Genomic DNA, 57,119 nt, shown 5'->3' on the forward strand with positions numbered 1-57,119 from the left:
GCGGAGCGCAGGGCCTCGCCCGCGCCGCCGTCCGGGTACGGCGAGGTGATCCACAGCAGCAGGACGACCACGGCCAGCGCCCCGAGACCCAGTCCCGCGGCGATCGCCCCGCCGACGAACACCGTGCCCGCGGGGGGCGGCGCGCTCGCGGCGGACCGGCCGGACGCGGGCGGCGGCGGGCTGTGCTCGGCATCGTGGGTCACATGGTCATGCTGCCAAGAACACGCCTTTCGTTCGGGTAGCGGGTAAATGACCGTCGTGTCGCTTTTGATACACGGATAAACCTATTTGACGCGCAATTACCCTTACGTGAGCCCCGGAACGGGCGCGGGCCCGCACCCCCGTCGAGGGGTGCGGGCCCGCGCACGGGAACCGTCAGGCTCAGGCGCCCAGCGCGGCGCGCGCGAGGCGGGCCGTCTCGGACGGGGTCTTGCCGACCTTCACACCGGCGGCCTCGAGGGCCTCCTTCTTCGCCTGGGCGGTGCCGGACGAACCGGAGACGATGGCGCCGGCGTGGCCCATGGTCTTGCCCTCGGGCGCGGTGAAGCCCGCCACGTAGCCGACGACCGGCTTGGTGACGTTGGCCTTGATGAAGTCCGCGGCACGCTCCTCGGCGTCGCCGCCGATCTCGCCGATCATCACGATCAGCTCGGTCTCCGGGTCGGCCTCGAACGCGGCGAGCGCGTCGATGTGCGTGGTGCCGATGACCGGGTCGCCACCGATGCCGACGGCGGAGGAGAAGCCGATGTCACGGAGCTCGTACATCATCTGGTAGGTCAGCGTGCCGGACTTGGACACGAGACCGATGCGGCCGGGCTTGGTGATGTCGCCCGGGATGATGCCGGCGTTGGACTGGCCCGGGGTGATGAGACCGGGGCAGTTCGGGCCGATGATGCGGGTCTTGTTGCCCTTCGAGCCCGCGTACGCCCAGAAGGCGGCGGAGTCGTGGACGGCGATGCCCTCGGTGATCACGACGGCCAGCGGGATCTCGGCGTCGATCGCCTCGACGACGGCGGCCTTGGCGAACGCCGGCGGCACGAAGACGACGGTGACGTCGGCACCGGTCTTCTCCATCGCCTCGGCGACCGAGCCGAAGACAGGGACGGCCGTGCCGTCGAAGTCGACCTCGGTACCGGCCTTGCGCGGGTTCACGCCACCCACGATGTTGGTGCCGTCGGCCAGCATGAGCTTGGTGTGCTTCATGCCCGTGGCGCCGGTCATCCCCTGGACGATGACCTTGCTGTCCTTGGTGAGGAAGATAGCCATGGTTGTGGAGTCCTCGTCCCTTACTTAGCCGCAGCCAGCTCGGCGGCCTTGTCGGCCGCGCCGTCCATGGTGTCCACGCGCTGCACGAGCGGGTGGTTGGCGTCGGACAGGATCTTGCGACCCAGCTCCGCGTTGTTGCCGTCGAGGCGCACGACCAGCGGCTTGGAGACGTCCTCGCCCTTGCTCTTGAGGAGCTCCAGGGCCTGGACGATGCCCTTGGCGACCTCGTCGCACGCGGTGATGCCACCGAAGACGTTGACGAAGACGGACTTGACGTCCGGGTCGCCGAGGATGATCTCGAGACCGTTGGCCATGACCTCGGCCGAGGCGCCGCCACCGATGTCGAGGAAGTTGGCGGGCTTGACGCCGCCGTGGTTCTCACCGGCGTAGGCGACGACGTCGAGGGTGCTCATGACGAGACCCGCGCCGTTGCCGATGATGCCGACCTGGCCGTCGAGCTTGACGTAGTTCAGGCCCTTGGCCTTGGCGGCCGCCTCGAGGGGGTTGGCCGCGGCCTTGTCCTCGAGCGCCTCGTGCTCCGGCTGGCGGAACTCGGCGTTGGCGTCCAGGGACACCTTGCCGTCGAGGGCGATGACGTCGCCGCTCGCGACCTTGGCCAGCGGGTTGACCTCGACGAGGAGCGCGTCCTCGGCGACGAAGGTCTTCCACAGGGTCACCATGACCTCGGCGACCTTCTCGGCGACCTCGGCCGGGAACTTCGCCTGGGCGACGATCTCGCGGGCCTTCTCGATGGTGACGCCCTCGTTGGCGTCGACCGGGACCTTCGCGAGCTTCTCGGGGGTCGTGGCGGCGACCTCCTCGATGTCCATGCCGCCGGCGACGGACGCCATGGCGAGGAAGGTGCGGTTGGTCCGGTCGAGGAGGTACGAGACGTAGTACTCCTCGAGGATCTCCGGAGCGGTCTCGGCGATCATGACCTTGTGGACCGTGTGGCCCTTGATGTCCATGCCGAGGATGTCCGTCGCGCGGGCGACGGCCTCGTCCGGGGTGGCGGCGAGCTTCACGCCGCCGGCCTTGCCACGGCCACCGACCTTGACCTGGGCCTTGACGACCGACTTGCCGCCCAGCCGCTCGGTCGCCTCGCGGGCCGCCTCAGGCGTGTCAATGACTTCACCGGCCAGCACCGGTACACCGTGCTTGGCGAAGAGGTCCCTCGCCTGGTACTCGAACAGGTCCACGCGCGTCCGTCCCTTTTCCATGGATATCGCGGTTCGTTGTCTGCGCGGGCGTGCCGCTGGGCGGCGTGAGAGCGCGATCTCCGCGGGGGTCCGGGGGTTGCGCCCCGGGATAGCACGGGCGAGGGCGGCACACGTTCACCGTTGACGCGGCATGTCCGTCTCGCAGGTTATCCCCGCTGGCGGGGAGGCCCTAAATCAGAGGTCACACTACGGCCGTGATTACGCTCACAGATCGCGACGGAATCCGTACGCGTCCGGCCCGCGGGACGGGCCCGGCGGCCCGTCAGGCGGCCGGGACGGGCACGGGCAGCGGGCGCTTCTCCAGGGCGGCGGCCATCACCTCCGGGAAGAGGTCCGGGGTGCAGGCGAAGGCCGGTGCGCCGAGGGCGGCCAGGGCCGCGGCGTGCTCGCGGTCGTAGGCCGGGGCCCCCTCGTCGGAGAGCGCGAGCAGCGTCACGAACTGCACGCCGGAGGCCTTCATGGCCGCCACCCGTTTGAGCATTCCCTCGCGGATCCCGCCCTCGTAGAGATCACTGATGAGGACCACGACGGTTTCCGCCGGGCGGGTGATCCGTGACTGGCAGTAGGCGAGCGCGCGGTTGATGTCGGTGCCGCCGCCGAGCTGGGTGCCGAAGAGCACGTCGACCGGGTCGGTCAGCTGGTCGGTGAGGTCGACGACGGACGTGTCGAAGACGACGAGACGGGTGTCGAGGGTGCGCATCGAGGCCAGGACGGCGCCGAAGACGGAGGCGTGGACGACGGACGCCGCCATGGAGCCGGACTGGTCGATGCAGAGGATGACGTCCTTCTTCACCGCCCGTGCCGCCCGGCCGTAGCCGACCAGCCGCTCGGGGACGACCGTGCGGTACTCGGGCAGGTAGTTCTTGAGGTTCGCCCGGATGGTGCGGTCCCAGTCGATGTCGCGGTGGCGGGGGCGGTTGATGCGGGCGGAGCGGTCGAGGGCGCCGGTGAGGGTCGCGCGCGTGCGGCCGGCCAGGCGCCGCTCCAGGTCCTCGACGACCTTGCGGACCACGGCGCGGGCGGTCTCCTTCGTCGTCTCGGGCATCGCCTTGTGGAGGGAGAGCAGCGTGCCGACGAGGTGGACGTCGGCCTCGACCGCCTCGAGCATCTCCGGCTCCAGGAGCAGCGAGGAGAGGCCGAGCCGGTCGACGGCGTCGCGCTGCATCACCTGAACGACGGACGCCGGGAAGTACGTGCGGATGTCCCCCAGCCAGCGGGCGACGCGCGGCGCGGAGCCGCCGAGACCGGCCTCGCGGGAGCCGCCGCCCTGGGAACCCGGGCCGCCGGAGCCGCCGTAGAGCGCTTCGAGGGTGCGGTCCATGGCGGCGTCGCTGCCGGAGAGCGCGCGGCCGGTGCCGTCCGCGGAACCGTCGCCGCCGAGGACCAGGCGCCAGCGGCGCAGGCGCTCGTCGGCCGGATCGGCGGCGGTCGTGCCGGTGCCCGTACGGGTGGTCGTGTCCGTGGTCATCGTCGTGCTCCCCCTGTGTGTGCCGTGCCTGCCATGCCCAGGAGCAGGCGCATCGTCGGCAACACCGCCGCCGCCCGCTCCTCGTCGAGACGCGCCGCGGTCCCGTGCCCCGCCCGGCCGCCCCGTGCCGCTCCCGCTCCTCCCGGCCCGCCCCTGCGGATCTGCTCGCCCAGTGCGCGGCGCGTTCCCGGATCGAACGCGGAGAAGGTGCGGCGCAGCAGCGGCAGGACGCCGGTGAAGGAGTCCGCGGGCACGGCGGTGAGCCAGTCGTCGACGAGGGCGAGCAGGCGCTCGTCGTGGACGAGGAGCGTGCCGCCGGCCCCGCCGCTGCCGAGGAAGCCTTCGATCCAAGCGGCGGCCACGGCCGGCTCCGCACCGGCGGAGAGGGCGAGTCCCATGAGCCGGGCGGCGTGCCCCTCGGGCAGCAGCCCGTCGTCGAGCAGCAGTCGTACGGCCCGCCCGCGGATCCCGCCGGGCAGCCCCTCCCGCTCGGCGAGCACGCGGAGCACGGCTGCCCAGCGGTTGCGGAGGGCGGGTTCGGGTCCACCCCGGGAAGGTGCGGCCGTTCCGGCCTCCGGGGCGCCTCCGGCCTCCGCGCCGGGCCCCGGCTCCGAGGCCAGCAGCCCCACCGCCCGGTGGACTTCGTCGACCAGGCCCCGCATGGTCGCCGCGGCGTCCGCGTCCAGGCCGGCGCACGCGGCGGGCAGGCCTACGAACACGCGCTCGGCCAGGCCCTCGGCCACTTCGGCGAGCGCAGCGGTGCCCGTGCGGCGAACGTCGCCGTAGCGCACGGAGCGGACGAGGGCCGGCAGGGCCTCGGCCAGGTGGGCGACGTCCGCGTCGAGGGCGGCGCGGTCGGCCAGGACGCGCATCACGGCCGGGAGGGCGTCGGGGAGATCCGCCAGCAGGCAGTGCTCGGCGAGGGCCGTGACGTCGGCGAGGGCGGCGGAGCCGACGACCCGGGCCTCGGCCTTCGCGGTGGCCGCCGCGAGCACGGTGGTGCCCCAGGCCGAGGCCTCGGCGACCCGTACGGCCAGCTCGGGCTCCCAGATCAGCCGCCAGGTCTCGCGGAAGGTGCCGGTCCCCGCGCGGGAGCGGACCGGCTCGCCCCAGCCGACGCCGAGGAGCCGCAGGCGGTGCAGCAGACGGCTGCGCGCGGCGTCGGTGTCCTTGCGCAGGTCGAACTCCACCTCGCGGGCGTCCGCTTCGGGCTTGAGGCGCAGGCTGCGCTGGAGGCGGGAGAGGTCGCGCTGCAGGGGCGTGGCGGGGGCCGACTCCGGCACCTCGCCGAGGACGTCCCCGACGACGAGGCGGTCCCGTACGAGGGCGAGAGGCACGTCGGAGCCGTCGCACATCACGGCCCGGACGGCGTCGGTGGTCTCGGTGAGCCCGGCGAGCGGGCGGCCGCGCAGGGCGGCGAGCGAGCGGGCGAGGCGGACGGCCTCGATGACGTGGGCGGAGGAGACGGGGAAGTCCTCGTCCCGCAGCAGCCGGGCGGCCTTCGTCATCCAGCGTTCGAGCGGGCGGTCCGCGGCGTGGAAGAGGTGGCCGTACCAGCCGGGCGAGTCGATGCCGGCGCCGTAGCCGCTGTGACGGGAGAGGCGCCGGTGGGTCCAGGGGACCCAGCCGATCGCGGCCTTGACCTTCGGCAGGCCCTTGAGGGCCTGGCGGTCGGCGGTGACGGTCCGCCGCTCGGCGAGGGCCGGCACGTGCCAGGCGCCGCAGACGACGGCGATCCCGTCGCCGAACTCCCGCCGGGCGTCGCGGATCCTGAGCCGCATGTGCGCTTCCCGGACGAGGTCCCGTGCGGCGCCGGACCCGTCGCCGTCGGCATCGCCGTCGTCGGCGTCGCCGTTGCCGTCGCCGAACGCGGGCCGCAGTTCGGCCATGGCTTCGGCGAGCGCGGCGAAGGGGGCGAGGGCGTCGTCGCCGTCCCGGCCGCGGCGGTGCTCGACGGTGTCCTCCCACCACACTTCGGGGTCGTCGTAGCCCGCGGCGGCGGCGAGCGCGGCGAGGGGGTCGAGACAGGGGGCGGCGTGCGGAGCGGGGGGCTTCTCCTCCACGGGCCCGCCGGGCGCGGGGTGCGCTTCGGCGGCAGCGGCACGACCGGTTCGCGCGGCACGGTTGCTTCGCGCGGCACGGCTGCTTCGTTCGCCGCCGCCGGGAGCAGGGGCGCCGGGCTGCGGGCCCTCGGGTCCGGCGGTCGGCTGCGCGGTCGCGTCCGCCGGCTCCGGCGCGGGCCGGGGCCCGTTCTCCTCGCCCGGCGCGAGCGAATGCGCCGCCGGCAGATCGATGAACCGTACGGGCACCCCGCGCGCCAGGGCCCAGCGGATCGCCACCCACTCCGGGGAGAACTCGGCGAGCGGCCAGAACGCGGCGCGGCCCGGGTCGTCCACCGCGTGGGCCAGCAGCGCGACGGGCGGCCGCATGCCCTCGTCGGCCGCGAGGGAGACGATCGCGTCGGCCTCGGGCGGCCCCTCGATGAGGACGGCCGCGGGCCGGCACTGCTCCAGGGCCGCCCGTACGGCCCGCGCGGAGCCGGGGCCGTGGTGGCGGATGCCCAGCAGGGCGGGTCCGGTGCCGCTCACGCCGAGACCTCCCGGCAGGCGCGGTAGAAGTCCTTCCAGCCGTCGCGCTCGCGGACGACCGTCTCCAGGTACTCCTGCCAGACGAGGCGGTCGGCGGCCGGGTCGCGGACGACCGCGCCGAGGATGCCGGCGGCCACGTCGCCCGCGCGCAGCACGCCGTCGCCGAAGTGGGCGGCGAGGGCGAGGCCGCCGGTGACGACGGAGATCGCCTCGGCCGTGGAGAGCGTGCCCGAGGGCGACTTGACCTTGGTGCGGCCGTCGGTGGTGACGCCGTCGCGCAGCTCGCGGAAGACCGTGACGACGCGCCGGATCTCGTCGGTGCCGTCGGGCACGGACGGCAGGTCGAGGGAGCGGCCGATCTGGTCGACGCGGCGGGAGACGATGTCGACCTCGTCCTCGGGCGTGGCGGGCAGGGGCAGGGCGACGGTGTTGAAGCGGCGGCGCAGCGCGCTGGAGAGGTCGTTGACGCCGCGGTCGCGGTCGTTGGCGGTGGCGATCAGGTTGAAGCCGCGGACGGCCTGCACCTCCTCGCCCAGCTCGGGGATGGGCAGGGTCTTCTCGGAGAGGATGGTGATCAGGGTGTCCTGGACGTCGGCGGGGATGCGGGTGAGCTCCTCGACGCGTGCGGTCATGCCCTGGGCCATGGCCCGCATGACGGGGCCGGGCACGAGCGCCTCGCGGCTGGGCCCGTGGGCGAGGAGCCGGGCGTAGTCCCACCCGTAGCGGATGGCCTCCTCCGGGGTACCGGCCGTGCCCTGGACGAGCAGCGTGGAGTCGCCGCTGACGGCGGCGGCCAGGTGCTCGGAGACCCAGGTCTTGGCGGTGCCGGGGACGCCGAGCAGGAGCAGGGCGCGGTCGGTGGCGAGCGTGGTGACGGCCACCTCGACGACGCGGCGCGGGCCCACGTACTTGGGCGTGATCACGGTGCCGTCGGGCAGGGTGCCGCCGAGCAGGTAGGTGGCGACGGCCCACGGCGAGAGCTTCCAGCGCTCGGGGCGGGGCCGGTCGTCGGCGGCGGCGAGGGCCTTGAGCTCCTCGGCGAAGGCGTGCTCCGCGTGCGGGCGCAGGGCCTGGGATGCGGTTTCGGCTTCGGTCGCGGCTTCGGATGCGGCTTCGGTTCCGGGCACGGTCACAAGTCCCCCTAGGAGTGCGGATCCGGGATGTGCGAACCACCCTGCACCAGCCCACTGACAATGGGCCGGAAGGCGCCGAAACCGCAGGTCAGGGCGATTGTCAGTGGGTGGTCCTAGCGTTTGGGGCATGAATCCGCAGGGGGATCGATGGACGGCGGAAACGGTGCTCTCGCTGGCGCCTGACGCCGCATCACGCAAAGCAGGAAGCAAGCTCGCGGCGCCCGGTCCGTGGTCGGGCGCGGGGGCGCGCCCGGAGGAGGGCGGGGGCGCGGTCTGGGGCGAGTGCTCGGGCAGCGGCAGCAAGCCGTACCGCACGGTGGCGGATCTGTCCGGTGAGGGCGGGCCGGGCTTCAACTGCTCCTGCCCGAGCCGCAAGTTCCCGTGCAAGCACGCGCTGGGCCTGCTGCTGTTGTGGGCTTCCGGCGAGGCCGCGGTGCCGGTCGCGGACGCTCCGCCGGAGTGGGCGGAGCAGTGGCTGGAGCGGCGCCGGAAGCGGGCCGAGAAGGCCGCCGCGGGCCCGGCCGCGGCGGGGCCCGCGACACCCGCGGACGAGGAGGCCGCCCGGCGGCGCGGGGAGCGCCGGGCGGAGCGGATCGGCGCGGGTGTCACGGAGTTGGAGCAGCGGCTCGCCGACCTGCTGCGCGGAGGGCTGGCGGCCGCGGAGGGCGCGGGGTACGGGCAGTGGGACGAGACGGCGGCCCGCATGGTCGATGCCCAGGCACCCGGTCTCGCCTCGCGCGTACGGGAGTTGGCGTCCCTGCCGGGCTCGGGTGCCGACTGGGCGGGCCGGCTGCTGGAGGAGTGCGCCCTGCTGCACACCCTCAACCAGGGGTGGCTGCGTCTGGAGGAGCTGCCGGAGCCCCTGGCCGCGACGGTCCGTTCGCGGGTCGGCCTGACCACGGACGCCGCGGCGCTGCTCGCGTCGGGGACGCCGGTGCGCGACCACTGGCTGGTCCTGGCGCAGCGGGACGGCGATGACGGGCGCCTGGTCACCCGCCGGATCTGGCTCCACGGCCGGGACTCGGGCCGGATGGCCCTGCTCCTGTCCTACGGAGCGGCGGGCCGGGCGCCGGAGCTGTCCCTGCCCGTGGGCCTGTCGCTGGACGCGGACCTCGTCTACTACCCGGCGGCGCACCCGCTCCGCGCCGTGCTCGGCACGCGTCACGCCCCGCCCGCGGAGGAGGGGGCGGCTCCGCCGCCGGGAGGGGGCGTGGAAGCGGCCCTCTCCGCGTACGGGGAGGCCCTGCGCGACGACCCCTGGCTGGAGGCGTGGCCGGTCGTTCTCGACGACGTGGTCCCGGTCCCCGCCCCGGACGGCCACTGGCAACTGGCCGACGCCGAGGGCGGTTCGGCGGCCCTGCCGGTCGATCCCCGGCACCGCGACAGCACGTCCCTGTGGCAACTGGCATCGATATCGGGCGGCGCCCCCATCAAAGTCTTCGCCGAATACGGCCACAGAGGCGCAACCCCTCTGACCACGTGGACCCCGGCCCCGGTCCCCCTCTGACGGCCCGCGGCCCCGGCGGCACCGAACCCCCGGGCAGCCCGGCACCGCCGGACACCACCGCTGCGGCTGATCACCGCCGCGGCGGACACAAGAGGCCGGGCCTCCAACCCACAACACCGGCCACCGGCCACACCTCCGCGGGATTCCACCCCGCCGCAACGGCGAGCAACCACCCACAACCCCACCGGCGGTGCCGAACCCACCTCAGGCAGCCCGGCACCGCCGGACACCACCGCGGGGGCTGATCACCATCGCGGCGAAAAACAAGAGGCCGACCTCCAGCTCCCGAAGCCACCCGGCCACCCGGCCACCCGGCCACCCGGCCACCCGGCCACCCGGCCAAGCTTCGACCGGTGCATCCCACCCCGCCGCAACGGCGAGCAGCCACCCCACAACCCCACCGGCGGTGCCGAGCCCACCCCAGGGCCGGCCGTACCGCCGCATCCCTCAGGAAAGGCAGCGCATGAACCGTACTTGGGACGAGCTCGTCACCTCCGCTCTGCTCGGGACCGGGCGGCGTGTGCCGCCTGTGCAGGTGCGGGCCGGGCAGGACGCGGCCGTGGCGTTGCTGGACGCCGCCGCGGTGGACACCGTGCGGCGGCGCGCCGGGGCGGTGCCCGACGCGGCGCTCGCCCGGCCCGCGCCGGCGCCCGCGGATGCCCGGCCCCCGTTGCCTCCGGCGGCCCGGCGGCGCCTCGCCCTGTTGCTCGCGGACCGCAGCGGCAGCGGCGGTGGCGGGCGCCGGGGCGCCGCCCCGGATCTGACGGAGCTGCTGCCCCAGTGGCTGGCCGCCGCCAACGGGCACGGCTATCAAGCACCTCCCGCCCTTCTGCCCGCTCTCCTGGACGCGGCCAGGTCCCGTAGCGATCTGCGGCAGGAGGCGCTCGCGTTCGGCGGGCCCCGCGCCCGGTGGCTGGCGGCGCTCAACCCGCAGTGGAAGTACGCCTTGCGGCCCGGCCCTGCCTCGGGCGCGGGCACCGCCGCAGGCACCGACACCGCAGTCTGGGAGGAGGGCCTGTTCGCGGAGCGTGCCGCGCTCCTCGCCTCCGTACGGCAGCGGGACCCCGCGGCCGCCCGCGAGCTGCTCGCCGGCTCGTGGGCGACGGAGCGGGCCGAGGACCGCCTGATGTTCCTGGACGCTCTGCGCGAGGGGCTGTCCGCGCAGGACGAGCCGTTCCTGGAGCGGGCCCTGTCCGACCGGAGCCGCAACGTCCGGGCCACCGCGGCGGAGCTGCTGTCGGCGCTGCCCGCCTCGGCGCTCGCGGCCCGCATGGCCGAGCGGGCCCGCAGCTGCGTCTCCCTGGACCGCACGGGGGAGGGCGAGGGCCCGCGGATCGCGGTGGAGGCGCCGCACGAGTGCGACAAGGGCATGCAGCGCGACGGCGTCGTCGTGAAGCCGCCGTCCGGGCGCGGCGAGCGCTCGTGGTGGCTGGCCCAGATCGTGGAGGGGACTCCGCTGGCGGCCTGGCCCGAGCGGTTCGGCGGCCGGAGCCCGGCGGGGATCGTGGCGCTGCCGGTCGCGGACGGCTGGCAGCCCGAGCTGCACGCCGCGTGGTGCCGGGCCGCGGTCCGGCAGCGGGACGCGGAGTGGGCGCGGGCGCTGCTGGGCCCCGCGTCGGCCCCGCCCGCGGCCGAGGGCACCTCGTGGAGGGATCCGGCGAAGCTGCTGTCGGCGCTGCCGCGGGACGAGCGGGCGGCGTGGGTGGCGGAGTTCGTCTCGGCGCACGGGCTGTCGGACGCGTTCCGGCTGCTCGGGGTGTGCGCGGTGCCGTGGGCGGAGCCGCTGGGCCGGTCGATCGTGGACGCCCTGGACGCCGCCCGCGACGCGGGCGGCTATCCGTGGAGCTTCAGCGGCGTGATGGGCCTGGCCGAACGCTGCCTGGACCCGGCGCAGGCCGACCGGCTGGAGGCGCTGACCCTGCTGCCGGAGGAGCCGGCCGCGGACGCCCCCGGGCGTGCCGGGGCCGCCGCGTACTGGGCGGAGGCGTTCCAGCGCCTCGTGGGCACGCTGCGGCTGCGGGCCACGATGCGGGAGGAGCTGGCGGGGTGACCCGCCGGCCCGGTCAGGCCTCGGTCGGCTGGCGGACGTTCGCGTTGACCCACTCCACGATGGAGGCCGTGGTGGCCCCCGGGGTGAAGATCGCGGCGACGCCCTGCTCCTTCAGCGGCGCGATGTCCGCCTCGGGGATGATCCCGCCGCCGAAGACCTTGATGTCCTCCGCGTCGCGCTCGCGCAGCAGCTGCAGGACCTTGGCGAACAGGGTGTTGTGGGCGCCGGAGAGGATGGACAGGCCGATCGCGTCGGCGTCCTCCTGGATGGCGGTGTCCACGATCTGCTCGGGCGTCTGGTGGAGGCCCGTGTAGATGACCTCCATGCCGGCGTCGCGCAGCGCCCGTGCGATGACCTTCGCGCCGCGGTCATGGCCGTCGAGCCCGGGCTTGGCCACCACCACGCGGATCGGACCGGTCACTCCCATCACTGCCTCCATGTACGACTGCCGGTAACCGGCGCCCAGGGATGTGAACGAACGTTATCTCCAGCATCCCGCACGCGGCCGTTTCGCGGTGCGGAGCGAGGGGGAAATCACACGTGGGACAACACGTCGCTACGCACCGTCCGCGCGCTTCCGCGTCTTACGGGTCGCCCAGTCACCCGCGTCGCCGGGGTGGCGAGTCTTCGGGCGGTCGCGAGGGCAGTCGCGGCGGAGGCCGCCGCACCACTGTGCCGACAGCCGCACGGCACAGCGGTGCGGCCGGTCGCGCGCAGCTGCCCGTGGGCGCACACGGGGGACGACAGCCGCGCTTCCCGGGTGCCGTTCGGGAGGTCGGCCATGAGGACCCTGCCCTTCATCAGCATTCTTGCCGCCTTGCTGCGCCCGTCGACCGCGCTCGTCCGGTCCACGGTGCTGGAGCTGGCGATTCTCACCGGCCATCTGCTGCTGTACCCGACCGGTTTCGTGCAGGAGCGCCCGCCGCCCCGGCGGGCGCTGCCCGCGCTTCCGGCCGCCGGCGACACGCCCGACACGCCCGGACTGCATGAATCCGTCGAAACCGGACAAGAAGGTCATCTGCCTGTTCTGCTCCTCCACGGCTTCATCGACAACCGTTCGGTCTTCATCCTGCTGCGCAGATCCCTGCGCCGGCACGGCTGGCAGCAGGTCGAAGCGCTCAACTACTCGCTCCTGACCTGCGACATCCGCACCGCCGCCCGCCTGCTGGGCCGCCACATCGAGGACATCTGCGCCCGCACGGGGCAGCGGCGGGTCGACGTGGTGGGGCACAGCCTCGGCGGCCTGATCGCGCGCTACTACGTCCAGCGGATGGGCGGCGACGCCCGCGTCAGGACCCTGGTCACCCTCGGCACGCCGCACGCCGGCACCCGCGCGGCCTCGCTGCTGCCCGCGCATCCCCTGGTGCGCCAGATGCGCCCGGGATCGGACGTCGTCGCCGAACTCGCGGGCCCCGCACCGGATTGCACAACACAATTCATCGGTTTCTGGAGTGACCTGGACCAATTGATGGTGCCCGTGGAATGCGCCCGCATCGACCACCCGGATCTGAGCGCGCGCAATGTCCGGGTCACGGGCGTCGGGCACCTCGCCCTGCCGGTGCACTGGGAGGTGGCCGCCGGCATACGACAGGCCCTGACCACGGAAGAGGCGCAGGACGACGCGTCGGGGGCGGCGTCCGTCGCCTGATTCACCGGCGTTCCGCGGGCGCTCCCGGAGGCCCCGAAACCGAACGCGGATCGAACGTCAAATCGGTTTTCCGGGGTTCAGTCCACCAAAAGGCGGCTAAATGCCCGGGCCCCGGCCGCCCGAAACGTGACGAAGATTGTCGCCGTCCCATACCGCCGGGTACAGTCGCCGCTAATTCTCCTCCCTCGGCGAAAGAGAAGTGGTGGTGAACGACCGTCACCCGGCGGCGGGCCCCGGCCCGTCCGACCCCGCTCAGGATGGCTCCTACGGGCAGTACGCGTCGTACGGTCAGCAGAGCGCACCGCACAACTACACCGGGTACGACGGCTACGACAGCGGTCAGTGGGAGACCACGGGTCAGTGGGCCGGCACCAGTCAGTGGGGCGGAGTCACCGGCCAGACCCAGATCTGGGACTTCAGCGCCTACGACACCGGGCAGGCCGACGCCACCGGGCACTGGGACACCTCCGCCGGCATCACCACCCCCGCCACCGGGCAGTGGGACACGAGCGCCATGACGCCGAGCGCCTGGGGGGCGGAAGGCACCTACGACACCTCCGGCCACTGGGAGCTGACCGGCCGGACCGGGTTCCCCGGCCAGGCCCAGGCGCCCGCCCCCGACCAGCCCGCCGCGCAGGGCTGGGACACCACGGGAACCGGGCAGTTCACCTCTTGGGACGGTTCCGGCCAGGCGGTGGACGCCTCGGGCTGGGGGCACCTCCCGGACGAAGTCCGGGGGAGGGACACGTCCGGGCAGTGGGACACCTCGGGGCAGTCGGGACAGTGGGAGACCGGGGCCGGCCAGTGGGAGGCGGGCGCCGGCCAGACCCAGATCTGGGACGCCGGTGCCTTCGCCGCCGTGGACGGCACGCAGGGCGAGCCGGAGCACGCCCCGACCCTCATGACCGACCTCTCCGCCATGACCGACCTCTCCGGCATGGCGTCCATGGACTCCGTGCCCGCGATGGACGAAGCGGACGGGCAGGCGCCCGACGAGGTGAAGGCCTCCCCCGCCGGTACCGTCGCGAACGCCGAGACGCAGGCCATGCTGTTCGTCCCCCCGGCCCGCGACGAAGCCGGCCCGGACGACGCCCCCCGCGACACCCCCACCCGCAGCAGCCGCCGCAAGGGCGCGCCCGCGCGCACCGCATACCGGCCGCGCCGCAAGGCCCTGCTGACCGTCGCCGTGCCGTCGGTCGCCGTCATAGGGGTCGCCGGGATCGCCGCCGCGACCGTCTCCGGCGGGCAGAGCGACGACAAGAAGGAGATCCAGGCGGCGTCCGCCCCCGACAGCGCGCCCGTGCCCTCCGTCGCCAACAGCAAGCTGGACACCCAGCTCGCGAGCCTCAGCCACGGCGCCGACGACTTCGCGAACCGCGCCAACCGCACCCAGGAGCGCATCGACCTCAAGGCGCGCCAGGAAGCGGAGAAGAAACGTAAAGCGGAGGAAGCGGCCCGCAAGGAGGCCGAGCGCCCGAAGTTCTCCCTGCCCGTCGCGCAGCACGGCCTCAGCGCGATGTACGGCCAGGCGGGCGTCAACTGGATGTCCGTGCACACGGGCATCGACTTCCCGGTCAGCTACGGCACGCCGGTCATGGCCGCCACGGACGGCACGGTCCGCACGCAGTACAACGTGGCCTACGGGAACATGGCCATAGTGACGTCGCCCGACGGCGTCGAGACCTGGTACTGCCACCTCAGCAGCACCAAGCTCCGCTCCGGCCAGGTCAAGGCCGGCGACGTCATCGCCTACTCCGGCAACTCCGGCAACTCCACCGGGCCGCACCTGCACTTCGAGGTCCGGCCGGGCGGCTCCGCCGTCGACCCGCTGCCGTGGCTGCGCGCACACGGCTACGACCCGACCTAGCGGCCGGCGGCGGCGCACACCGGCGGTTCCGCACCGGGGCTCATCCCCCGTGCGGATCCAGCGGAACGGCTACAGCTTCTCGACCGGTGCGTACCGCAGGAGCAGCCGCTTCGGCTTCTCCTCGCCGAAGTCGACCGTGGCCTCGGCGTTGTCGCCGCTGCCCTTGACCCCGACGACGGTGCCCAGCCCGAACGAGTCGTGCGTGACCCGGTCACCGACGGCGAGCGCCACCACCGGCCGGTCCTTGGCGCGGCGCGTGGCGAACCCGCTCGGACCTGCCTTGGCGCGCGAGGACGTGAACCCCGACGTGATGCCGGAGCCCGTACCACCGCCCGAGCCGATCGAGTTCATCGACGCCGACGGCTTCGCGGGCCCGGTGCGCCGCCACTGCACGTACTGGTCGGGGATCTCCTCGAGGAACCGCGACGGCGGGTTGTACGCGGGCTGGCCCCACGCGCTGCGCATGCTCGCGCGCGTCAGGAACAGCCGCTCCCGGGCGCGGGTGATACCCACGTAGGCGAGGCGGCGCTCCTCCTCCAGCTCCTTGGTCTGGCCGAGGGCGCGCATGTGCGGGAAGACGCCGTCCTCCATGCCGGTGAGGAAGACGACGGGGAACTCCAGGCCCTTCGCGGTGTGCAGGGTCATCAGCGTGATGACGCCCGTGCCTTCCGCGTCCTCGTCGGGGATCTGGTCGGAGTCGGCGACGAGGGCCACCTTCTCCAGGAACTCGGCCAGCGTGCCGGGCTCCCCCTCCTCGCGTTCCTGCTCGAACTCCAGGGCCACGGCCGCGAGCTCCTGCAGGTTCTCCACGCGGGTCTCGTCCTGGGGGTCGGTGGAGGCCTGCAGCTCGGCGAGATAGCCCGTGCGCTCCAGCACCGCTTCCAGGACGGTGGCCGGGCCGGCGCCCGACTCGGCGATCGTGCGCAGCTCCTCCATGAGGACGTTGAAGCGCTTGACCGCGTTCGCCGAGCGGGCGGCCATGCCGTAGGCCTCGTCGACGCGGCGCAGCGCCTGCGAGAAGCTGATCTTCTCGCGCAGCGACAGGGCGTCGATCATGGCCTCGGCGCGCTCGCCGATGCCGCGCTTGGGCACGTTGAGGATGCGCCGCAGCGGGACGGTGTCCTCGGGGTTGGCGAGGACCCGCAGGTAGGCCAGGACGTCGCGGACCTCCTTGCGCTCGTAGAAGCGCACGCCGCCGACGACCTTGTAGGGCAGGCCGACGCGGATGAAGATCTCTTCGAAGACACGGGACTGGGCGTTGGTCCGGTAGAAGACGGCCACGTCCCCGGCCTTGGCGTCGCCGGCGTCCGTGAGGCGGTCGATCTCGTCGGCGACGAACTGGGCCTCGTCGTGCTCGGTGTCGGCGACGTAGCCGGTGATGGCCGGGCCGGCACCGGCCTCGGTCCACAGGTTCTTCGGGCGGCGGCTCTCGTTGCGCTCGATGACCGCGTTGGCGGCGTTGAGGATCGTCTGCGTGGAGCGGTAGTTCTGCTCCAGCAGGATCGTCGTGGCGTCGGGGTAGTCCTCCTCGAACTGGAGGATGTTGCGGATCGTGGCGCCGCGGAAGGCGTAGATCGACTGGTCGGCGTCACCGACGACGCACAGCTCGGCCGGGCCCTCCTCCGGCGCCGTCTCCGCGGTGCCGACGAGCTCGCGCACGAGGGTGTACTGCGCGTGGTTGGTGTCCTGGTACTCGTCGACCAGGACGTGCCGGAAGCGGCGGCGGTAGTGCTCGGCCACGTCGGGGAAGGCCTGGAGCAGGTGCACCGTGGTCATGATGATGTCGTCGAAGTCGAGGGCGTTGGCCTCGCGCAGCCGCGACTGGTACATCGCGTACGCCTCGGCGAGCGTCTTCTCGAAGCCGTCCGCCGCCTGCGCCGCGAAGGCCTCCTCGTCGATGAGCTCGTTCTTCAGGTTGGAGATCTTCGCGCTGAAGGACTTCGGCGGGAACTTCTTCGGGTCGAGGTCGAGGTCCCGGCAGACGAGCGCCATGAGCCGCTTGGAGTCGGCCGCGTCGTAGATCGAGAAGGAGGAGGTGAAGCCGAGCTTCTTGCTCTCCCGGCGCAGGATCCGCACGCACGCGCTGTGGAACGTCATCACCCACATGGCGTGGGCGCGGGGGCCGACGAGCTGCTCGACGCGCTCCTTCATCTCGCCCGCGGCCTTGTTGGTGAAGGTGATCGCGAGGATCTGACCGGGGTGCACGTGCCGGGCGCCCAGCAGGTGGGCGATGCGGTGGGTGAGCACGCGCGTCTTGCCCGAGCCGGCGCCGGCGACGATGAGCAGCGGGGAGCCCGTGTGCACCACCGCGGCGCGCTGCTGCTCGTTCATCCCCTCGAGCAGGGCCGCGGGGTCCACGGCGGGCCGGTGGGCGCCGTCGCGGTAGTAGGCCTCGCGGGGGACGGGCACGTCGAAGGCGCCCTGGAAGAGGTCGTCCGGCACCGGCTCCGGGGCCGCGTCCTCCGGGGGAGGGGGGTGCTCCTCGTCCGCGGGGCCGAGGTCCGCCAGGAAGCTGTCGTCAAAGAGGCTGCTCATCGCCTCCCGAGTCTAGGCCGCCCCACTGACAGCCGGGCCCCCATTCCCGGCGACAGTGGTCACCCCCACAGCGCGGGTGCGGCCGGCGCCGCACCGCAGCACCGGCCGCACCACCGCATCACAGCGGAGGTCAGACCCACATCACCGCGATGAAGATGTTCACCACGGTCAGCGCGCCCACCGCGCCGAACACCGGGGCCGGGACCTTCTCGTCGTCGCGCTTGACGTAGACCAGGCCGAGGATCACGACGAGCAGCGCGAGCTTCGTGCCGATCTTGACCATGTTCAGGGTGTGGTCCTGCGCCTGGTTGAGGCCCACCAGCGCCACACCCGTGACCAGCATGGTCAGCGCGCCGTGCAGCATGGCGGGCACCATCCGCGCCTCGCCCCTGCCCATGGCCTTCATCTGGGTCATGAAGCCGCCGAGCAGCGCGCCGATGCCGACGATGTGCAGGCCGACGACGGCGTGAATGAGTACGTCCATGAGGCCGACCCTAGCGGGGGCTATATCACCCACGGGCAGGCAGGTGGGGCGCAATCGCCACTTCGGTCACGGGCGGCATATATCCATCCGCAGGGGCGGGGTCGACATGATCACCCGCCAAAGCGCGCTGATCGATTTCATCCACTACCGGTCATCTGTGTTCTGGAGCGTGACCCTGCGGAATAGCGTCCTGGCCCAGACGGCGGCGGTCCGCGCGCTCCCCCCTCGCGACGGACCGCCGCCGGACACCGTCCGGCGCGGCCACAGGGCCGGCGGACCGGGCAGGAACAGCAGGTCTGGAAGGAAGTGACGGCCGGCGTGGCAGCAGCGCACCGCAAGCCCAGGCAGCACCCGTTCACCAGCGGCACCGTACGGACCGCGGCCGGTCTCGCCCTCGCGGGCGCCGCCACCGCCACGCTCCTCGACGGCACCGCTCAGGCCGCTCCCCCGCCCTCCACGGCCCAGCTCAGATCCCAGGTCGACCGGTACTACCGGGAGGCCGAGGAGGCCACCGAGCGGTACAACGGCGCCAAGGAGAAGGCCGACCGCGCGGAGGCCGCCCTCGAAGAGCTGCAGGACCGGGCCGCCCGCAGGACCGAGCGGCTCAACGCGGCCCGCAACGCCCTGGGCTCCTACGCCACCGCCCAGTACCGCGAGGGCGGGATGCCCCCGAGCGTGCAGCTGATGCTCTCCTCCTCCCCCGGCCAGTACCTGGAGCGGGCCTCCCTGGCCCACCAGGCGGGCAGCCGGCAGGCGGTGGCCGTCAGCCGTTACGAGCGCGAGGCGCGGGAGATCCGGCAGGTCCGCACGGCCGCCGACGCCCGCCTCGCGGAGCTCAAGCAGGAGCAGGCCGGCCTCGCCCGCCACAAGCGGACCGTCGAGGGCAAGCTCGCGGAGGCCAGGAGGGTGCTGGCCGAGCTGCCGGACGAGGAGCGCGCCGCCGTCGAGCGCGGGGACGCCGCCGGCGCGGCGGGCGCCGTCACGGCCGCGGCCGACCGCGCGGCCGCACCGCACGGCGGCGTGCAGGCCCCCACGGAGCGGGCCGCGCGGGCCGTCGCCTTCGCGTACTCCGCGCTCGGCAAGCCCTACGTGTGGGGGGCGACCGGCCCCGCCGCCTTCGACTGCTCCGGGCTGACCAAGGCCGCCTGGCAGGCGGCGGGCGTCTCGCTGCCGCGCACCACGTACACGCAGATCAACGCGGGCCGGCGGATCTCCCGGAGCGCGCTCGCCCCCGGAGACCTGGTGTTCTTCTACTCCGGCATCAGCCACGTCGGGCTCTACATCGGCGGCGGGCGGATGATCCACGCTCCGCACCCGGGCGCACCGGTCCGGATCGCCCCGGTCGACGAGATGCCCTTCGCGGGGGCGTCGCGGCCGGTGTGAGCGCCGCAGGGCCGGTGTGAGCCCGCGGCGCTCTTGTGGTTGTTGCGGTTTCCGAAGGGACCCCGGGCGCAACGCCCGCCTTCCCGCAGGCGCTAGCCGAGGACCAGCAGGGTGGCGAGCGCCGGGCCGAGGGCTCCGCCCATGAGGTAGGAGAGCTGGAACAGGCTGAGGGGCGGATCAGAGGGTGCACAGGAGGCGTTCGCCGTGGGCACCGGTCAGCGCGCGGTCACTTCGTCGAGCAGCCGCGGGGCGTCTCCGCTGAAGTCGATCCACGGATTCGTGCCCAGCGCCTCCGCGCCGTCCACGCTCGGCTCCTCGTAGCGCATGACGAACTTCTCGGGGCCGTGGACGTAGGCCACGATCAGGCCGTGCCCGGCATCGAGGTAGGCGCCGTGGGGGCCCAGGCCGGGGTAGCTCACGCGCCAGGCCGGATCGCCGGTTCCGACCGCGCCCACCGACAGCTTCGCGACCACGCCGTCGGGCAGCACGTAGAACCACGTCCACGGGCCGCCGGAGACGACCGTCATCACTTCGTCGACGCCGACGCCGTGGTCGGAGCTGTTGACGTGGAGCCGGCCGAAGCGCTCCTGCACGGCGTGCCGGGCGCCGGCGTCCATCGTCTTCATGTCGTACACCTTCGGGTACGGGGGAACGCCAACCTCGGAGGTGTTCAGGAACCCGCCCCGAGGCGCCTCCGGGCGGCGGCCGGCCAGCTCGATCTGCTCCACCAGCTGACCCCGGTGCATGCTGAACAGCGAGAGCAGTTCCGCGTTTTCCTCTTCCGAGAGCGCCCGGCCCTTGGACGCCTCCACGATCGGGTGGGCCTCCGTGGGAACGGGGAGCCGGCTGACCCGCACGCCCACCGTGCGCAGTACGCGGTTGACCGCTTCGACGCCGGTGGTGGCCGGGCGGCCGTCGGAGTACGAGAGCTTCAGGATTCCGTGGTCTGCGGTCGTCATTGCTGCTCCTGAGGTCCTTCAACGCAAGATCTTTTGACATTGAAATAACAGCACGCTTGCTTGTTCAACGTCAAGTCTTTTAAGGTTGAAAAAAATCGTGGAGAGGGCGATGACGTGACCGACGCGGTGGACCTGGTCATCGAGCAGTGGCGCAAGGAACGGCCCGAGCTGGCGGACAGCCTGGGGTCCGTGGAGGTGCTGGGGCGCATACAGCGCATGCAGCGCGTGTACGACCAGCACTTCAAGAGGCTCAGTGACGAATTCGGCGTGAACGTGGGCGAGTTCGATGTGCTGTCCACGCTGCGCCGCTCGGGCCCGCCCTACACGCTCAGCGCCGGCGCCTTCGCGAAAGCGGCCATGGTGTCCCCGGGCGCCATCACGAACCGCCTGGACCGCTTGGAGGACAAGGGTCTGGTCGAGCGGATCCGCGACCGCGCCGACCGGCGATCGGTACGGATCCGTCTCACCGAGCGCGGCAGGACACTGATCGACGAGGCCATGGTCGCCCACCTGCGGGACTACGACGAGATCCTGTCCGTCCTGACCCCCGAGGAGTGCCAGCACATCGCCTCGGGGCTGCGCAAGCTTTTCGAGGCCCAGGGCGACACCACGCTCACCTGATCAAGGTGCGGGGGACGGCCTCGGCCGGCCCCGGCCGGGCTACGGCTTGATCTGCTGCGAGAGCCAGCGGAAGACGTCGGGGACCTGCCGCTTCCACACGGCCGTGCCGTGGCCGCCCGCGCCCGCGGGGACCTTCGTCACGTGCACCGTCGTCGGCGGCTTGGCCGCCTGCTTGAGCGCCAGGCCGCCCTGGTAGCCGTCGCCCTCCGCGCCGGAGACGAACAGCGCCACGTGCGGCGGGGTCTTGGCCCGCTGGAGCATCTTCAGGGGGTTGTTCTCCTCGCGCAGCTCGGGCGTCTTCGCCGTCAGCGAGGCGGGCTCGCCGATCGGGTCGTTGTAGCCGGAGAGGCTGACGCCGGCGCGGTAGCGGTCGGGGTGGGCTACGGCCAGCTTGGCGGCGCAGTGCGCGCCCGCCGAGTAGCCCGCGACGGCCCAGCCCTCGGGCTTCTCCTGCGCGCGGAAGGTGTCCGTGACCATCTTGCGGACGTCGACGCTGAGCCAGGTGTCGGCGTTGACCTTGCCGGTGATGTTGGCGCAGCCGGTGTCCACGTCGCCGAGGAGCGTGGTGCGCGGGGCCACGATGATGAAGGGCTCGACCTCCCCCTTCTCCATCAGCGGCTTGAGCTGGCTGTTGACCTCCAGCGTGCCGAACCAGGCCTTCGCCGAGCCGGGGAAGCCCGGGAGGACCTCGACCACGGGGAACTTCTTGTCCTTGTACGCGGGGTCGTCGTACTGCGGCGGCAGCCAGACGTAGACCTCGCCCTCCACGCCGGATATCTGGCCCTTGAACTGGGTCTCCTGCACGCCCGGGCCCATCCGCTTGTCGGACGCGGGCTTGAACTTCTGCGGGTTCTTGGGCGCCGTGTCGAGGTTCTTGCCGCCGGTGCCGTCCGGGCCGAGGTCGGCCGCGGTCCGGACGTGGTCGCCGGTGCCGAGGAGGTCGTCCCAGTTGTCGAAGAGCCCGTTGGCGTTGTTGACCATCACGAAGACCATGGCTATGGCCGTGACCTGGGCGAACAGCAGCATGAGCAGCCGCGCCGCCTGCCGTACGAGCTTGGGGCCGCCGATCCTGCCCCACAGCGTGAGCGGCAGCACGAGCGCCACCACGACCAGCGCGACCGTGGTGAGGAGGAAGGGCGTCCCCGTCAGGCTCATCGTGCTCTCGTTTCGGATCTCGGGCCCCGCGCGGGGCCGGGGCCCTGCGTGAGTGAGAGCCTCTCGTCCGTTCAAGAGTGCGAGCGGGGCGCCGGGGTTCCGCCCCTCCCCCGGCGGGAGCCGGGCTTATCCGAAATCGGACCGGAAGGGCGGCGATCCACGCCGGATCCACGACGAGGATCCGGCGGGCGGGGATCCGGCGGGCGGGATCAGACCAGGCGCCGGGCCGTCGCCCACCGGGTCAGCTCGTGGCGGTTGGAGAGCTGGAGCTTGCGCAGCACCGCCGAGACGTGCGACTCGACCGTCTTCACCGAGATGAACAGCTGCTTGGCGATCTCCTTGTAGGCATAGCCGCGGGCGATCAGGCGCAGCACCTCGCGCTCGCGCTGGGTGAGCCGGTCGAGGTCCTCGTCGACGGGCGGGGCGTCGGTGGAGGCGAAGGCGTCCAGGACGAAGCCGGCCAGCCGCGGGGAGAAGACGGCGTCGCCGTCCTTGACGCGGAAGACGGCGTCGACCAGATCGGCGCCGGTGATGGTCTTGGTGACGTAGCCGCGGGCGCCGCCGCGGATGACGCCGATGACGTCCTCCGCGGCGTCGGAGACGGACAGGGCCAGGAAGCGGACCGGGCGCTCGGCGTCGGCCATCAGGGGCGCGCAGCGGCGCAGCACCTCGACCCCGCCGCCGCCGGGGAGGTGGACGTCGAGCAGGACGACCTCGGGGCGGGTGGCGGTGATGACGGTGACCGCCTGGTCGACGTCGGCGGCCTCGCCGACGACCTCGACGCCCGTCCGGTCGGTGGCCCCGATCTCGGCCTGCACGCCCGTACGGAACATCCGGTGGTCGTCCACCAGCACGACCCGTGCGTGGCGCTGCACCGTCTCTTCGGTCGTCATGACGCGTTCTCCGCCCTCTCCATTTCCAGCTCCACTTCGGTTCCCCCACCGGGCACGGACCGCAGTCTCGCCGTGCCGCCGTTGCGCTGCATCCGGCCGATGATGGATTCGCGGACGCCCATGCGGTCGTCCGGCACCGCGTCCAGGTCGAAGCCGGGGCCGCGGTCGCGCACGGAGAGGAAGACCGTACGCCCCTCGACCTCGGCGTACACCTGGACGGCGCCGCCTTCGCCACCGTACTTGGCGGCGTTGACCATGGCCTCACGGGCGGCTTGCATCTGGGCGGCCAGACGCTCGTCCAGCGGGCAGTCACCGACGACGACCACCTCGATGGGCACCCCGTGATAGTCCTCGACCTCGGCCGCGGTGGCCTTGACGGCCTCGGCGAGGGTGTCGGGCTGCTCGGCCTCGTCCTTCCCGCGGCCCTCGGGCCGGTAGAGCCAGGCGCGCAGCTCGCGCTCCTGGGCCCGGGCCAGGCGGGCGACCTCGCGCGCGTCCTCGGCGTTGCGCTGGATCAGGGTGAGGGTGTGCAGGACGGAGTCGTGGACGTGGGCCGCGACTTCGGCGCGCTCCTGGGCCCGGATGCGCATCGTGCGCTCGGCGGAGAGGTCCTGGGTCATGCGGACGAGGGAGGGACCGGCCAGCAGCGCTATGCCGACCAGGACGGCCAGCGACGCCTGCAGGACGGTGCCCAGGTGCTCGGCGGAGCCCTGGAGGACGACGATGCCCGTGACGCCGGCGGCGGCGAGGACCACGCCGGCCGCGGCGCGCGCGAGCTGCAGGACCCGCTTGCTGCGGCCGACCTCCATCCAGTGGGCCCGGCGGGCGTTGTCGGCCTGGCGCCAGACGAGGGCGACGCCCGCGCCGACGAGCAGCAGCGGCCAGATGTAGGCGTTGGCGCGGCCGAGGTGGAGGTTGTCCACGAAGATCGCGGCGGCGATGACCAGGGCGACGAGGGCGACGACCTGCCCGCGGTCCGGCTTGCGGGCGAAGAGGCGCCGGCGGTCGCCCGCACCCGTCTCGGCGGGGGCCGGGCGGGGGGCGTCGACGCCGCCCACGCCGAGCGGCACCACGAACCAGAACACCGCGTACAGCACGGCGCCCATGCCCTGGGCCATCAGCAGGGCGACGAAGACCAGGCGCACCCAGGAGACCGGCAGGCCCAGGTGCCCGGCGAGCCCGCGCGCGACACCGCCGAGCATGCGGCCCTCGGCGCTGCGGTAGAGCTTGCGCAGGGGTGGGCCGTCGGGGTGCTGCGGGCGGGCGGGGGCGGTCATGTACTGATCGTCACATGTCCGCGGGGGCCGCGGCATCAGGGTTCGCCCCTGACGGGACCCCTACTGGGCGGGGCTCCTCCCGGCGACGGGACGCCTACCGATGACGGGTCTGCTGAGCGGCGGGATCCAGGCGGGATCTACTGGGCGGCGGGCCGGAATCCTTCGCGCACCACGTCGAAGACCTGGCTGTGCTTGTGCCAGTCGGCCTTGGGCGCCGAGAGGTAGATCGCGTACTCCTTCTCGCCGGGGCGGCCGAACCCGAGGTCGGCGGCCCGGTACTCGCGCGCCCGGCCCTGCCAGGTGAACTCCCAGATCGCCGCGGGCTGCCCGCGGTACTCCGTGCCCTGCATGCGCAGCTGGCGGTAGCCGGGCAGCTTGCCCTCCTTGACGGACTTCGTCTCGTCGTCCTTCCAGCGCTGGAGGGGGTCGCTGCTCGCGAGGTCGAGGACGGAGACCCGCAGGCCCACCAGTCCGCTCGGGTCGATGTAGAGGATCTCGTCGCTCTCCTTGAGCTTCCCGCGCTTCCAGCCGTCCGGCACGGGGAAGGAGACGCCGGCCGTCTTCTCCGTCACCAGGTGGTAGCCGCGCGGCGGGTCCGGCACCGGTGACGGGGCCGCGCTCTTCTTCTCGCCCGGGCTCGCAGAGGCTTCCTGGCCGGACGCGGCGCGGGGGGCGGGGTCGTCGTCCTCCTGGTCGCCGCCGGTCATGAAGTACGCGCCGGCCGCGATGCCGGCGACGGTGACGAGTGCCAGCGCGCTCCACAGGACGGGGCGGTGGCTGCGGCCGGTGCGCGCGGCAGTGCCGGTGCGACCGGTGCGGGCGCTGCCCCCGCCCTTCGTGTCCGATTCCGGGTCAAGGCCCGGGGCGGCGGCGGCAGGTGCTGCAGCCGTGGCTGTTGCCGCGGCCGTGGCCGTACCCGTGACATCGGCGGCTGCAGGGGCCGTCACCGGCGCGGTGACCGCGGTCTCCGCCGGAGCGACCCGTGCCGGCGACGAGACCGGCGGTGCCTGCGCGGCCGGCGCCGCAGACCGCCCGGCCGCCGTGGTGCCGCGGTCCGCCGTGTCGTCCCAGGGGCCGGGCGCGGGGGTGCGGCGCCGCTCGGCCGCGGGCATGTGGGCGGTCTCCGACTCGGCGGCGGGCTCGCGCAGGATCTGCTCGGCCAGGTCGGCCGGGGGCCGCACGGCCGGGTCCTTGGCGAGCAGGGTCTCGATGAGGCGGGTGAGCGCGCCCGCGCGGAGCGGCGGCTCCAGGGGGTCCATGGCTATCGCGTAGGCCGTCTCGACGGCGGTGTCCTTGCGGAACGGCGGGCGGCCCTCCAGCGCCTGGTACAGCGTCGCGCCGAGCGCCCACAGGTCGGACGCGGGGCCGGGCTTGGCGCCCTTGACCCGCTCGGGCGCGATGTAGTCGATCGAGCCGACCATCTCGCCGGTCTTGGTGAGGGTGGAGGTGCCGGTGGACTGGGCGATGCCGAAGTCGGTGAGGACGACGCGGCCGTCGTGGCCGAGCAGGACGTTGCCCGGCTTCACGTCGCGGTGCAGCACGCCGGCCGCGTGGGCCGCGCGCAGGGCGGCGATCATGCCGCGCCCGATGCGGGCGGCCTCGTCCGGGGTGACGGTCCCGTGCTTGAGGACGTCGCCGAGCGTTCTGGAGGGCACGTACTCCATGACGATGCAGGGCAGGCCCCGGTCGTCGACGACGTCGTGGACGACGACCACGTTGGGATGGTTGATCCGGGCGGCGCTGCGGGCCTCGCGGCGGGTGCGCTCGTAGAGCGTGGCGAGCTCGTCGTCGTCCAGGTACGGCGAGACGTGGATCTGCTTGAGCGCGACCTGCCGGTCCAGCAGCTCGTCCTGGGCGCGCCAGACCGTGCCCATCCCGCCGCGGCCTATCCGGGCGACGAGGCGGTACCGCCCGGCGACCAGCCGACCGGTGTCCGGCCCCGGCCCGGACACCGCCTGTCCGGACACTGACCCATCCACCCCGAAGCCCTCCGGTTCCCCTGCTGTGCTGTGTCGCGACACGATATACGGCACCTTCTCAGGGGCGATCTCAGGGAACGGCCAGGGTTGCCGGGTGTGCCACAAGCGCGTTCCGATTGACACCATGTCCATATGACCGACACACCCAACACCCAGGACGCGCATCAGGCGGGTCCGGTTCACGGTGATCCGCAGGACGCCCGGCCGCCGCTGCGGCGCAGCCGGGAGCACAAAGTGGTGTCCGGCGTGTGCGGCGGCCTGGGCCGCTTCTTCGACGTCGATCCCGTGATCTTCCGGGTGGTGCTCGGTGTGCTGGCCGTCTCCGGCGGCCTGGGTCTGATCCTCTACGGCTTCGCGTGGCTGCTGATCCCCCTGGAGGGCGAGGAGGAGAACGAGGCCCGGCGGATGCTCTCGGGCCGGGTCGAGGGCCCGGCGCTGACGGCGGTGCTGTGCGCGCTGGTCGGCTGCGGCCTGTTCCTGTCGATGCTCAACAACAGCGCGGTGATGTCGTTCGCGCTGATGCTGACCATAGTGATGGCCGGTGCGGCCTACTGGTCGTTCCACCGGCACGAGCCCGAGGCCGAGGCGGCCGTCGCCGCGGCCCAGAAGGCGCAGAAGACGTCGGCGCCCCCGCCCGAGACCAAGGCCCCGCCCACCCCGGGCGGCCCCTCCTGGTGGCGCGACCCCATCATCAAGGACGGCACGACGGGCCCGCTGGGCGCCGAGACCGGCTATCTGTGGGGTCCGGACGACGAACCGCAGGACGGGCGGGAGCGTCCCCCGGCGCGGCTCCGCCCGGCCCGCGCCGGTACGCCGCTCGGCGGCTGGACGTTCCTGACGGCCGTCGTCGCCTTCTGCCTCGGCGCCGGCCTCACCTGGCGCCACCACCCGCTCGGCACCTGCCTGGAGACCGGCCTGGCCTGTGCGCTGGCCGTCTTCGGCCTCGGCATCGCCGTCAGCTCCCGCTACGGGCGCACCGGCGGCGGCACGGTCGTCGCCGCCGTCCTCACCGGCGCCCTGCTGGCGGGCGCGGCCGCCCTGCCCAAGTCGGTCTCCACGGACTGGACGCGCACCACTTGGCGCCCGGACGCCGTCGCCGCGGTGCGCGGGGAGTACCGGGTGGGCAGCGGCGTGGGCGTGCTCGACCTCACCGGCCTGCCCTGGCCGCGGACCGGCACGGTCGCCACCCGCGCGGAAGTGGGCGCGGGCCAGCTCAGGCTGGTCGTCCCGGAGGACGTCACGGCGCGGATCACCCTGGACGTGGGCGTGGGCGACATCCGCCTGCCCGGCGAGGCGCGCGACGACGTCGACGTCCAGCCGGGGCAGAAGAAGCGGATGACGCTGGAGCCCCCGTCCGGGAAGCCGTCCCGGGGAACGCTGGAGGTCCTGCTCAAGGTCGGTATCGGTCAGGTGGAGGTGGACCGTGCGTCGTCATGACTTCGAGCCGGGCAAGCTGGTCGTCGGGCTCGTCCTGCTGGGGTGCGCCGTCGCGTATCTGGGGGCGGCCCGCGGGGATCTGCACTTCCCTTCGTACGTGCTGCTGCCGGTGCTGGGAGCGGGCTTCTGCCTGGCGGGACTGGTGTCGTCCGTCGCCTTCGCCGTCCGCCGGAGGAAGGGCGCGGGCCGGGACCGGTAGCCGCTCGCGCGGGCACCGGACCGCCCCTGGCTGCACGGGCACACGGCGGCTCCCGTCCCGTACACCCGAGGCCGGCCTGCCGGTTACTGCCACTCGCGCAGGCACCGGCCCCACCCCTGACGAGCGCGAGCGCGCGGCGGCGGCTCCCCGCCTCCTACGCCTACAGCCTGCCTGCACCCACGGCCTGCCTGTGCCCACAGCCTGCCTGCGGCCTACCACTTACGCCCGGCCGGACCCACGCGGCGCCTTGCCTGACGCCTTGCCGGCCGGCTTGGCGGCGGTGGACTTGGCCGCAGGCTTCGCGGCGGGCTTGGCTGCCGGCTTCGCGGACGGCTTTCCCGGCGACTTGGCGGAAGGCTTTCCGGACGGCTTTCCGGACGGCCTCGCGGGCGACTTCGCGGACGCCTTGGCCCGCGGCTTGCGCGCGGGCTTCCGTGACGGCTTGCGGGATGCCCGGAGCGGCCCCGCGTCCACCGACCACACCGGCGCCCCCGCCACCACCAGCGGCAGCCACGCCATCAGGTAGATCAGGTCGTTGCCGTAGAAGTACGGCGTCGTCTGCCAGCTGACCGTCAGCCAGAGGCTGAGCGATATGAGCGCGCCGCCGGCCGCGGCGGCGCGGGCAAATATGCCGAAGAGCGTCCCGACGCCCACCGCGAACTCGCCGAGACCCATCGCGTAGCCGAAGCCCTCGGGGTTCTTCAGGGCCAGGTCGACCAGGCCCGGGACGGCGGACGAGCCGCGGACCGTACGCATCAGCTCGCCGATCGAGCCGGGCCCGCTGTCCGCCAGGAAGCCGGAATCCGTGATCTTGTCGAGGCCTGCGTAGATGAAGGTGATGCCGAGGAAGATGCGCAGCGGCAGCAGTGCGTACTGCGCGCTCTCCCCCTGCTTTCCGCGCCCGATGAAGCCCATGGCGTCCGCCGCCTCTCCGTTCCGTCCTGGTCGTCATCCGAACCATACGGACGGGAGGCGGAACGCGTTCAGCCCTGTGGATAAACCTGGGTACCAGGGCAGGTCCCGAGGTCAGAGCCCTGCGGCGAGCCGCGGAGGCAGGCCCGCGGGACCAGTCCCGGGTCAGCCCCGGGTCAGGCCCCGGTGCGGACGCCGAGGGCGCTGCCCTCCAGCCACTCCTGCCAGCTGATGTTCCAGTCGCCGTAGCCGTTGCCGAAGCGGTCCATCGGCTTCGGCTTGGTGCTGCCGGTGACCTGGACGACGTCGCCCTTCAGGCTCAGCCCGTACAGCCACTTGGCGTCTTCCGTCGACATGCCGATGCAGCCGTGGCTGACGTTCTCCTTGCCGAACGACTCGGCGTTGTCGGGGGCCGCGTGCACGTACTCGCCGCTGATCGTCTCGCGCATGCTGTAGTCGTACGACCCGAAGAAGCCGTCGGGGTGGTTGCGCGGGATGCCGATGGAGAGCGAGTCCATGACGACCCGCCCCTCCTTGGCGAGGATCGTCTTGATGCCCTCGCGCGTCCCGAAGCCCTTGCTCTCGTCGCCGCCGCTGACCGGGATCGTGCGCAGTGTCTTGCCGTTGCGGACGACCGTCAGCTTGCGGGCCTTGAGGTCGACGGTGCTGACCATCGAGTCGCCGACGGTGAAGGAGACCGTGCGGTCGCCGGCGGCGGCCGTGCCCTCGGCGAGCTGCACGCCCGCCAGCCGGGCGTCCAGGGTGACCTTGGTCCCGGCGGGCCAGTACTTCTCGGGACGGAAGTGGACCCGGGTGTCGCCCTTGGTCTCGTTCCAGTGCCAGGCGCCCGGGACCTGCGGCGAGGTGGAGACCTTCAGCCGGCCCTCGATGCCCGCGCGCAGCTCCTTGGAGACCTTCTGCTGCTTGAAGACCAGGGCGACGGGCTGGCCGACGCCGACCTTCTCGCCGTTGGCGGGGGCTATCTCCGGCCGGACGGTCCGCGCGGCACCGGGCAGCATCTTCGCCGCCGGCGCGGGCTTCTCGGTCACGGGGCTCGCCGACGGCGAGGGAGAGGCCGACGCCGCCGCCGGCCCGGACGCCGAGGACGCCTTCCGGCCCGCCTTCTCCTCGGCCTCGGCACCGCCGCCGCATCCGGTGACGGCCAGGCCGGCGAGGGCCAGGGCTGCGGACAGCCCGACGCAACGGGAGAGGCGGCGCATGGTTCTCCTACCAGGTTCTGATCATCCGGGCGCGACGGCCCTCCGGGCATGCAGGAGCCGAGGCGGCTACGCCCCGGCTCCTGACCATCGTAAGCAGGGCGAATGCGCCGAAACGGCGGCCGGAAGGACGAGCGACCCCCGCCGAAAGGAGGGGGTCGCGGGGCCTCCCGGACCGCAGGCCTCCCCCGGACCGCGGGCGGCCTCCCGGACCGCGGGCGACCCTCCCCGTCAGCCCAGCAGCTCCGGCTCGCTCCGCGTGATCTGCTGGTACAGCGGCTGGTAGTTGATCCACGCCGCCAGGTCGTTGCCGAGCTGATCGCGCGTGTGCCGGGCGCTCGCCTGGTCGATGAGGACGGGCTTCCCGGCCGCCTTCGCCGCGAGCTGCACCTGGCAGGAGCGCTCCATGGTGATGAACCACCACGCGGCCGCGTCCACGGAGTCCCCCACGGTCAGCAGCCCGTGGTTGCGCAGCACGACCGCCTTGTGCGGCCCGAGCGCCGTGGCGATCCGGCGCCCCTCCTCCTCGTCCACCACGACGCCCGTGTAGTCGTCGAAGAGGGAGACGTCTTCGTAGAAGGCGCAGGCGTCCTGGGTGATCGGTTCCAGCAGCTCCCCCAGCGCGGACAGCGCCCGGCCGTACGTGGAGTGGCTGTGCGCGGCGGCGACGACGTCGGGCCGGGCCTCGTGGACCTGCGAATGGATCGCGAACGCCGCCTGGTTGACGTGGTGCCGGCCCTCGACGACCTGTCCCTTGTGGTTCACGAGGATCAGGTCGCTCACGGTGACGTGCTTGAACGACATCCCGAACGGGTTGACCCAGAAGTGATCGGTGAACTCGGGGTCGCGCGCGGTGATGTGCCCCGCGACCCCCTCCTCGAACCCCAAGCGCCCGAAGAGCCGCAGCGCTGCCGCGAGCCGCTCCTTGCGGTGACGCCGCTCCTCCTCGACGGTGTCGTGCTTCGGCGGCATGGCGAAGTGGAGCTGATCGGCGGGGATCGGTTCCGGTGCTGTTGCCTGCGACATGGCGGTGCTCCTCCGGTCGTTCCGTTCCGTGGCTACGGAACGGAAGCTACCGCCGGGTACCCACCGGGAACAGGCCTACGGCGCGGCGGGCGCCGCCGACGCGGCCGCGGTGTGCTCCAGGATCGCCCCGGCCAGCAGCTCCAGGCTCTCGCGCGGCAGCGCGTGCCCCATGCCCGGCATCTCCACCGTCCGGGCGCTGCCGATCACTTGGGCGATGTGGCGGGCGTGGGCCGGTGGGAAGACGGGCTCGGCGGAGGCCTCGGTCACCAGCGTGGGAACGGTGTTGCGCGCCAGCTCCTCCGTACGCTCCATGCCGGAGTGGTCGGCGCGGCCGTGGGCGGTGGATACGTCGTACCGCCCCGCGTGCTCGATGATCCGGCGCTCGCGCTCCCGCATCTCATCGGCGTGGAAGGGGAGTTCCCCGCCGCTCAGGAGCCGCCAATGGGCCACGCGCCGGTCGAGCTCGGCGCCCGGGCCGTGGTCCTCCACCGGCTGGGCCCACATCTCCAGCACACGCGGGTCGATGCCGGGCAGGTCGGCGACGGCCGTCTCCGTGCCGTCGGCCTCGACGAGCGGCCTCCCGCTCAGCGCGCACGTGCCGATGAGGGTGGCGCTGAGGATGCGGTCCGGGTGATCGGCGAGCAGCAGCTGCGCCAGCATGCCGCCGAGCGACATGCCGACGATGTGGGCGCGTTCGGCGCCGTGGGCGTCCAGGACGGCGAGGGCGTCGTCCGCGAGGTCGGTGATGCGGTAGGGCTGCTCGCCGTAGGACCAGGTGGAGCGGCCGGCGTCACGGTGGTCGTAACGGATCACGCGGTGACGGGCGGCGAGGGCGTCGGCGAACTCCTCGGGCCAGGCCAGGCCGGACGCCTGGGCGCCCATGATGAGCAGCAGCGGGGGCGCATCGGCGGCGCCGCGCACTTCGGTCCACAGCTGCACGCCGGGGGCGACGTCGACGGTAAGGGCTCGGGTTCCGGTTCGGGGCATGACAGGTCCCTTCCTGGGGTTCGTGTGCGAGCGCACCTCAGGAGTGAAACGATACGTCTCGTCTCGTATTCGCGCCACTAATTCGGCGGAGCCTGGTTCGCGCCAGGGCTCCGCCGTGTGGGGCTACAGCCGGTCGATCTCGGTGAGATCGATATCGATGTCGAAGGGGACGGTGAGTTTGAGGGCGTCCCGGTACACCCCGGTCGGGACGTAGACGTGCGTCTCCCTGTCGAGCTCGTGGACGTGGACGGTCGGGCAGTCGCCCGCACCCTCCATCTCGACCCGCCAGAAGTGCGGGATGCCCGCCTCGGCATAAAGCTGCGGCTTGCGCCTTCGGTCGCGCTCTTCCGAGTCGGGCGACACCGTTTCCGACACGAGCACCACATCGCGCGCGTAGTAGCGATCCGTATCCGGCCCGCGCTCGGCCTCCGCCCGGATCACCGCGATGTCGGGTTCAGGCGCTTGCCGCGGGCCGAGCACCACGACCATCTCACACACAACCGACAAATGGTCGGGAGCAGCATGCCAGAGGCCTCGCGACAAGAGCGAGTTGGCCGTCATGTGGAAAACGCTCTGCCTGGCACGGTAGACGAAGCTGCCGTCGATCATCTGCGTGTGCGACGGAAGGCCGGGCAGCCGAAAGAGATCCTCCGCGGTGAAGCCCTCGTAGGGGGCCTGGGCCAGTCCGGGAACAGTCGGTCGGGACTCACCCCGTCAACCTGCCCCCGCCAAAACCCCGGGCGGGCCAAAACGCCGATGCCGCCGCCCAAACGAATGGACGACGGCAACGGCGTTCGATCAGGGGAGGATCACCCCGAGGGGACTACTCCCACTCGATGGTGCCCGGCGGCTTGCTGGTCACGTCCAGCACCACGCGGTTCACATCGGCGACCTCGTTCGTGATGCGGGTCGAGATGCGGGCCAGCACCTCGTACGGCATACGGGTCCAGTCGGCCGTCATGGCGTCCTCGGACGAGACGGGGCGCAGGACGATCGGGTGGCCGTACGTGCGGCCGTCGCCCTGGACGCCGACCGAGCGGACGTCGGCCAGGAGCACGACCGGGCACTGCCAGATCTCGCGGTCCAGACCGGCGGCGGTGAGCTCCTCGCGGGCGATGGCGTCGGCCTCGCGCAGCAGGTCGAGGCGCTCCTTGGTGACCTCGCCGACGATGCGGATGCCGAGGCCGGGGCCCGGGAAGGGCTGGCGCTGGACGATCTCGTCCGGCAGGCCGAGCTCCTGGCCGACCATGCGGACCTCGTCCTTGAAGAGCTGGCGGAGCGGCTCGACGAGCTCGAACTCCAGGTCCTCGGGGAGGCCGCCCACGTTGTGGTGGGACTTGATGTTGGCGGTGCCGGTGCCGCCACCGGACTCGACCACGTCGGGGTAGAGGGTGCCCTGGACCAGGAAGGCGACGTCCTCGCCGCCGGCGCCGGCCTCGGCCACGATCTCGGCCTGGGCCTGCTCGAAGACGCGGATGAACTCGCGGCCGATGATCTTGCGCTTGGTCTCCGGGTCGGAGACGCCGGCCAGGGCGTTCAGGAAGCGCTCCTGCGCGTCGACGACCTTGAGCTGGACGCCCGTCGCGGCGACGAAGTCCTTCTCGACCTGCTCGGTCTCGCCCTTGCGCATCAGGCCGTGGTCGACGTACACGCAGGTCAGCTGCGAGCCGATGGCCTTCTGGACGAGGGCCGCGGCGACCGCGGAGTCCACGCCGCCGGACAGGCCGCAGATGGCGCGCTTGCTGCCGACCTGCTCGCGGATGGCGGCGACCTGCTCCTCGATCACGTTGCCCGTGGTCCAGGTCGGCTCGATGCCCGCGCCGCGGTAGAGGAAGTGCTCCAGGACCAGCTGGCCGTGCGTGGAGTGCATGACCTCGGGGTGGTACTGGACGCCGTAGAGCTTCTTCTCGTCGTTCTCGAAGGCGGCGACCGGCACGACGTCCGTGGAGGCGGTGACGGAGAAGCCCTCGGGCGCGGCCGAGCAGGCGTCGCCGTGCGACATCCACACCGACTGCTCCGCCGGCGTGCCCTCGAAGAGGGTCGAGCCGGTCTTGGAGACGTGCAGGGGGGTGCGGCCGTACTCGCGCGCGCCGGTGTTGTCGACGGTGCCGCCGAGCGTGGTGGCCATCAGCTGGAAGCCGTAGCACATGCCGAAGACGGGGACGCCGGACTCGAAGAGGCCGCGGGCGTCGTCGAGGCGGGGGGCGCCCTCCTCGTAGACGGACGAGGGGCCGCCGGAGAGGATGATCGCCTTCGGCTTCTTGGCGAGCATCTCTGCCACGGGCATCGTGCTGGGCACGATCTCGCTGTAGACCCGCGCCTCACGGACTCGGCGGGCGATGAGCTGGGCGTACTGCGCGCCGAAGTCGACAACGAGCACCGGCTCCGCGGTGTTGTCGTGGGCGGCGGGGGGTGCTGCTGACACGGGAGCGGCCTTCCGGCGGTGGAGGAGGGGGTCTGTATTTGTCGATTCTACCGGGGCGCCGGTGCTTGCTTTTGTCTCACCATCCGAAACCGGACCGGACCGGCGCTGGCCCCGGCGGCGCCCGCGGGCCATACTGTCCCCCATGCGCAAGCACCAGACCTTCGTCTTTACCTATGGCAACCGGCCCGTCCGGCTGCCATGGTCGTGCTGCTTGAGCAACTGACAAGCGACTTCCACAGGCGCCCCGGGCCGACAAGGCCCGGGGCGCCTGTCGTTTTTCCCGGGTCCTGTCGCTCCGGGGGGCCGCCGCCCCTTTTTGGAGGATCAGACATGAGCACCCCCACCATCACCGCCACCGCCACCGCCACTACGACTGCGACTGCGGCCCGCCCCGCGGCCGAGACCGGCGCCCGCACCGACGAGGCCGCCGGCGTGATCACCGGCGCCCGGCAGCGGATCGACGATCTCGACGGCAGGATCATCGGCCTCATCCAGGAACGGATGGCGGTCTCGGCCGTGATCCAGCACGAGCGCATCGCCTCCGGCGGGCGCCGGGTGAACCTCTCCCGCGAGATGGAGATCATCGGCCACTACAGCGACCAGCTCGGAAAGCCGGGCACCGCGCTCGCCATGACGCTGCTGGAGCTCTGCCGGGGGCGCATCTGACCCCCTTCCGGCCCTGGGGGCCGCTGGGGGCCGCTGGGGACCGCTGGGGATCTGTACAGGTGCCGCATGCGGGTTCGGACCACCGGGCCGCCACATCACCCGGACGGCGCGTGACCGCCCGGCGGCCCGCCTCGTTGAGCCGGGTGCCCGCGCCATCCAGGAGCGGCCCACCTGAAATCCACGCGTGGCTTCCGCCCCTGTTCACCTGGGCGCCCGGCACCGACAGGGCGGATCCACCGGAGTGTGAGACGTGCGAGTGCGCGCGTCGTGGGACCTCACTCCGGTGCCGGTGACCGGTCAGCAGGGGACAGCAGCCCGGTTGCCACCGAAAAGACGGTCGGTTCCGGGGACGCCTGGAACCGACCGTATCCGGTCGAAACGGTTGCGCCGGGTCCGGCCCATCCCGCACGATGCCAAGAGAGCACCAACCTCCTGGTCCCGAACCGCCATTGGTCGAACCAGTGAGGCCGTACGCCCCCGCACCACCCGTACGCCCGCACCACATCCCATGACCAGCGGCGCTCCCCCCGGCGCCGCTCCGCGGCACCGACCTCGCCCTGACCTCGGTGCCGGCAGTCAAGGGCCCCGAGGCCGCCCGCACGCCCCCGCGGAGGCGGCCCGGGGCCCTTCGCCGTTTCCGCGGCACCGCGCGGCCGACAACCGCCTATGACGTCGGTCACCCGCCCACCCTCGGCGACCGGGCCGTGACCGCTCCCCCTACGATGCTCATGTACGTGCCAACCAGCACGGCCACACCGCGACCTCCCCCCACCGCGACGGCCTTTTCACTCCGCATCCGGATGGGGTATTTCCATGAAGCTTCGCCGCGCGCTGGCAACCGCCGCCGCCACGGCCGTCATCGGTCCGGCCACGGTCCTCGCGGCTCCCCACGCCTTCGCGACGGGGGACGGGCCTGCCACGACGACGTCCTCGGCATCCGCATCCGCGTCCACCTCCGGGTCCGCATCGGCCTCGGCGTCCGCGTCAGCCTCGGCGTCCTCTTCCGCATCGGCGTCCTCTTCCGCATCGGCCTCGGCGTCCTCCTCCGCGTCCGCGTCTGCATCCGCATCCGCCGGGCGCTCCTCCAGCCCCTCCTCCAGCGCCTCCGCGTCCTCGCCCGCGCCCAGCGCGTCGAAGAGCTCCGCCCCGGCCTCCCCGGCCGAGGCCCCCTGCCGCGCCCACACCGAGGAGAAGTGGGTGACGACCGAACTCCGCGGCCTGCCGCGGGAGATCGTCGCCGGATCCGGCTGGCACGCCTTCACCTACCGGGCGGCCAACACGTCCGGCAAGGTCATCGCGTCCCTGTCCGCCTCCATGGAGCTGTGGTCCTGGGACCGGAAGAACCTGGAGAACGAGACCACGAAGTACATCACCGTGCAGTGGTACAACTCCGGATCCCGCCGGTGGGAGCCCATGCCCGCCGACTACGGCTACTTCGCCGAGACGCGCAACCTCAAGCCGCGCGCGTTCGCGGAGGCGTCACTGCGCCTGAAGGTCGGCGCCAAGGCGCCGGCCGGCTTCGGCGGGGCGTTCCAGACGGGCTTCTTCTCCGACCGGAGCCGCACCTGCGGCTACTCGGCCGGCGCGTACTACTACTTCGACGTCCTGGCCGCGGGCAGCAAGCCCACCACGGGCGAGGACTCCAAGGCCACGACCACCAGGCCCGGGAGGGCCGTGACGACGGTGGTGGACAAGCCGGCCCCGAAGGGCGGCCTGTCGGACCTGCCGGCGACGGGCGAGCTGGCCACGACCGGCTCGTCGTCCTCGACTCCCCTGCTCCTGGGCGTCGCCGGTGCGGCGGTCGTGGTGGGAGCCGGGGCGGTGGCCGTCGCACGGCGCGGACGCGGCTCCCGGTAGGCGCGGTAGTCCACGGTAGGCGCGGTAGTCCTGGTAGTCCCGGTAGGCGCGTCAACAACCGGACGCGCACCCCCGCCCCGGCCCGTCCGGCGGGAGCAGCGGCAGCAGGCGCAGCGCCGGGCGCCCCGGCTCGGAGGGGGCGTCCGGACCGGCCGCGCCGCCGCCCGTCCCGCCCACCCCGCCCGGCTCCCACTTCAGCTCCCCGTAGGCCCCTTCCGGTACGGCGGGCTTCACCGGAGCGACCGCCGCGACCCGCTCGTACGCCCGCCCCTGCTCCGGCCGCGGGTCCGGCTCGCCCTTGTTCGGCCAGAGGGACATGGCCCGTTCCGCCTGGGCGGTGATGGTGAGCGCCGGGTTGACGCCGAGGTTGGCGGAGACGGCCGAGCCGTCCACGACCGTGATGCCGGGGTGCCCGTACAGCCGGTGGTACGGGTCGATGACGCCCTGCGAGGCGTCGGCGCCGATGGGGCAGCCGCCCAGGAAGTGCGCGGTGAGCGGGGTGCCCATCAGCTCGCCCACGTTGCTGCCGGGGAAGCCGTTGATCTCCTCGGCGATGATGCTCGCGGCCATCGTCGCGGCGGGGATCTGCTTGGGGTTGGGCGCCCCGTGCCCCTGCCGGGCGGTCAGCAGGCCCTTGCCCGGGCCCCTGCTCCTGCGGTGCGTGGTCAGGGAGTTGTCGAGCGACTGCATGACCAGCCCGATGATCGTCCGCTCGGACCAGCGCCGGTTGGAGAGCGACATCAGCAGCTGCAGCGGGTGCCGTACGCAGCGCGCCGCGAAGGCGACGGCCCGGGGCGCCCGGGTTGCCACCGGCACCTGGAGTACGGACAGCGCGCCCATCGCGTTCGAACCCTTGCCGTAGCGCACTGGCTCGATGTGGGTGTGCTCGTCGAGGTGGGCGGACGAGGTGATGGCGACGCCCTGCGTGAAGTCGGGCCGGGCTCCGCCGTGCGCCTTCCCGTAGCGGCGGTCGTCGGTCTGCGCGCCGACCAGGGCCTCGGAGTTCGTACGCGTCAGGCGGCCCAGCCCGTCCGGGATGCGGGGCAGCAGACCCTTGTCCTTCATGGTGTGCAGCAGGGTCTGGGTACCGTACGTGCCGGCGGCGATCACCACCCGTTCCGCGCGCAGCACCCGCGGGCGGACGCTCCCCCGCCGCTTGTCGGTCGGGACGGTCACGACGCGGTGCCCGCCCTCCCGGTGCTCGGTCACGGCGACGACCGTGGTCATGGGGTGGACGACGGCTCCGGCGCGCTCGGCGAGGTGGAGGTAGTTCTCGTTGACGGTGTTCTTCGCGCCGTGCCGGCAGCCGGTCATGCACTCGCCGCACTCGGTACAGGCCCGGCGGGCGGGCCCGGCGCCCCCGAAGTAGGGATCGGCGGTCTCCTCGCCGGGCCCGGCGCGGTGCGTGCCGTCGGCGTCCTCGCCGTCGCCGAAGAACACCCCGACCGGAGCCATGCGGAAGGTCTCCCCCACGCCCAGGCGCTCGGCCGCCGCCTTCAGGTGGACGTCGGAGGGCGTCATCGTCGGGTTGAGGCGGACGCCGAGCATGCGGCGCGCCTGGTCGTAGTACGGCTGCAGCTCCTCCTCCCAGTCGGTGATGCCGGCCCACTGCCGGTCCTGGAAGAAGGCCTTCGGCGGCACGTAGAGGGTGTTGGCGTAGTTGAGCGAGCCGCCGCCGACCCCGGCGCCCGCGAGGACCATGACGTTGCCGAGCAGGTGGATGCGCTGGATGCCGTAGAGGCCGAGGGCGGGCGCCCACAGGTAGTTGCGCAGGTCCCAGGAGTTCCTGGGCAGCGTCTCGCGCGTGAAGCGGCGGCCCGCCTCCAGCACGCCCACGCGATAGCCCTTCTCGCTCAGGCGCAGGGCGGACACCGCGCCGCCGAAGCCCGAACCGACGACGATCACGTCGTAGTCGTAGTCGTAGTCGAACCCTGTCACCTTGGCCTCCGTACCGGGCGAACTCGTGGTGCTGAACGAACTCGTGGTGCTGGACGAACGTTTGGTGCTGGACGAACTCGGCGTGCTCGGCGGCAACGTGCTACCGGGGTGACCGGCTCAGCGCAGGCGCAGCGCCTTCATCACCCGCAGGCTGCGCGTCATGAACTCCGCGTACTTCTCGTCGTCCAGCCCGAAGGCGGGGGCCAGGGGCATGACGCGCTGGTGGGCGACGGTCTGGGCCTCGGTGTACTTGAGGATGCCCTCGGAGCCGTGCCGGCGGCCCAGCCCCGAGTCCCCCATGCCGCCCATGGGGGCCTGTGCGCTGCCGTACGCGGCCGCGTAGGCCTCGTTGACGTTGACGGTGCCGGTGCGCAGGCGCGCCGCGAGGGCCCGGCCGCGCTGCCCGTCCGCGGTCCAGACGCTGGCGTTGAGACCGTACGGGGTGGCGTTGGCCAGGGCGACGGCTTCGTCCTCGCCCTGGAAGCGGTGCACGGACACGACCGGGCCGAACGTCTCCTCCGTGCACACGGCCATGGACGGCTCGACGCCCTCGAGGACGGTCGGCTCGTAGAAGAGCGGGCCGACGTCGGGGCGGGGCCGCCCGCCCGCGAGGACCGTGGCCCCCCGGGAGACGGCGTCCTCGACGTGCCGGGTCACGGCGTCCAGCTGCCGCTGCGAGACGAGGGAGCCCATGTCGGCGCCGTAGGCGAGGCCGGTGCCGAGCCGCAGGGCCTTCGTGCGGGCGGTGAAGCGCTCCAGGAAGGCGTCGGCGACGGACGCGTGCACGTAGAGCCGCTCGATGGAGATGCACAGCTGTCCCGCGGAGGAGAAGCAGCCGCGCACGGCGCCGGCCGCGGCCTTCTCCACGTCGGCGTCGTGCAGGACCAGCATGGCGTTCTTGCCGCCGAGTTCGAGCGAGGAGCCGATCAGGCGGGCCGCCGCGCCCTGGGCGACCTCGCGGCCGGTGCGGGTGGAGCCGGTGAAGGAGACGTAGTCGGCGCGCTCGACGACGGCCGGGCCGAGCACCGGGCCCTCGCCGAGGACTACCTGCCAGACCTCCTCGGGCAGCCCCGCCTCGATCAGCAGCTCGCGCGCCCACAGGGCGGTGAGGGCGGTCTGGGTGTCGGGCTTCATCACGACCGCGTTGCCGGCGACGAAGGCGGGCAGCGCGTCGCCCACGGACAGCTCGAACGGGTAGTTCCACGGGGCGATCTGCCCGACGACGCCGCGCGGGTGGCGCAGCTCGGTGACCTTGGTGAGGAGGGGTACGACGCCCGTGTGGGCCTTGGGCCGCAGGTAGGCGGGCCCCTTGCGCCCGTAGTGGCGGGCGGCGACGGCGACGGCCTGCACTTCCTCGTGGGCGTGGAGGCGCGCCTTGCCGGTCTCCACCTGGATGAGGTCGAGGACCTCGGACTGCCGGTCGAGGAGCAGGTCGTGGAAGCGCAGCAGGACCGCGGCGCGCTCGCCCACGGGGACGCCGGCCCAGTGCAGCTGCGCCTCACGGGCGCGGGCGAACGCCGTGGCCACGTCCTCCGGGGTGGACTCCGGCAGGTCGGCGAGCTTCCGCCCGGTGAGGGGCGTGTGGCTGACGGTGCTGCCGGAGCCGATGACGCCGCGGGTGAGACGGGCGACGACACCGGGGGTGACGACGTCGTCGGCGGTGCGGGCACCGGGCGGGGCGACGGGGTTGCCTCCGGCGGGTGGCCCCGGCACGGGGGCCGCCTCCGCCGTCGTCACTGCTGCCACTTCCGGTGCGCTGTGCCGCGAGTCCGTCATACGGGGAGCGTATGACGGACCACCGCCGCTTGAATACCCGGCGGTAACCCGATCACGTCATTGATCCGGGATTATCACTAGCCCTGGACCACTTGCCCCGGATCACTTGTCCTGGATCACTTGCCCCGGATCACTTGTCCTGGATCTTCAGGTACTTGACGACGTTCTCGAAGAGCTTGTCGCCGGTCTTGCGCCCTTCGCCCTTCTCGGGCATGCGCACTTCCAGCACCCACGTCACGGTCTTGGCCTCGTTGACGATGACCAGCTCCCGCTTCAGCGCCTTGGGGTCGGCCTCGTTGCTCCCGGACTTGCGGTACACGGTGACGATCTCGGCCGTCTGCATGCCGGGGTACGGGGACGCCTTGACGGTATCGGTCTTGGCGTCGTTCAGCTTGGTGCCCGGATTCGTGGTGCGGAGGGCGGCGAGCCGCTTGGCCTCGACCTCCGCCGAGCCGATGTCCTTCGGTTCGTCGTTCCCCGTGTTCTTGGCCCGCTGCTCCGCGGTGTCCTTGTCCAGCGAGATGCCGAACACGCCGCTCGGGTCCTGGAAGTAGACCCAGTTGTCGTTGCTGTTGACGGACTTCTCGTAGTCCTCCGGCACCGCCAGCGACGCCCGTACGATCTCCGGCTCGTCCCGCACCTTCCAGTGCAGCGGAATGGCCGGGCCGACGGCGAACGGGTTGACGATCAGCAGCGTCACGGCCGTGGCGACGGCCACGACGCCGACGCCGAGCCCCCACTGCGCCTTGCGGTTGCCCTGCAGCACGGGCGGGACCCACTTGCTGCCGGTGGCCTGCGGGTGGCCGGCCGCACCGAAGGCGGGTTCCTCGGCCGTCGCCGGGCGGGCGATGGCCTCCAGCGTCCGCCTGATCTCGGCCGTGCCGGGGCGGGCCGCCGGGTTCTTGTGGAGCATGGCCATGACGAGCCCGCCCAGCACGCCCGCGCCGCGCGACGGCGTCTGCGGCTCCGCGGACAGGATGGCCTGCATGGTGGCCTGGGTGTTGGAGCGGCGGAAGGGCGAGACGCCCTCCACCGCGGCGTACAGCACGACGCCCAGCGACCACAGGTCGGACTCGGGGCCCGGCCGCTGCCCCAGGACGCGCTCGGGTGCCACGTACTCGGGCGAGCCGACGAAGGCGCCCGTCTCCGTGAGGCCCTGCTCGCCCTCGATCTGGGCGATGCCGAAGTCGGTGAGGACGACGCGGTCGTCGCGGCCGAGCAGGACGTTGTCGGGCTTGACGTCGCGGTGCAGCACGCCCGCCTCGTGGGCGGCGCCGAGCGCGTTCAGGACGGCGAGGCCGACGCGGGCGGCCTCGCGCGGGTCCAGGGTGCCGTCCGCCAGCCGGTCGCCGAGCGAGTGCCCGCGGACGAGCTCCATGACGATCCAGGGGCGGCCGTCCTCGATGACGACGTCGTGGACGGCGACGACCGAGGGGTGGGCGACGCGGGCCGCGGCGCGGGCCTCGCGCTGCATGCGCTGGTGGACGTTCTCCCGCATGGACGCGGGCAGGTGGTCCGGGACGCGCGGCTCCTTCACGGCGACCTCGCGGTCGACGACCTCGTCGTGCGCCTTCCAGACGGTGCCCATGCCGCCGTGGCCGAGGCGGGAGATCAGCCGGTAGCGGTTGCCGACGCGGCGGCCCGCGCCGGGCTCGGGGACCGAGCCGGTGGCGGCAGGAACTGGGGTGGGGGCGGGGGCGACGGCCGGGGCAGGAGCCGCGGGGGCAGGAGCCGCAGGGTGGGGGAAGTGCGGCGGCGGCGCGGGTGTGGCGTACGGGTTCGGGGCGCCCTGCGTGTAGACGCTCCCGGTGGCGTCGGGAATGCCGCTGCTCGCCGCGACCGGCGATCTGGGTGGCTGAAGGTCGTAGCTGGTGGGCTCGCTCGCCCCGGTCGGCCCGTTCGGCCGTCCCCCGTCGTTCGTCATGGCCCCATCATTACCAAGGGGGGCCGGGCAGGCGCACCTTCGAAGGCGCAAACCCCTCCCATACGCCTTTAAGGGCTGGATACGGGCCGGATCCGCACGAACGTATCGAGTACGGCCCGGGCGTGCCGCTGCGCCTGTGCCGCCTTCCCCGCGGGCCCCGCCACCCACACCTCGTACATCTTGCCTCCCTCCTCCCAGCAGGTGTCGTACGTACGTACCGTCCCACCCGCCTCCGCCTCGGGCCCGTCCCACGTGAACTCCCAGGAGGCCGCCGGGTATCCCTTGTGCGTGGTCTCGCGAACGGTGGCGGAGCGGTAGCCCGGGTAGCGGTCGGGGGCCGCGGCCGCGGCGGCGCGCAGGGCGCCCGCGGGCCCGCCGCCCTGCGGGTCCTGGATGAGGATGCCGAGGCGGAACTGCCGGTCGCGCGAGTAGTAGAAGACGCGGGGCGGTTCGAAGGAGCGGGTGAAGCCGTCGGGCACGGCCAGCGCGAAGCCCGCCGGATCCTGCACCGCGTGGTACCCCTCCGGGGGCCGTACGGGCGCGCTCACCGGGGGTTCGCGCGTGACGGGCGGGCCGGGCGAGCGGCCGAGCGTCCCGCTGGACACCTGCGTGGGGCGCCCCCCGGCGCCCTCCGCGCCGCGCTCGGCCAGCAGCACGGCGAGGCCGGCACCCGTGCCCGCCAGGGTGACGACGGCGACGGCGGACATGAGGACGGTGCGGCTGCGCGGCACGTACGCGGGCCTGACCCGGCCGCCGTCGACCCACCCGGAGGCCAGGTACTCGTGCAGCAGCCGCTCCGCTTCGTCCGCGCCCATCCGCTGCGCCGGGTCGCGCTCCAGCAGCCCCTGGACGACGGGCAGCAAGGGCGCCACGGCGGCGGGCGGGCGTATCTCGTCGTGGACGACGGCGTGCAGGATCCCGCCCAGCGAGTCGCGCCGGAAGGGCGTCACGCCGCTGAGGGCCGCGCACATCAGCACCCCCAGGGACCACAGGTCGGACGCGGGGCCGGCCGGCCCGCCCGACATGCGCTCCGGCGCCGTGTACTCGGGCGAGCCGACGAACGCACCCGTCTCGGTGATCGTCGTGGCGCCGCGGACCTGCGCGACGCCGAAGTCCGTCAGCACGACGCGGCCGGTCGCCGACTCCAAGAGGACGTTGGGTGGCTTGATGTCGCGGTGCAGGACACCGCAGGCGTGCGCCGCGCGCAGCGCCGACAGCAGGGCGATGGCGATCCTCGCCGTCTCCCGCGGGCCCACCGGGCCTTCCGCCGCCAGCACTTCGGACAGCGCGCGCCCGTCCACGAGCTCCATCACGATCCACGGACGGCCGTCCTGGACGACGATGTCGTGCAGGGCGACCACGTTCGGGTGACTGATGAGCGCGGCGGCGCGGGCCTCTCTCAGGGTGCGGTCGCAGTCGGAGAGGCCGGAGGGGCAGGTGCCGGAGTCCGGGTCGTCCATGTGCAGCTCTTTGACCGCGACTTGGCGGGCCAGCAGCTCGTCGGTGGCACGCCATACGGTGCCCATGCCGCCGCGCCCTATCCGCCCGGACAGGCGGTACCGGCCGGCGATCAGACCATCGTGCGCAGCGAAGGTCCCCATAAGCCCATCTTGCCCCACACCTCCCCGGGCCACGGCTGCCGGAAGGGACCGGTTCCGGCCAGCTGTACGCGCCACGAGGTCAGGACCTCGGGAGGGCAGGGCCTCGGGACGGCAGGAGATCAGGGCCTCAGGAGCGCAGAAGGTCAGGACGGCAGGAGATCAGGGCCTCAACAGACCGTCCATCTGCTGCCAGTTCGCCCAGGGGCCGCTGATGGAGGTCTGCCAGCGCTGGTACACGTATCCGCCGCTGTTGACGCCGAAGAGCTGGATGCGGCCGTCCGCGTTGGTCTCCGCCGCGACCTGGCTCAGGGCGCCGTCGAACTGGACCCACGGCGACCACGCGCGGCTGCCGACGGCGTTCTGGGAGCGGTGGTAGATGGCGTCACCGCTGTTGGTCCCGAAGATCTCCATCCGTCCGTCACCGTTACGGGCGGCGGCGATCGAGGTCAGCTGGCCGTCGAACTGCTCCCAGTTCGACCATTCGCCGCCCGGGGACGTCTGCCAGCGGTGGAAGATGCCTCCCCCGCTGTTGACGCCGAACAGCTCGATGCGGCCGTCCGCATTGGTCTCCGCGGCGACCTGGGTCAGGCCACCGTCGAACAGGGCCCATCCGGACCAGGGTCCGCCGATGGAGGTCTGCCAGCGGTGGTAGATGTTGCCGGCGCTGTTGGCGCCGAAGATCTCCAGCCGGCCGTCCGCGTTACGGGCCACGGCGATGGAGGTGAGCAGCCCGTCGAGCTGCTCCCAGTTCGACCATCCGCCGCCCGGGGACGTCTGCCAGCGGTGGAAGATGGTTCCGGCGCCGGTGACCCCGAAGAGCTCGACGCGGCCGTCGGCATTGGTCTCCGAGGCGACGGCCCGCAGCGCACCGTCGAACTGGGACCAGGGGGACCACGAGCCGCCGATGGAGTTCTGAGCACGGCGGAAGACGCCGTCGCCGCTGTTGGTCCCGAAGAACTCGAGCCGCCCGTCGGCGTTACGGGCGGAGGCGATGGACGATCCGAAGACGGTGACTTTGGCGTCGGCCCTGGCTTCCCCCGGCGCGGGGTCGGCGGCGGCGACCCCGGGAACGGCCGTGACCAGCGCGGCGACGGCGACGGCGAGGGACGCGATCAGCCGACCGATACGTCTGTGTCTCTTCCTCATGCAACTGCCCTTCCGTGCGCGGAAACGTCAGTGGTCCGTGCGGGTGGTACGGGCGGTGCGGGGCGGTACGGGACGTACGACGCCCTCAAGAAGACGGCGGCCGCACCCTACTGCGCGACGGCACGGGAGGACAGGCCACAGGCGGTTGAACCTCGCATCGCCCGCATCAGGAGACTTCGACCTCGACCTCGGCCCGGCCCGGCCCACAGCACCGACCAGGCCCGCCTCGCCCACGACCACTTGGCCGCCTGGACGGTGGCCCGCGCTCTGCGGCCGACTGTCCCTTCGTGGGGGGGTGCGGGGGCTTGGATCCGGTGTGTTGGCTGTGCGGCCGGTGAGGGGTGGCCGCCGCCGTACTCCTGCCCGACCGGCGGCGAGGGCGCTGCGACGGGGCGAGGTCACGGCATGCGGAAGGCCTGGCGGCCTGAGCGCCGCGTACTCTACGGAGCTCCGACACTCAGCAAGATCGAGAACGGGAAGCAGCTTCCTGACCTGGAGAAGTTCTTCACCGCGTACAGGGTTGAGGATGCCGCGCAGATCGCCGAGACCCGGAAGCTCGCCGAGCTCGCCTCGGCCAGTCGACAGCACGACCTCTTCGTGCAATACAAGGACGTGATCCGGGAGCGCTTCGCCGACTTCCTCGAACTGGAACAGATCGCCGCCCGCGTTCGACATCTACGCTGCACTCATCCTCCCCGGAGTGCTGCAGACCTCGGACTACGCATACTCGGTCATCAACGGCGGCAGCGTATGGAAGACGACCCGCGAAGCACGAGCCTTCGCGGAGCTGCGCATGAAGCGCCAGAAAGTCCTTGTCCCCGCATCGGACAGGCACCCTCTCAGGGTCCGTTGCGTCCTGGACAAAGCCTGTCTGAGGCGCGAGGTGAGTGGCCCCTCAGTGCTTCGCAGTCAACTCGACCGCTTGGCCGACGTCTCCCGGCAGACGAATATTGAATTGAGGGTTATCCCGTTCAAGGCCGGCGCGCACACTGGGATCGAGGTCGCGTACACCGTCTTCCACTCCGATGTAGGCGACCTGCCGTAGCAGTGGAAACACTCACGAACTCCTTCTACGAGGAGGAGGACGACCAAGTCGCGAAGTACGCCGTCGCATTCGATCACCTGCTGGCCCATGCGCTGGATCCCGACGCCTCTCGCGACTTCATCGCCAGGATCGCCAAGGAGACACGGTGAGGTTCAGGAAGAGCAGCTACAGCGCCGGATCCGAGAGCTGCGTGGAGATCGCCTTGCCCCCGGGAGAGCCGGCGAGGCTCAAGAAGAGCAGCTACAGCTCCAACACCGGGGACACCTGCGTAGAGATCGCCCTCCCGGAGGGCACCCGCACACACGTCCCCATACTCATACGCGACTCAAAACGGCCCGACGGGCCGACCCTCCGCATCACCGCCGAGCCGTATCGTTCCTTCACCCGCGCCCTGCAACACGGCAGCCTCGACGCGCCGCACTGCGATGGCCGAAAGGGTCGCACAGGGCAGGCCCGGCCGATACCGTAGGGGCCGCCCCCCTTCTCGGGCATAGCAAGCGGCCCCCGCCACGGCGGCTACCGTGGACGAGGGCCAACCGCAAGTAGACGGCTTCCGGTCGTCAGTCCTCAGTGGGTCGGAGGACTGGCGGCCACCGTCCAGCGGCTTCCACCGGTCATTGTCCGGTGCACCACCTCCACAGCTCCCGGATCACAGCTGCGACCCGCTCGTGCAGAGGCTTCTTGCGGTGACGCCCCACGGGCGCCCCCCTTCTCTCCCTGCAGCCGATAGCCGGCGACCGCACCGGAGGGAGCCCGTATCGGGACACCCCGCGAGTGCCCCGACGAAAGGGTCCTCTGGAAGGGGGGCGCGCTCGAAGCGCTGCGCCGACACCACACCGGCGCGATCAGCCCAATCTGCCTTTCTCCACGCGGAGTTGCCGTTCTACGCCACCGCTCAACTCACCGTCGCTGCAACATCATGAACCGTCGTAGGTGAGGTACGACGGACGCCGTAGCGAGATCATCACCGAGCGTGTCGGGAGCCGTGGCGGTAAAAGCACCCCCCGGCGTCGGGTAATATTGTTCCCGCAACGCCGACGAGCGATCACTGTCGCTCGGGAGCCGAGCGCTCGTAGCTTAACGGATAGAGCACTTGACTACGGATCAAGAGGTTGCAGGTTCGAATCCTGCCGAGCGCACATCGCCGTAAGAGAGCCGGATGCACTACGCATCCGGCTCTCTTCGTTATTTCCGCGGCTTCGAGAACGCCGCCTCCGCTATGCCGAGGACGTACTTCAGCTCGCTCGATCCCGGCGGGTTGTTGTAATTGAGCGAATACACCACCCGGCGCGACAGGTCGCGCGTGACGAACACCCCGTTGGTGCAGCCCGGCCGGGAGCCCGTCTTGCCCCAGACGACCGTCCCGCCCGGGAGCTCCGTGCGCATGAGGCCGATGCGGCTGAAGCAGGCCCGGCCCCGGTTCCCGGGCATCGCCCCGACCAGGCCCCTACCGGCCGCCGCCCCGCCTCGGGGTTCGCCCCGACCCCCGCCCCCTAGAGGACGGGATCCGTCCTCAATCCCCTCTACGCTCGCGTCCATGAGCAGCAGCCCCCGCACCCGTGCCCGAGCCCGCGTCACCGACGACCAGCGCCGTGCCCGCCTCGCGCGGCGCCACCTCCTCCACCCCGGACGGCGGGCCGGCTCCGTCGAAGAGGTGGCGGACGCCCTGGTCGGGCTGCACGCGACCGATGCCGCCACCGTCTACCTGTCGGCGTGCGCGCGGCTGGCCGAGCCCTCCCCCGCCGAGGTGGAGCGGGCGCTGTACGAGGACGTGACCCTCGTGAAGCTGCTGTCCATGCGGCGCACGCTCTTCGCCGTCACCACGGAGCTCGCCCCGTACGTCAGCTCCTCCACCGCCCGCGCGATCGCCCTCCGGGAGCGGGCGACGCTGCTCAAGCACCTGCGGGAGAACTCCGAAGGCCACGCCCCCTGGGACGAGCAGCGGCTCGCCCGCACCGAGCGGGAGGTGCTGGACGCGCTGGCGGCGCGCGGCGAAGCCACGACCGCCGAACTGAGCAAGGACGTGCCCGCGCTGCGCGAGACGCTGCTGATGTCGCCGTGCAAGCCGTACGAGGCCCGGCAGAGCGTCGGCAGCCGGGTGCTGCGGATGCTCGCCTCGGACGGGCACCTGCGGCGCGCCCGGCCGCGCGGCTCGTGGACCAGCAGCCTCTACCCGTGGGCGCTCGTGCCGCAGATCCCGGACGTCGACGTGCGGGAGGCCAAGGCCGAGGTCGCGCGGCGGTGGCTCGCCTCGTACGGGCCGGCCACGGAGGCCGACCTGAAGTGGTGGACGGGCTGGACGCTCGGCGACACGCGCAAGGCGCTGGCGGACGCGGGCGTCGAGGACGTCGAGCTCGCGGACGGCACCGTGGGCCACGTCCTGCCCGGCGACCTCCCTGCCGCGGACGAGGCCCCCGGGCCCTGGGCGGCGCTCCTCCCCGGCCTCGACCCGACCGCCATGGGCTGGCGCGGCCGCGACTGGTACCTCTCCCCCGACCACGTGCCCGCCCTCTTCGACCGGGCCGGGAACGTCGGCCCGACCGTGTGGTGGAACGGCCGCATCGTCGGCGGCTGGGCACAACGGGCGAACGGCGAGATCGCCTGGCGCCTCCTGACGGACACCGGCCGGGAGGCGGAGTCCGCCATCACCACGGAGGCCGCCCGCTTGTCCGCGTGGCTGGGCACCGTACGGGTCACGCCGCGCTTCCGGACGCCCTTGGAACGGGAACTGGTGGGGCGGTAAGCCCTGCCAGTGGGGTGGAGTGGCGGCCGCTTGGTGCGGAAATCAACCGGCCTGGGCCGTAGGGCGGCGGATAAGTGGCCCGGGATGGCGGCCAACCGCCTCAGCAGCCCCACCAGAGAGTCCGAGCCGCACAAGCCCCCCAAGCCCCAAGCCCCCACATCCACCCCGCCGGACGCCGCCTACAAGAGCCCCAGATCGTCCAGCTCCTTGTACAGGGCGGCCCGCGGGTTGTCGGTGGGGCGGGTCGCCGGGAGGGCCGAGCCCGGGGTGGGTTTGCCGGACCCGTTACGGGCGCCCTCCCGGTCACGGCTACGACCCCGGCCCCGGCCCCGGTCCCTGCCCCTGTCCCTGTCCCGGAAGAGCCACGCGCCCGCCACCCCGCCGATCAGTCCGCCCAGGTGGCCGAGCCAGCTGATGCCAGGGGTGCCGGGGACGGCCGTGGTGAGGATGTAGGCGTAGGACGCCGCCATGACGACGCCGATCAGGGTGTCGATCAGGTGCCGGTCGAACAGGCCCCGGACCACCACGTACGCGAAGAAGCCGTAGACCAGGCCGCTGGCGCCGACCGTCCGGGTGCCCCCGTCCCCGAACACCCACTCCGCGAGCCCGCTGGTCACCATCACCAGGACGCTCAGGCCGAGGAAGCGGGCCACGCCGCGGTAGGCGGCGAGGAAACCGAAGACGAAGAGGGGGCCGGAGTTGGCCTCGATGTGCGCCCAGTTCCAGTGGAGGAAGGAGGAGGCGAAGACGTCGGGGAGCGTGCCGACATCGCCCGGGACGACGCCGTGGTGGCGGGAGAGGGCGTAGTCGCTGCCCCAGTTGGCGAGCTGCACCGCCCAGACGAGGGCCACGAACCCGAACATCACGAGGAGGGCCTTGCGTGCTTCCGCGAGGATCTGTTCCGCGTTCGCGGGCCCGCCCGCGCCCGCCTGTCTCCCGCCGAATCCATTCATCAGACGTGCTTCCCATTCCCGGGCGGCGGCTTCTGCCTCCGCGATCAGAAGCATCGTCCCTGATCACGGAGGCAAGAGGCAGCCAGGGGCGCCGACCGGGGCCCCAGCCCCGTTACGCCCGTGCCCGGGGCGACGGCTCCTCCCCGTACGGCGTCGTCATGAATTCGACGGCGCAGGTGCCGCCCGGGTCCTTGAGGTAGACGCCGCGGCCCCCGTACTCGTGGTTGATCTCGCCAGGCTGCTTCAGCATCGGGTCGGCCCAGAACGGGACGTCGCGCTCGGCGATGCGGCCGAGTATCGCGTCGAACTCCTCGTCCGTGACGAGGAAGGCGATGTGGCTGCGGTTGATGTCACCGGTGGGCACCATGTCGTCGATGAAGTCGATGCCGACGCCGTTGGAGCTGGTGATCTGGGTGAAGCGGCCCCATTCGAGCGGGGCTGCGGTGTCCATCAGCCAGGACAGGAACTCCCCCGTCTCCCGGCGGTCCTTGACGTGGACGATGACGTGGTTCAGTTCGTTGGGCATGGTGGCCTTTCCTGTGGATTGATGGTCGGGCGAAGAGAATTCGCGGCGGAGAGAGTTCACGGCTGAGAGTTCACGGCGAAGAGAGTTCACGTGGACTTGCGTCGCCCGCCCGGCAGCGCCAGTGCCCCCAGCGCCGCGCACGCCGTGAACGCCGAGGCGATCAGCAGCGCCCTGCCGTAGCCGGCGGCCAGGTCGCCGGCCGTGTTGCCGGTGGCGCGTGCCGCCGTCGTGTGTGCGGCGACCGTGGCGAGTGCGGCCAGGCCGAGGGCGCCGCCGATCTGGCGGGAGGAGTTGACGAGCCCGGAGGCCAGGCCCGCCTCGGCCGGGGCCGTGCCGCTGGTGGCGGCGGCGGTGACGGGCATCAGGGACAGGCCCGCGCCCAGGGTGGCCAGGAAGAAGGGGACGAGCACCGCGCTCACGTACGCGCCTCCGCCGCCTCCCGCACCCCCGCCTCCCGTACCCCCGTCACCGATGCGCGACAGCCACAGCAGCCCCGCCGTGCTGATCGTCATACCGGTGACGATCAGCGGGCGCGGCCCGGTGCGGGCGATGAGGCGGGTGGAGACCTGGGCGCCGACGACGATCGCGAGCGAGCCGGGCAGGAAGGACAGGCCCGCGCCGAGTGCGCTCTGTCCGAGCACCTGCTGGAAGTACAGGGAGAGCAGGAACCACATGGCGAACGCTGCCGCGCCCATGCCGAGGACGAGGAGGTTGGCGGTGGCGAGCGTGCGGCGGCGCAGGATCGCGAGCGGTACGAGCGGGTGGGCGACGCGGGCCTCGATCGCCACGAACGCCGCGAGCAGCAGCACCCCGGCGGCGAACGACCCCCACACGTGCGGAGCGCCCCACCCGTGCGTCTCACCGGCGATGGTGCCGTGCACGAGGGCGGTGAGGCCGGCGGTGACGGTCACGGCGCCGGGCAGGTCGAGGCGGCGCAGCCCGGCGGGGGCGGAGGCGGCCGCCGGTACGGAGGCGAGGGCTGCCGCCAGCAGGCCCGCGCCGATGGGGACGTTGACGAAGAGCACCCACCGCCACCCGGCGTACTCGGTGAGCACGCCGCCGATGACGCCGCCGACCGCGCCGCCCGCCGCCATGACCGCGCTCCAGGCGCCCATGGCCCGCGTGCGGGCGGCCGGTTCGGTGAACGTCCGCATGATGAGGGTGAGGGTGGCGGGAGCGAGGACGGCACCGCCGACGCCCTGGACGGCTCGGGCGGCGATCAGCAGGGGGCCGCCGGAGGCGAGTCCGCCGACCAGGGAGGCGAGGGTGAACGCGGTGACGCCGGCGAGGAAGGCGCGCCGGGTGCCGACGAGGTCGGCCGCGCGGCCGCCGAGCAGCAGCAGGCCGGCGAAGCCGAGGGTGTAGGCGTTGACGATCCACTGCTGGCCGGCGGTGCCCAGGTGGAGTTCGGTGCGGATCGCCGGGAGGGCCACGTTCACGATCGACACGTCGAGGATGACCATGAACTGGGCCGTGCAGGCGATGACGAGGATCGCGGTGGTGGCGCGTGGGGGCCGGCCGCCGGCTGTGGCCGGACCGGCCCTGCGTATGGCGGGACGTGGTGACGGGGGGTCGGCAGCGCGCATGGCAATCACGTCCTCCGGCGGGTGACGGAGCAGCGAAACTAGAGGTGCTCCAAAAATGTAGCACCTCTATTTCTACTTGCCGGACGGCTACCCTGGGGACATGACCAGCAGCACCACGACCGGCAGCACCACGGCCGGCGGCACCGCGGCCGGCGGCACCGCGACGAGGAGCACCGCGCCCAGGAGCGACACCGGGATGCGCGGCCGCAAGCGCGAGCGCACCCGGCGCGCCATCGCCGAAGCCGCCTTCCGCCTCTTCGCGGAGGAGGGTTTCGACGCCGTGACGCTCACCCGGATCGCGGCCGAGGCGGACGTGGCGCCTGCCACCGTCTTCACGCACTACGCGTCGAAGGAGGACATCTTCTTCGGCCGCCGGAGCGAGTTCGAGGCGGGCATCGCCGAGGCCGTGGCGGGCGCGGCGACCGCCGTCGAGGTCGTCGACGGGGTGCACCGCGCCTGCGCCGCCGCCTTCGACGCGGTCCTGGACGAGGCCTCCCTCCCCCAGGCCCGCACGTTCTCCCGCATCCTGCTGAACAGCCCGGCCCTGCGCCGCAGTTACCTCCCGCTCGGCCAGGCGCGCCGGGAGCAGCTGCTGGACCTGCTCCTGGAGCGGGCCGGGGAGCGCGCCGCGGACCCGGGGATACGGGCCGAGCTGGAGGTCTTCGCGTCCCTGACCGGCGCGGTCCGCGAGCTGTCCTTCGACGCGCTGCACGCCGCGCTGGCGGCGGACGAGCCGGCCGAGCGCGTGCGCGAGGCGGCCCGAGCCGCCCTCACCCACGGCTGCGACCGCCTCGCCCTCGCCTACGCGGACGCGGAGTTCCTGGACGCCGCCTGAACGCCGCCCGAACGCCGCCCAGCCGTATCGATTCAGCGCGTCACCCGGCCCCATCGGCTCAGCGCGTCACCTTCCACGTCAGCGAGCCCGCCAGCCGCTTGCGCAGCTCCGGGTCGAGGACCGCGTCCGTACGGTCCACGGCACGCGCCGTCAGCGTGTGCGGGCGGCCGTCGCCGGGCACGCCGAGCATCCGCGGGACGACCTCGGTCCGGCCGCGGGCGGCCACGGCCTCCAGCCCGTCCACGTACCAGCGCACGGTCGCCGTGGGCACGGCCGGCCGCACGACGACCCGCTCGCGCCGCGAGACCGTTCCGTACCGGCCGCTGTCGCTGGTCAGCACGCTCGCGTGGCGGTAGAAGCCCGCGATCATGGCTTCGCGCCCGGGCAGGTTGAACTCCCGGCCCAGCGTGCGCATGATCGAGTTCTCGGTGGGGCGGTAGAGGCCCTTGGGGTAGTAGCCGCCGCCCTCGTACGCGCCGACCGTGCCGCCGTCCGGCGAGGTCCGCCCGATCCAGCGGTACCACTTCTTGCGCTGCGCGCTCTGCTGCCCGGCGTCCAGCGTGCTGATGTTGGTGTCGCCCGGCTCGGCGCCGGTGTACGTGCCGTACTCGTCGTACTGGTACTCGTCGGCGAGCTTGCCGAGCGAGTGCCCGGTCTCGTGGACGGCGACCTGGTCGGACTTGGGGTGGTCGGAGGACGCGGTGGCGATGCCGTCGTAACCGGCCTGGGAGACCACGTCGTTGTAGCCCGCGCCGCCGTACTTGGCGGAGTTGGACAGGACGACGACGAGGTCCGCGGCCGGCGCCTTCGCCGCGTACGACTCGACGCGGGCGGTGTCGACGCACAGCAGCCGCTCCACGTCGTCGCAGAAGAAGTACGACCGCAGGGCGGTGTCCTTCGTGACGCCCTTGGCCGGGTCGTTGGTGACGCCGGACTCGCGGGAGACGGCGTCGACGGCCCACACGTTGAACAGGCCGGCATAAGAGGCGTACGGCTCGACGGCCGACATCTTGGCCCACTTGGTGCGCACGGCGGCGTGGAAGGCGTCCTGCTGGTCCGCGGTGTAGCCGTCGCCGATGAAGACGACGTCGAGCTTGGAGCCGACCGGGCCGTTGCTGATGACGGGGGTGACGTCCCCGTCGCCCTTCGCGGAGGGGGCGAGGGGGCGCGGCAGGGGCGGGGACGCGGGGATGGTGGTGTGGCGGGGATGGCCGTCGGGGCCGGTGAAGTACTCGACGTCCTGCGTGCGTTGCGGTGCGGCCGGCTTGTCCGGGCCGACCGCTGCCGCGGGGGCCGTGGCGGCCAGGGCCGCCGCGAGGGCCAGGCCGCCGGCCGCGAGGGATATGCGTCTTCTCATGGGGGGTTCCTCCCGAGCTCCACCGCTGCTTAAGCAGTGGGTCAAGTCGCTTTAATGCGCGGCTTAACGTAGGGGCCCGGGAGGCGCCCGGCAATGGATGCGGCCGAAGAAACGGCCAAGAAGTCAGCTAAGACGTCAGCCAGGAAGGCAGATGGGAAGGCAACTGGGAAGACGGTCCGGAAGGACGCCGGGCAGGCTGCCTGAAGCGCGACTTGGGGGACGGCCCGGACGGCGGCCGAGGTGGTTGCGGGCGGGGCGGTTGCGTTGCGGGCGCGACGCTCGGGGCCTCGCGCGCGTAGATCCGTATGTGCCCGCCGGAGCGGGCGTCGTGGTGAGCGGCACGTCGAAGTGGTGGTCGGTGAGGACGAGGCCGGGCCGGCGGTGGCGGTGGCGGCCGGTCGCCGAGGGCATCGCCGCGCCTGCCGGTGCCTCACCGAGCGCCCCTCCGAGCCTCTGTGCGCCCCCCACGAGATCCTGCCCGTCGGGACCGTCCGGCATGGTTCCATCAAAATGCACGGCGTAACCTACCGAGGGGCAGCAGTGGCCGAGAACAGCACCCACGGCATACGGGCCGACGGGCCCGCCGAGATCGGCCGGCGCGTGCTGCGGCTGCGCACGGCCAAGGGCCTCACCCAGCGCCAGCTGGCCGAACCCGCCTACACGGCCGCCTACATCTCCACCCTGGAGTCCGGCCGCGTCCGCCCCTCCGAGACCGCCCTGCGCCACCTCGCCGACCGGCTCGGCACCACCGTCGACGAGCTCGCCACCGGCCGCCCGGCGCACCTGGCCACCGGGCTGCGGATGCGCCTCACCGACGCCCGCCGCACCCTTGCCACCGGCGCCGCCGAGGACGCCACCGCGCTCTACGGGGCGCTGCACGAGGAGGCGGCGCGCGCGGAGCTCGTCCCCGAGCGGGCCGCCGCGCTCCTCGGGCTCGGCGACTGCGCCCTGGAGACCGGCGACCTCTCCGCCGCCCGCGACCACTACGCCGCCGCCGAGACGCTGCTGGCCGACGAGCCGCTGCCGCGCCGCGTCCCCGCGCTGCGCGGGCGCGCCACCGCCCACCTGCTGGCCGGGGAGCTGCGCTACGCCTGCTACCTGCTGGAGACGGCGCTCGACGAGCTGAACGCCTCGGGGCTGCACGACCCGGACGCGCTGCTGCTCCTCTACACGGCCTCCATCGCCCCCTACATGGACATGGGGGCGCACGCACGAGCCGCGCACGCCGCGGAGCTGGCGCTCGCGCTGGCGCCCCAGGTGGACGATCCGGCGCTCGTGGCCGGCATGCACCGGGGCGTGGCCCGCACCCTGATCGCCGAGGGCCGCATCGAGGAGGCCGACGCCTCACTCGCCAAGGCCCAGGAGCTCTACCAGCAGCTGCACATCCGCACCGAGCTCGCGCACTGCCACTGGATGCGCGGCTACGTCCGCGCGCAGAACGGCGACCTGGAGGGCGCCGAGAGCGAGCTGCGGACGGCGCGCGACATGCTGGCGTCGAAGCGGGCCGCGCTGTTCACCGTGCAGGTGGAGGTGGAGCTGGCCGACGTGCTGCGGCGGCGGGGCAAGGCGGACGAGGCGGAGCGGCTGCTGAGCCCGCTGCTGTCGCCGTCGGCGCTGGGCGCCGAGCGCGGCGCGGTGCACGCGGGCGGTGCGCACCGGCTGCTGGGGCTGATCGCGGAGGAGCGGGGGCTGACGGAGTCGGCGGAGGAGCACTACTGCGCCGCGCTGTCGCTGCTGGAGCGCACGGGGGCCGCGGGGGACCTGGCCGATCTGTGCCGGCTGCTGGGTGACCTGCTGCGGCGCACGGGGCGGGTCGAGGCGGCGCTGGACGCGTACCGCACGGGGCTCGGGCACCGGGCCGCGCCGGGGACGACGACGCTGGGGCCGGCGCCGGCCGCGCCGCCCATGTGACGGCACAGCACGGCTTCGGCCCCTGTGCATACCCCTGTGTGCAGAGGGGATTTCCCCCGGCCGGGGGTCGCCGCCTGTGGGGGATGCGGCGACCCTCGGCCGTGTGCTGCGGCACCTCACGCCGGTAGGTCAGTCCCGGCATGCTGCAGTACGGACAGCACTCTGCCCGCCCGCACGCCCCGTGCGGAATCCCCCGTGGGTCCCGGCTCGCCCCCGCCGATCGGAGGGGGTCCCTCCGCCCATCGGGGGGACGACCGGGCGGACGGCCGGGGGCCGACGGGGGGACGGACCGGGGGAAGATCGGGAGGAGCGCCACGCTCCGTTTTCGGCCGTCGTTGCCGGAACCGTGCGGCAGGCTGGAGGCGTGACGGGAACCGGACGGGGTGCGTGACCGGAACCGGAGCAGGGAGAACCGGCTCTAGCCGGTCGTGGAACGAGCGCGGATCGAGCAGGGAGCGAGCGGCATGACACCGGGCAGCGGGCGTGGAAGAGGTAACGGCAGGTGATCCGTGTTGCGGTGGTCGACGACGAGCAGCTCGTCCGGTCCGGGCTGAGGATGATCCTGGGCACGGCCCCCGACATCGAGGTGGTCGCCGACTGCGGTGGCGGCCAGGCCGTCGCCACCGTGCGCGCCTGCGCCCCCGACGTCGTCCTGCTCGACATCCGGATGCCGGACGTCGACGGGCTGACCGTTCTACGCGCGCTGCGCGACGCCCCGCAGCCGCCCGCCGTCGCCATGCTCACGACCTTCGACGCCAACGAGTACCTGGCGGCGGCCCTGCGCGGCGGCGCGACCGGCTTCCTCCTCAAGGACACCGACCCGGAGCAGCTCGTCCAGGCCGTACGGACCCTCGCGGCGGGCGGCAGCGTCCTCGACCCCGGCGTGACCCGCGCGGTCATCGGCGGCTACCTCGCGTCCGAGGCGGAGACGACGGCCGCCGAGGCGGTGGCGGCGCTGACCCCGCGCGAGCGGGAGGTGCTCGCTCACCTCGGCGCGGGGCTGGCCAACCCGCAGATCG

45 protein-coding genes, 1 tRNA gene and 2 pseudogenes (2 of these 48 cut by a window edge) are annotated in these 57,119 nt (G+C 72.8%); 17 read left to right on the top strand and 31 right to left on the bottom strand.

Translation table 11 applies throughout. The annotated features are described in order from the left end of the window. The 6 genes from ACFPP6_RS12535 to ACFPP6_RS12560 all read right to left on the bottom strand — a co-directional run. Nucleotides 1-203 carry the start of a cell division protein PerM gene (locus ACFPP6_RS12535; protein WP_382040390.1) on the bottom strand. It extends 1,900 nt beyond the left edge of the window, so 203 of the gene's 2,103 nt are visible here — the first part of the coding sequence; its start codon is at nucleotides 201-203; its stop codon lies off the left edge, out of view. 178 nt (nucleotides 204-381) lie between these two features. Continuing rightward, nucleotides 382-1,266: a succinate--CoA ligase subunit alpha gene (gene sucD, locus ACFPP6_RS12540; RefSeq protein ID WP_179082271.1), complete on the bottom strand. Its 885-nt coding sequence runs from the start codon at nucleotides 1,264-1,266 to the stop codon at nucleotides 382-384. Between the two features lie 20 nt (nucleotides 1,267-1,286). Next, a complete protein-coding gene (gene sucC, locus ACFPP6_RS12545) occupies nucleotides 1,287-2,465 on the bottom strand; it encodes an ADP-forming succinate--CoA ligase subunit beta (protein ID WP_106682083.1) in 1,179 nt (392 codons plus the stop codon). A gap of 283 nt (nucleotides 2,466-2,748) precedes the next feature. Beyond that, entirely contained in the window at nucleotides 2,749-3,954 is a 1,206-nt protein-coding gene (locus ACFPP6_RS12550) for a VWA domain-containing protein (RefSeq protein ID WP_382040394.1), read from the bottom strand. Further along, a complete protein-coding gene (locus ACFPP6_RS12555; RefSeq protein ID WP_382040397.1) occupies nucleotides 3,951-6,542 on the bottom strand; it encodes a DUF5682 family protein in 2,592 nt (863 codons plus the stop codon). Before ACFPP6_RS12555 ends, ACFPP6_RS12550 begins: the two co-directional genes overlap by 4 nt. Further along, nucleotides 6,539-7,675, bottom strand: a complete 1,137-nt coding sequence (locus ACFPP6_RS12560) for an ATP-binding protein (RefSeq protein WP_382040400.1) — start codon at nucleotides 7,673-7,675, stop codon at nucleotides 6,539-6,541. The genes ACFPP6_RS12555 and ACFPP6_RS12560 overlap by 4 nt, the downstream gene beginning before the upstream one ends. A gap of 127 nt (nucleotides 7,676-7,802) precedes the next feature. Between ACFPP6_RS12560 and ACFPP6_RS12565 the strand changes: the two genes are divergently transcribed. Both ACFPP6_RS12565 and ACFPP6_RS12570 read left to right on the top strand, forming a co-directional pair. Next, the gene (locus tag ACFPP6_RS12565; protein WP_382040403.1) at nucleotides 7,803-9,182 is read left to right on the top strand and encodes an SWIM zinc finger family protein; all 1,380 of its coding nucleotides are present in this window, start codon (nucleotides 7,803-7,805) and stop codon (nucleotides 9,180-9,182) included. Nucleotides 9,183-9,645: 463 nt separating this feature from the next. Then, a complete protein-coding gene (locus tag ACFPP6_RS12570) occupies nucleotides 9,646-11,232 on the top strand; it encodes a DUF5691 domain-containing protein (protein WP_382040405.1) in 1,587 nt (528 codons plus the stop codon). A gap of 13 nt (nucleotides 11,233-11,245) precedes the next feature. Here ACFPP6_RS12570 and ACFPP6_RS12575 read toward each other — a convergent pair whose 3' ends face one another. Next, nucleotides 11,246-11,659 (bottom strand): cobalamin B12-binding domain-containing protein, encoded by a 414-nt coding sequence (locus tag ACFPP6_RS12575; RefSeq protein ID WP_382040408.1) that lies wholly within the window; start codon nucleotides 11,657-11,659, stop codon nucleotides 11,246-11,248. 354 nt (nucleotides 11,660-12,013) lie between these two features. Here ACFPP6_RS12575 and ACFPP6_RS12580 point away from each other — a divergent pair, with 354 nt between their 5' ends. Both ACFPP6_RS12580 and ACFPP6_RS12585 read left to right on the top strand, forming a co-directional pair. Continuing rightward, nucleotides 12,014-12,880, top strand: a complete 867-nt coding sequence (locus ACFPP6_RS12580; protein ID WP_382040411.1) for an esterase/lipase family protein — start codon at nucleotides 12,014-12,016, stop codon at nucleotides 12,878-12,880. A 205-nt stretch (nucleotides 12,881-13,085) separates the two neighbouring features. Beyond that, a complete protein-coding gene (locus ACFPP6_RS12585) occupies nucleotides 13,086-14,747 on the top strand; it encodes a M23 family metallopeptidase (protein ID WP_382040414.1) in 1,662 nt (553 codons plus the stop codon). A gap of 69 nt (nucleotides 14,748-14,816) precedes the next feature. Here the strand turns inward: ACFPP6_RS12585 and pcrA are convergent, their stop codons facing one another. Then, on the bottom strand, nucleotides 14,817-17,282 hold the full coding sequence (pcrA, locus tag ACFPP6_RS12590; RefSeq protein ID WP_382040417.1) for a DNA helicase PcrA: 2,466 nt from the start codon (nucleotides 17,280-17,282) through the stop codon (nucleotides 14,817-14,819). Between the two features lie 130 nt (nucleotides 17,283-17,412). Next, a complete protein-coding gene (locus ACFPP6_RS12595) occupies nucleotides 17,413-17,766 on the bottom strand; it encodes a hypothetical protein (RefSeq protein WP_168096620.1) in 354 nt (117 codons plus the stop codon). A 306-nt stretch (nucleotides 17,767-18,072) separates the two neighbouring features. Between ACFPP6_RS12595 and ACFPP6_RS12600 the strand changes: the two genes are divergently transcribed. Continuing rightward, nucleotides 18,073-19,149: a C40 family peptidase gene (locus tag ACFPP6_RS12600; RefSeq protein ID WP_382040420.1), complete on the top strand. Its 1,077-nt coding sequence runs from the start codon at nucleotides 18,073-18,075 to the stop codon at nucleotides 19,147-19,149. A 215-nt stretch (nucleotides 19,150-19,364) separates the two neighbouring features. Here the strand turns inward: ACFPP6_RS12600 and ACFPP6_RS12605 are convergent, their stop codons facing one another. Continuing rightward, the gene (locus ACFPP6_RS12605; protein ID WP_382040423.1) at nucleotides 19,365-20,108 is read right to left on the bottom strand and encodes a hypothetical protein; all 744 of its coding nucleotides are present in this window, start codon (nucleotides 20,106-20,108) and stop codon (nucleotides 19,365-19,367) included. Between the two features lie 114 nt (nucleotides 20,109-20,222). Between ACFPP6_RS12605 and ACFPP6_RS12610 the strand changes: the two genes are divergently transcribed. Then, nucleotides 20,223-20,729, top strand: a complete 507-nt coding sequence (locus ACFPP6_RS12610; RefSeq protein WP_382040426.1) for a MarR family winged helix-turn-helix transcriptional regulator — start codon at nucleotides 20,223-20,225, stop codon at nucleotides 20,727-20,729. Between the two features lie 39 nt (nucleotides 20,730-20,768). Here the strand turns inward: ACFPP6_RS12610 and ACFPP6_RS12615 are convergent, their stop codons facing one another. The 4 genes from ACFPP6_RS12615 to ACFPP6_RS12630 form a co-directional block, all read right to left on the bottom strand. Then, the gene (locus ACFPP6_RS12615; RefSeq protein ID WP_382040429.1) at nucleotides 20,769-21,884 is read right to left on the bottom strand and encodes an alpha/beta hydrolase; all 1,116 of its coding nucleotides are present in this window, start codon (nucleotides 21,882-21,884) and stop codon (nucleotides 20,769-20,771) included. A gap of 209 nt (nucleotides 21,885-22,093) precedes the next feature. Next, complete coding sequence (locus ACFPP6_RS12620) at nucleotides 22,094-22,777, bottom strand: LuxR C-terminal-related transcriptional regulator (RefSeq protein WP_168091447.1); 684 nt, start codon at nucleotides 22,775-22,777, stop codon at nucleotides 22,094-22,096. Beyond that, a complete protein-coding gene (locus ACFPP6_RS12625) occupies nucleotides 22,774-24,054 on the bottom strand; it encodes a PspC domain-containing protein (protein WP_382040432.1) in 1,281 nt (426 codons plus the stop codon). The genes ACFPP6_RS12620 and ACFPP6_RS12625 overlap by 4 nt, the downstream gene beginning before the upstream one ends. Nucleotides 24,055-24,191: 137 nt before the next feature. Further along, nucleotides 24,192-26,021 (bottom strand): protein kinase domain-containing protein, encoded by a 1,830-nt coding sequence (locus ACFPP6_RS12630; protein ID WP_382040434.1) that lies wholly within the window; start codon nucleotides 26,019-26,021, stop codon nucleotides 24,192-24,194. A gap of 144 nt (nucleotides 26,022-26,165) precedes the next feature. On the opposite strand from ACFPP6_RS12630, the gene ACFPP6_RS12635 reads away from it, so the two are divergent. Then, a complete protein-coding gene (locus ACFPP6_RS12635) occupies nucleotides 26,166-27,470 on the top strand; it encodes a PspC domain-containing protein (RefSeq protein WP_382040438.1) in 1,305 nt (434 codons plus the stop codon). Continuing rightward, nucleotides 27,457-27,669 carry a hypothetical protein gene (locus ACFPP6_RS12640; RefSeq protein ID WP_382040441.1) on the top strand — a complete coding sequence of 71 codons (213 nt, stop codon included), beginning with the start codon at nucleotides 27,457-27,459 and terminating at the stop codon, nucleotides 27,667-27,669. The genes ACFPP6_RS12635 and ACFPP6_RS12640 overlap by 14 nt, the downstream gene beginning before the upstream one ends. 465 nt (nucleotides 27,670-28,134) lie before the next feature. Here ACFPP6_RS12640 and ACFPP6_RS12645 read toward each other — a convergent pair. From ACFPP6_RS12645 to guaA, 6 genes and pseudogenes are all read right to left on the bottom strand, one after another. Continuing rightward, nucleotides 28,135-28,584, bottom strand: a pseudogene (locus ACFPP6_RS12645) (DoxX family protein); the annotation flags it as partial. Between the two features lie 173 nt (nucleotides 28,585-28,757). Continuing rightward, nucleotides 28,758-29,801, bottom strand: coding sequence for a L,D-transpeptidase (locus ACFPP6_RS12650; RefSeq protein ID WP_382040443.1), 1,044 nt, complete (start codon nucleotides 29,799-29,801; stop codon nucleotides 28,758-28,760). A gap of 228 nt (nucleotides 29,802-30,029) precedes the next feature. Further along, nucleotides 30,030-30,824: a class II aldolase/adducin family protein gene (locus ACFPP6_RS12655; protein WP_382040446.1), complete on the bottom strand. Its 795-nt coding sequence runs from the start codon at nucleotides 30,822-30,824 to the stop codon at nucleotides 30,030-30,032. Nucleotides 30,825-30,899: 75 nt separating this feature from the next. After that, nucleotides 30,900-31,811 (bottom strand): alpha/beta fold hydrolase, encoded by a 912-nt coding sequence (locus ACFPP6_RS12660; RefSeq protein ID WP_382040449.1) that lies wholly within the window; start codon nucleotides 31,809-31,811, stop codon nucleotides 30,900-30,902. A gap of 123 nt (nucleotides 31,812-31,934) precedes the next feature. Then, a complete protein-coding gene (locus tag ACFPP6_RS12665) occupies nucleotides 31,935-32,420 on the bottom strand; it encodes a Uma2 family endonuclease (RefSeq protein WP_382040451.1) in 486 nt (161 codons plus the stop codon). Nucleotides 32,421-32,634: 214 nt separating this feature from the next. Continuing rightward, nucleotides 32,635-34,236: a glutamine-hydrolyzing GMP synthase gene (guaA, locus tag ACFPP6_RS12670; RefSeq protein WP_382040454.1), complete on the bottom strand. Its 1,602-nt coding sequence runs from the start codon at nucleotides 34,234-34,236 to the stop codon at nucleotides 32,635-32,637. A gap of 330 nt (nucleotides 34,237-34,566) precedes the next feature. Here guaA and ACFPP6_RS12675 point away from each other — a divergent pair, with 330 nt between their 5' ends. Then, nucleotides 34,567-34,902 (top strand): chorismate mutase, encoded by a 336-nt coding sequence (locus tag ACFPP6_RS12675; RefSeq protein WP_382040456.1) that lies wholly within the window; start codon nucleotides 34,567-34,569, stop codon nucleotides 34,900-34,902. 785 nt (nucleotides 34,903-35,687) lie between these two features. Here the strand turns inward: ACFPP6_RS12675 and ACFPP6_RS12680 are convergent. Beyond that, entirely contained in the window at nucleotides 35,688-36,086 is a 399-nt protein-coding gene (locus ACFPP6_RS12680) for a hypothetical protein (protein ID WP_382040458.1), read from the bottom strand. 13 nt (nucleotides 36,087-36,099) lie between these two features. Here ACFPP6_RS12680 and ACFPP6_RS12685 point away from each other — a divergent pair, with 13 nt between their 5' ends. Beyond that, on the top strand, nucleotides 36,100-36,759 hold the full coding sequence (locus ACFPP6_RS12685) for an LAETG motif-containing sortase-dependent surface protein (RefSeq protein ID WP_382040461.1): 660 nt from the start codon (nucleotides 36,100-36,102) through the stop codon (nucleotides 36,757-36,759). A gap of 51 nt (nucleotides 36,760-36,810) precedes the next feature. Here the strand turns inward: ACFPP6_RS12685 and ACFPP6_RS12690 are convergent, their stop codons facing one another. The 5 genes from ACFPP6_RS12690 to ACFPP6_RS12710 form a co-directional block, all read right to left on the bottom strand. Further along, nucleotides 36,811-38,697, bottom strand: coding sequence for a GMC family oxidoreductase N-terminal domain-containing protein (locus ACFPP6_RS12690; protein WP_382040463.1), 1,887 nt, complete (start codon nucleotides 38,695-38,697; stop codon nucleotides 36,811-36,813). Nucleotides 38,698-38,814: 117 nt separating this feature from the next. Continuing rightward, the gene (locus ACFPP6_RS12695; protein WP_382040465.1) at nucleotides 38,815-40,473 is read right to left on the bottom strand and encodes a succinic semialdehyde dehydrogenase; all 1,659 of its coding nucleotides are present in this window, start codon (nucleotides 40,471-40,473) and stop codon (nucleotides 38,815-38,817) included. A 130-nt stretch (nucleotides 40,474-40,603) separates the two neighbouring features. Next, the gene (locus ACFPP6_RS12700) at nucleotides 40,604-42,397 is read right to left on the bottom strand and encodes a serine/threonine-protein kinase (protein ID WP_382040468.1); all 1,794 of its coding nucleotides are present in this window, start codon (nucleotides 42,395-42,397) and stop codon (nucleotides 40,604-40,606) included. Nucleotides 42,398-42,465: 68 nt separating this feature from the next. Then, complete coding sequence (locus ACFPP6_RS12705; RefSeq protein WP_382040471.1) at nucleotides 42,466-43,998, bottom strand: serine/threonine-protein kinase; 1,533 nt, start codon at nucleotides 43,996-43,998, stop codon at nucleotides 42,466-42,468. A 159-nt stretch (nucleotides 43,999-44,157) separates the two neighbouring features. Then, on the bottom strand, nucleotides 44,158-45,144 hold the full coding sequence (locus tag ACFPP6_RS12710; RefSeq protein ID WP_382040474.1) for a PLL family lectin: 987 nt from the start codon (nucleotides 45,142-45,144) through the stop codon (nucleotides 44,158-44,160). A 700-nt stretch (nucleotides 45,145-45,844) separates the two neighbouring features. Here ACFPP6_RS12710 and ACFPP6_RS12715 point away from each other — a divergent pair. The 3 genes and pseudogenes from ACFPP6_RS12715 to ACFPP6_RS12730 all read left to right on the top strand — a co-directional run bounded on the left by ACFPP6_RS12715 (nucleotide 45,845) and on the right by ACFPP6_RS12730 (nucleotide 47,328). Beyond that, nucleotides 45,845-46,338: pseudogene (locus ACFPP6_RS12715) on the top strand (DUF5753 domain-containing protein). 41 nt (nucleotides 46,339-46,379) lie between these two features. Further along, nucleotides 46,380-46,658, top strand: a complete 279-nt coding sequence (locus ACFPP6_RS12725) for a DUF397 domain-containing protein (RefSeq protein WP_382041010.1) — start codon at nucleotides 46,380-46,382, stop codon at nucleotides 46,656-46,658. A gap of 597 nt (nucleotides 46,659-47,255) precedes the next feature. Beyond that, a tRNA-Arg gene (locus ACFPP6_RS12730) sits at nucleotides 47,256-47,328 on the top strand. 46 nt (nucleotides 47,329-47,374) lie between these two features. On the opposite strand, the gene ACFPP6_RS12735 is transcribed toward ACFPP6_RS12730, so the two are convergent. Continuing rightward, entirely contained in the window at nucleotides 47,375-47,575 is a 201-nt protein-coding gene (locus ACFPP6_RS12735) for a serine hydrolase (protein ID WP_382040480.1), read from the bottom strand. 151 nt (nucleotides 47,576-47,726) lie between these two features. Here ACFPP6_RS12735 and ACFPP6_RS12740 point away from each other — a divergent pair, with 151 nt between their 5' ends. Next, nucleotides 47,727-48,932 (top strand): winged helix DNA-binding domain-containing protein, encoded by a 1,206-nt coding sequence (locus ACFPP6_RS12740; RefSeq protein ID WP_382040483.1) that lies wholly within the window; start codon nucleotides 47,727-47,729, stop codon nucleotides 48,930-48,932. A 179-nt stretch (nucleotides 48,933-49,111) separates the two neighbouring features. On the opposite strand, the gene ACFPP6_RS12745 is transcribed toward ACFPP6_RS12740, so the two are convergent. The 3 genes from ACFPP6_RS12745 to ACFPP6_RS12755 form a co-directional block, all read right to left on the bottom strand. Next, the gene (locus ACFPP6_RS12745) at nucleotides 49,112-49,885 is read right to left on the bottom strand and encodes a rhomboid family intramembrane serine protease (protein ID WP_382040486.1); all 774 of its coding nucleotides are present in this window, start codon (nucleotides 49,883-49,885) and stop codon (nucleotides 49,112-49,114) included. 112 nt (nucleotides 49,886-49,997) lie between these two features. Then, complete coding sequence (locus ACFPP6_RS12750) at nucleotides 49,998-50,411, bottom strand: VOC family protein (protein ID WP_382040489.1); 414 nt, start codon at nucleotides 50,409-50,411, stop codon at nucleotides 49,998-50,000. Nucleotides 50,412-50,497: 86 nt separating this feature from the next. After that, complete coding sequence (locus ACFPP6_RS12755) at nucleotides 50,498-51,997, bottom strand: MFS transporter (protein ID WP_382040492.1); 1,500 nt, start codon at nucleotides 51,995-51,997, stop codon at nucleotides 50,498-50,500. Nucleotides 51,998-52,097: 100 nt separating this feature from the next. On the opposite strand from ACFPP6_RS12755, the gene ACFPP6_RS12760 reads away from it, so the two are divergent. After that, a complete protein-coding gene (locus ACFPP6_RS12760; RefSeq protein WP_382040495.1) occupies nucleotides 52,098-52,832 on the top strand; it encodes a TetR/AcrR family transcriptional regulator in 735 nt (244 codons plus the stop codon). 58 nt (nucleotides 52,833-52,890) lie between these two features. Here the strand turns inward: ACFPP6_RS12760 and ACFPP6_RS12765 are convergent, their stop codons facing one another. After that, entirely contained in the window at nucleotides 52,891-54,189 is a 1,299-nt protein-coding gene (locus ACFPP6_RS12765) for a M64 family metallopeptidase (RefSeq protein ID WP_382040497.1), read from the bottom strand. 510 nt (nucleotides 54,190-54,699) lie between these two features. On the opposite strand from ACFPP6_RS12765, the gene ACFPP6_RS12770 reads away from it, so the two are divergent. Further along, a complete protein-coding gene (locus ACFPP6_RS12770; protein WP_382040500.1) occupies nucleotides 54,700-56,100 on the top strand; it encodes a helix-turn-helix domain-containing protein in 1,401 nt (466 codons plus the stop codon). 502 nt (nucleotides 56,101-56,602) lie between these two features. Beyond that, nucleotides 56,603-57,119 carry the 5' portion of a response regulator gene (locus tag ACFPP6_RS12775; protein WP_382040503.1) on the top strand. It continues 236 nt past the right edge of the window, so the window shows 517 of its 753 coding nt (coding positions 1-517); the start codon lies at nucleotides 56,603-56,605; the stop codon falls past the right edge of the window.

It is taken from the genome of Streptomyces aureoversilis (genome assembly GCF_042657885.1).
Taxonomy (GTDB): domain Bacteria; phylum Actinomycetota; class Actinomycetes; order Streptomycetales; family Streptomycetaceae; genus Streptomyces; species Streptomyces aureoversilis.

What these genes read in the sequence shown, in the direction of transcription:
- sucD (WP_179082271.1), bottom strand. Translation starts at nt 1,266, where the DNA reads ATGGCTATCTTCCTCACCAAGGACAGCAAGGTCATCGTCCAGGGGATG.
- ACFPP6_RS12550 (WP_382040394.1), bottom strand. Translation starts at nt 3,954, where the DNA reads ATGACCACGGACACGACCACCCGTACGGGCACCGGCACGACCGCCGCC.
- ACFPP6_RS12565 (WP_382040403.1), top strand. Translation starts at nt 7,803, where the DNA reads ATGAATCCGCAGGGGGATCGATGGACGGCGGAAACGGTGCTCTCGCTG.
- ACFPP6_RS12570 (WP_382040405.1), top strand. Translation starts at nt 9,646, where the DNA reads ATGAACCGTACTTGGGACGAGCTCGTCACCTCCGCTCTGCTCGGGACC.
- ACFPP6_RS12575 (WP_382040408.1), bottom strand. Translation starts at nt 11,659, where the DNA reads ATGGGAGTGACCGGTCCGATCCGCGTGGTGGTGGCCAAGCCCGGGCTC.
- ACFPP6_RS12580 (WP_382040411.1), top strand. Translation starts at nt 12,014, where the DNA reads ATGAGGACCCTGCCCTTCATCAGCATTCTTGCCGCCTTGCTGCGCCCG.
- pcrA (WP_382040417.1), bottom strand. Translation starts at nt 17,282, where the DNA reads ATGAGCAGCCTCTTTGACGACAGCTTCCTGGCGGACCTCGGCCCCGCG.
- ACFPP6_RS12595 (WP_168096620.1), bottom strand. Translation starts at nt 17,766, where the DNA reads ATGGACGTACTCATTCACGCCGTCGTCGGCCTGCACATCGTCGGCATC.
- ACFPP6_RS12605 (WP_382040423.1), bottom strand. Translation starts at nt 20,108, where the DNA reads ATGACGACCGCAGACCACGGAATCCTGAAGCTCTCGTACTCCGACGGC.
- ACFPP6_RS12615 (WP_382040429.1), bottom strand. Translation starts at nt 21,884, where the DNA reads ATGAGCCTGACGGGGACGCCCTTCCTCCTCACCACGGTCGCGCTGGTC.
- ACFPP6_RS12620 (WP_168091447.1), bottom strand. Translation starts at nt 22,777, where the DNA reads ATGACGACCGAAGAGACGGTGCAGCGCCACGCACGGGTCGTGCTGGTG.
- ACFPP6_RS12625 (WP_382040432.1), bottom strand. Translation starts at nt 24,054, where the DNA reads ATGACCGCCCCCGCCCGCCCGCAGCACCCCGACGGCCCACCCCTGCGC.
- ACFPP6_RS12635 (WP_382040438.1), top strand. Translation starts at nt 26,166, where the DNA reads ATGACCGACACACCCAACACCCAGGACGCGCATCAGGCGGGTCCGGTT.
- ACFPP6_RS12650 (WP_382040443.1), bottom strand. Translation starts at nt 29,801, where the DNA reads ATGCGCCGCCTCTCCCGTTGCGTCGGGCTGTCCGCAGCCCTGGCCCTC.
- ACFPP6_RS12655 (WP_382040446.1), bottom strand. Translation starts at nt 30,824, where the DNA reads ATGTCGCAGGCAACAGCACCGGAACCGATCCCCGCCGATCAGCTCCAC.
- ACFPP6_RS12660 (WP_382040449.1), bottom strand. Translation starts at nt 31,811, where the DNA reads ATGCCCCGAACCGGAACCCGAGCCCTTACCGTCGACGTCGCCCCCGGC.
- ACFPP6_RS12665 (WP_382040451.1), bottom strand. Translation starts at nt 32,420, where the DNA reads ATGATCGACGGCAGCTTCGTCTACCGTGCCAGGCAGAGCGTTTTCCAC.
- ACFPP6_RS12675 (WP_382040456.1), top strand. Translation starts at nt 34,567, where the DNA reads ATGAGCACCCCCACCATCACCGCCACCGCCACCGCCACTACGACTGCG.
- ACFPP6_RS12695 (WP_382040465.1), bottom strand. Translation starts at nt 40,473, where the DNA reads ATGACGGACTCGCGGCACAGCGCACCGGAAGTGGCAGCAGTGACGACG.
- ACFPP6_RS12700 (WP_382040468.1), bottom strand. Translation starts at nt 42,397, where the DNA reads ATGACGAACGACGGGGGACGGCCGAACGGGCCGACCGGGGCGAGCGAG.
- ACFPP6_RS12705 (WP_382040471.1), bottom strand. Translation starts at nt 43,998, where the DNA reads ATGGGGACCTTCGCTGCGCACGATGGTCTGATCGCCGGCCGGTACCGC.
- ACFPP6_RS12710 (WP_382040474.1), bottom strand. Translation starts at nt 45,144, where the DNA reads ATGAGGAAGAGACACAGACGTATCGGTCGGCTGATCGCGTCCCTCGCC.
- ACFPP6_RS12735 (WP_382040480.1), bottom strand. Translation starts at nt 47,575, where the DNA reads ATGCGCACGGAGCTCCCGGGCGGGACGGTCGTCTGGGGCAAGACGGGC.
- ACFPP6_RS12740 (WP_382040483.1), top strand. Translation starts at nt 47,727, where the DNA reads ATGAGCAGCAGCCCCCGCACCCGTGCCCGAGCCCGCGTCACCGACGAC.
- ACFPP6_RS12745 (WP_382040486.1), bottom strand. Translation starts at nt 49,885, where the DNA reads ATGAATGGATTCGGCGGGAGACAGGCGGGCGCGGGCGGGCCCGCGAAC.
- ACFPP6_RS12750 (WP_382040489.1), bottom strand. Translation starts at nt 50,411, where the DNA reads ATGCCCAACGAACTGAACCACGTCATCGTCCACGTCAAGGACCGCCGG.
- ACFPP6_RS12755 (WP_382040492.1), bottom strand. Translation starts at nt 51,997, where the DNA reads ATGCGCGCTGCCGACCCCCCGTCACCACGTCCCGCCATACGCAGGGCC.
- ACFPP6_RS12760 (WP_382040495.1), top strand. Translation starts at nt 52,098, where the DNA reads ATGACCAGCAGCACCACGACCGGCAGCACCACGGCCGGCGGCACCGCG.
- ACFPP6_RS12765 (WP_382040497.1), bottom strand. Translation starts at nt 54,189, where the DNA reads ATGAGAAGACGCATATCCCTCGCGGCCGGCGGCCTGGCCCTCGCGGCG.
- ACFPP6_RS12770 (WP_382040500.1), top strand. Translation starts at nt 54,700, where the DNA reads ATGCACGGCGTAACCTACCGAGGGGCAGCAGTGGCCGAGAACAGCACC.